52 protein-coding genes and 1 tRNA gene (2 of these 53 only partly in view) are annotated in these 56494 nt (G+C 73.5%); 24 read left to right on the forward strand and 29 right to left on the reverse strand.

Annotation, left to right across the window (positions count from 1 at the left end; translation table 11 throughout):
* Positions 1-836 carry the 5' portion of an ABC transporter permease gene (locus tag DQE82_RS20770; protein WP_043327978.1) on the reverse strand. 73 nt of this gene lie to the left of the window's left edge, so the window shows 836 of its 909 coding nt (coding positions 1-836); its start codon is at positions 834-836; its stop codon lies off the left edge, out of view.
* Entirely contained in the window at positions 836-3700 is a 2865-nt protein-coding gene (locus DQE82_RS20775; RefSeq protein WP_113973543.1) for an alpha/beta fold hydrolase, read from the reverse strand. The genes DQE82_RS20770 and DQE82_RS20775 overlap by 1 nt, the downstream gene beginning before the upstream one ends.
* 374 nt (positions 3701-4074) lie before the next feature.
* On the opposite strand from DQE82_RS20775, the gene DQE82_RS20780 reads away from it, so the two are divergent.
* From DQE82_RS20780 to DQE82_RS20810, 7 genes are read left to right on the forward strand one after another with little or no spacing between them, the layout of a single operon-like run.
* Entirely contained in the window at positions 4075-5256 is a 1182-nt protein-coding gene (locus DQE82_RS20780) for a hypothetical protein (RefSeq protein ID WP_069088727.1), read from the forward strand.
* The gene (locus DQE82_RS20785) at positions 5243-8137 is read left to right on the forward strand and encodes a nitrate- and nitrite sensing domain-containing protein (protein ID WP_113973631.1); all 2895 of its coding nucleotides are present in this window, start codon (positions 5243-5245) and stop codon (positions 8135-8137) included. The genes DQE82_RS20780 and DQE82_RS20785 overlap by 14 nt, the downstream gene beginning before the upstream one ends.
* Positions 8134-8598: a roadblock/LC7 domain-containing protein gene (locus DQE82_RS20790; protein ID WP_043327977.1), complete on the forward strand. Its 465-nt coding sequence runs from the start codon at positions 8134-8136 to the stop codon at positions 8596-8598. Before DQE82_RS20785 ends, DQE82_RS20790 begins: the two co-directional genes overlap by 4 nt.
* On the forward strand, positions 8595-9044 hold the full coding sequence (locus DQE82_RS20795; RefSeq protein ID WP_043327976.1) for a DUF742 domain-containing protein: 450 nt from the start codon (positions 8595-8597) through the stop codon (positions 9042-9044). The genes DQE82_RS20790 and DQE82_RS20795 overlap by 4 nt, the downstream gene beginning before the upstream one ends.
* Positions 9022-9816, forward strand: coding sequence for an ATP/GTP-binding protein (locus tag DQE82_RS20800; RefSeq protein ID WP_176722823.1), 795 nt, complete (start codon positions 9022-9024; stop codon positions 9814-9816). The genes DQE82_RS20795 and DQE82_RS20800 overlap by 23 nt, the downstream gene beginning before the upstream one ends.
* Positions 9817-9863: 47 nt before the next feature.
* A complete protein-coding gene (locus DQE82_RS20805; RefSeq protein ID WP_113973633.1) occupies positions 9864-10355 on the forward strand; it encodes a hypothetical protein in 492 nt (163 codons plus the stop codon).
* A 37-nt stretch (positions 10356-10392) separates the two neighbouring features.
* Positions 10393-12630 (forward strand): AAA family ATPase, encoded by a 2238-nt coding sequence (locus tag DQE82_RS20810; protein ID WP_113973544.1) that lies wholly within the window; start codon positions 10393-10395, stop codon positions 12628-12630.
* 4 nt (positions 12631-12634) lie between these two features.
* Here the strand turns inward: DQE82_RS20810 and DQE82_RS20815 are convergent, their stop codons facing one another.
* The 4 genes from DQE82_RS20815 to DQE82_RS20830 form a co-directional block, all read right to left on the reverse strand.
* Positions 12635-13585, reverse strand: a complete 951-nt coding sequence (locus DQE82_RS20815) for an SRPBCC family protein (protein ID WP_113973545.1) — start codon at positions 13583-13585, stop codon at positions 12635-12637.
* 2 nt (positions 13586-13587) lie between these two features.
* The gene (locus DQE82_RS20820) at positions 13588-13995 is read right to left on the reverse strand and encodes a hypothetical protein (protein WP_043327974.1); all 408 of its coding nucleotides are present in this window, start codon (positions 13993-13995) and stop codon (positions 13588-13590) included.
* A 126-nt stretch (positions 13996-14121) separates the two neighbouring features.
* On the reverse strand, positions 14122-14631 hold the full coding sequence (locus DQE82_RS20825) for a GNAT family N-acetyltransferase (protein WP_043327973.1): 510 nt from the start codon (positions 14629-14631) through the stop codon (positions 14122-14124).
* Between the two features lie 149 nt (positions 14632-14780).
* A complete protein-coding gene (locus tag DQE82_RS20830; RefSeq protein WP_104113964.1) occupies positions 14781-15683 on the reverse strand; it encodes a hypothetical protein in 903 nt (300 codons plus the stop codon).
* 151 nt (positions 15684-15834) lie between these two features.
* On the opposite strand from DQE82_RS20830, the gene DQE82_RS20835 reads away from it, so the two are divergent.
* The gene (locus DQE82_RS20835) at positions 15835-16047 is read left to right on the forward strand and encodes a hypothetical protein (RefSeq protein WP_013288875.1); all 213 of its coding nucleotides are present in this window, start codon (positions 15835-15837) and stop codon (positions 16045-16047) included.
* 6 nt (positions 16048-16053) lie between these two features.
* On the opposite strand, the gene DQE82_RS20840 is transcribed toward DQE82_RS20835, so the two are convergent.
* From DQE82_RS20840 to DQE82_RS20855, 4 genes are all read right to left on the reverse strand, one after another.
* A complete protein-coding gene (locus DQE82_RS20840; RefSeq protein WP_043327971.1) occupies positions 16054-16518 on the reverse strand; it encodes a DUF3263 domain-containing protein in 465 nt (154 codons plus the stop codon).
* Between the two features lie 136 nt (positions 16519-16654).
* Positions 16655-17668 (reverse strand): ABC transporter permease subunit, encoded by a 1014-nt coding sequence (locus tag DQE82_RS20845; protein WP_113973546.1) that lies wholly within the window; start codon positions 17666-17668, stop codon positions 16655-16657.
* Positions 17665-18663, reverse strand: a complete 999-nt coding sequence (locus DQE82_RS20850; RefSeq protein WP_043327969.1) for an ATP-binding cassette domain-containing protein — start codon at positions 18661-18663, stop codon at positions 17665-17667. Before DQE82_RS20850 ends, DQE82_RS20845 begins: the two co-directional genes overlap by 4 nt.
* Positions 18664-18826: 163 nt before the next feature.
* The gene (locus tag DQE82_RS20855) at positions 18827-19612 is read right to left on the reverse strand and encodes a DeoR/GlpR family DNA-binding transcription regulator (protein ID WP_113973547.1); all 786 of its coding nucleotides are present in this window, start codon (positions 19610-19612) and stop codon (positions 18827-18829) included.
* A gap of 199 nt (positions 19613-19811) precedes the next feature.
* Between DQE82_RS20855 and DQE82_RS20860 the strand changes: the two genes are divergently transcribed.
* From DQE82_RS20860 to nagA, 3 genes are all read left to right on the forward strand, one after another.
* Entirely contained in the window at positions 19812-20741 is a 930-nt protein-coding gene (locus tag DQE82_RS20860; protein ID WP_043327967.1) for an SIS domain-containing protein, read from the forward strand.
* Positions 20742-20820: 79 nt separating this feature from the next.
* Positions 20821-21753, forward strand: coding sequence for an ROK family protein (locus DQE82_RS20865; RefSeq protein WP_113973548.1), 933 nt, complete (start codon positions 20821-20823; stop codon positions 21751-21753).
* Positions 21750-22859, forward strand: a complete 1110-nt coding sequence (nagA, locus tag DQE82_RS20870; RefSeq protein ID WP_064446740.1) for an N-acetylglucosamine-6-phosphate deacetylase — start codon at positions 21750-21752, stop codon at positions 22857-22859. Before DQE82_RS20865 ends, nagA begins: the two co-directional genes overlap by 4 nt.
* Positions 22860-22871: 12 nt before the next feature.
* Here the strand turns inward: nagA and DQE82_RS20875 are convergent, their stop codons facing one another.
* The gene (locus DQE82_RS20875; protein WP_030502801.1) at positions 22872-24080 is read right to left on the reverse strand and encodes a DUF4032 domain-containing protein; all 1209 of its coding nucleotides are present in this window, start codon (positions 24078-24080) and stop codon (positions 22872-22874) included.
* A gap of 111 nt (positions 24081-24191) precedes the next feature.
* On the opposite strand from DQE82_RS20875, the gene DQE82_RS20880 reads away from it, so the two are divergent.
* Both DQE82_RS20880 and DQE82_RS20885 read left to right on the forward strand, forming a co-directional pair.
* Positions 24192-24965, forward strand: coding sequence for a phosphatase PAP2 family protein (locus DQE82_RS20880; protein ID WP_113973549.1), 774 nt, complete (start codon positions 24192-24194; stop codon positions 24963-24965).
* 47 nt (positions 24966-25012) lie between these two features.
* Entirely contained in the window at positions 25013-26254 is a 1242-nt protein-coding gene (locus DQE82_RS20885; RefSeq protein WP_113973550.1) for an APC family permease, read from the forward strand.
* 9 nt (positions 26255-26263) lie between these two features.
* Here the strand turns inward: DQE82_RS20885 and DQE82_RS20890 are convergent, their stop codons facing one another.
* Complete coding sequence (locus DQE82_RS20890) at positions 26264-28048, reverse strand: TrkA family potassium uptake protein (protein WP_369799321.1); 1785 nt, start codon at positions 28046-28048, stop codon at positions 26264-26266.
* 87 nt (positions 28049-28135) lie between these two features.
* Here DQE82_RS20890 and DQE82_RS20895 point away from each other — a divergent pair, with 87 nt between their 5' ends.
* The 4 genes from DQE82_RS20895 to DQE82_RS20910 all read left to right on the forward strand — a co-directional run bounded on the left by DQE82_RS20895 (position 28136) and on the right by DQE82_RS20910 (position 32236).
* A complete protein-coding gene (locus DQE82_RS20895) occupies positions 28136-28615 on the forward strand; it encodes an MSMEG_6728 family protein (protein WP_104113969.1) in 480 nt (159 codons plus the stop codon).
* A gap of 228 nt (positions 28616-28843) precedes the next feature.
* Positions 28844-30388, forward strand: coding sequence for an FAD-dependent oxidoreductase (locus tag DQE82_RS20900; protein WP_113973551.1), 1545 nt, complete (start codon positions 28844-28846; stop codon positions 30386-30388).
* Between the two features lie 54 nt (positions 30389-30442).
* Complete coding sequence (locus tag DQE82_RS20905; protein WP_113973552.1) at positions 30443-31579, forward strand: hypothetical protein; 1137 nt, start codon at positions 30443-30445, stop codon at positions 31577-31579.
* A gap of 216 nt (positions 31580-31795) precedes the next feature.
* Positions 31796-32236 (forward strand): HNH endonuclease, encoded by a 441-nt coding sequence (locus DQE82_RS20910; protein ID WP_043327959.1) that lies wholly within the window; start codon positions 31796-31798, stop codon positions 32234-32236.
* Between the two features lie 75 nt (positions 32237-32311).
* Here the strand turns inward: DQE82_RS20910 and DQE82_RS20915 are convergent, their stop codons facing one another.
* Positions 32312-32935, reverse strand: coding sequence for a TetR/AcrR family transcriptional regulator (locus tag DQE82_RS20915; RefSeq protein WP_233514729.1), 624 nt, complete (start codon positions 32933-32935; stop codon positions 32312-32314).
* A gap of 69 nt (positions 32936-33004) precedes the next feature.
* On the opposite strand from DQE82_RS20915, the gene DQE82_RS20920 reads away from it, so the two are divergent.
* Positions 33005-33556: a peroxiredoxin-like family protein gene (locus DQE82_RS20920; protein ID WP_113973554.1), complete on the forward strand. Its 552-nt coding sequence runs from the start codon at positions 33005-33007 to the stop codon at positions 33554-33556.
* Positions 33557-33610: 54 nt separating this feature from the next.
* Here the strand turns inward: DQE82_RS20920 and DQE82_RS20925 are convergent, their stop codons facing one another.
* A complete protein-coding gene (locus tag DQE82_RS20925) occupies positions 33611-34378 on the reverse strand; it encodes an enoyl-CoA hydratase/isomerase family protein (protein WP_064446747.1) in 768 nt (255 codons plus the stop codon).
* A 76-nt stretch (positions 34379-34454) separates the two neighbouring features.
* Entirely contained in the window at positions 34455-36854 is a 2400-nt protein-coding gene (locus tag DQE82_RS20930) for a M4 family metallopeptidase (RefSeq protein WP_113973555.1), read from the reverse strand.
* 189 nt (positions 36855-37043) lie between these two features.
* Here DQE82_RS20930 and DQE82_RS20935 point away from each other — a divergent pair, with 189 nt between their 5' ends.
* Together DQE82_RS20935 and DQE82_RS20940 are read left to right on the forward strand one after the other, a co-directional pair.
* On the forward strand, positions 37044-37475 hold the full coding sequence (locus DQE82_RS20935; RefSeq protein WP_043327954.1) for a hypothetical protein: 432 nt from the start codon (positions 37044-37046) through the stop codon (positions 37473-37475).
* 80 nt (positions 37476-37555) lie between these two features.
* Complete coding sequence (locus tag DQE82_RS20940) at positions 37556-38212, forward strand: type 1 glutamine amidotransferase domain-containing protein (RefSeq protein ID WP_233514730.1); 657 nt, start codon at positions 37556-37558, stop codon at positions 38210-38212.
* Between the two features lie 8 nt (positions 38213-38220).
* Here the strand turns inward: DQE82_RS20940 and DQE82_RS20945 are convergent, their stop codons facing one another.
* From DQE82_RS20945 to DQE82_RS20970, 6 genes are all read right to left on the reverse strand, one after another.
* Positions 38221-38832, reverse strand: coding sequence for a histidine phosphatase family protein (locus DQE82_RS20945; protein ID WP_069088749.1), 612 nt, complete (start codon positions 38830-38832; stop codon positions 38221-38223).
* A 49-nt stretch (positions 38833-38881) separates the two neighbouring features.
* Positions 38882-39301, reverse strand: a complete 420-nt coding sequence (locus DQE82_RS20950) for a VOC family protein (protein WP_043327953.1) — start codon at positions 39299-39301, stop codon at positions 38882-38884.
* A gap of 35 nt (positions 39302-39336) precedes the next feature.
* The gene (locus DQE82_RS20955) at positions 39337-39738 is read right to left on the reverse strand and encodes a helix-turn-helix domain-containing protein (protein ID WP_064446750.1); all 402 of its coding nucleotides are present in this window, start codon (positions 39736-39738) and stop codon (positions 39337-39339) included.
* A 166-nt stretch (positions 39739-39904) separates the two neighbouring features.
* Positions 39905-40576: an HNH endonuclease family protein gene (locus DQE82_RS20960; RefSeq protein ID WP_113973556.1), complete on the reverse strand. Its 672-nt coding sequence runs from the start codon at positions 40574-40576 to the stop codon at positions 39905-39907.
* A gap of 282 nt (positions 40577-40858) precedes the next feature.
* The gene (locus DQE82_RS20965; protein WP_113973557.1) at positions 40859-41686 is read right to left on the reverse strand and encodes a hypothetical protein; all 828 of its coding nucleotides are present in this window, start codon (positions 41684-41686) and stop codon (positions 40859-40861) included.
* A gap of 97 nt (positions 41687-41783) precedes the next feature.
* Positions 41784-41860, reverse strand: a tRNA-Thr gene (locus DQE82_RS20970).
* A 364-nt stretch (positions 41861-42224) separates the two neighbouring features.
* Here DQE82_RS20970 and DQE82_RS20975 point away from each other — a divergent pair.
* Positions 42225-43316 (forward strand): ABC transporter ATP-binding protein, encoded by a 1092-nt coding sequence (locus DQE82_RS20975; protein WP_043327950.1) that lies wholly within the window; start codon positions 42225-42227, stop codon positions 43314-43316.
* Between the two features lie 58 nt (positions 43317-43374).
* On the opposite strand, the gene rlmB is transcribed toward DQE82_RS20975, so the two are convergent.
* Together rlmB and cysS are read right to left on the reverse strand one after the other, a co-directional pair.
* Complete coding sequence (rlmB, locus tag DQE82_RS20980) at positions 43375-44493, reverse strand: 23S rRNA (guanosine(2251)-2'-O)-methyltransferase RlmB (protein WP_113973558.1); 1119 nt, start codon at positions 44491-44493, stop codon at positions 43375-43377.
* The gene (cysS, locus tag DQE82_RS20985) at positions 44493-45908 is read right to left on the reverse strand and encodes a cysteine--tRNA ligase (protein ID WP_113973559.1); all 1416 of its coding nucleotides are present in this window, start codon (positions 45906-45908) and stop codon (positions 44493-44495) included. Before cysS ends, rlmB begins: the two co-directional genes overlap by 1 nt.
* 63 nt (positions 45909-45971) lie before the next feature.
* Here cysS and DQE82_RS20990 point away from each other — a divergent pair, with 63 nt between their 5' ends.
* Positions 45972-46619, forward strand: a complete 648-nt coding sequence (locus tag DQE82_RS20990) for an IclR family transcriptional regulator (protein ID WP_043327947.1) — start codon at positions 45972-45974, stop codon at positions 46617-46619.
* 214 nt (positions 46620-46833) lie between these two features.
* Positions 46834-48003, forward strand: coding sequence for a hypothetical protein (locus DQE82_RS20995; protein WP_199496056.1), 1170 nt, complete (start codon positions 46834-46836; stop codon positions 48001-48003).
* Positions 48004-48071: 68 nt separating this feature from the next.
* Here DQE82_RS20995 and DQE82_RS21000 read toward each other — a convergent pair whose 3' ends face one another.
* The 3 genes from DQE82_RS21000 to DQE82_RS21010 form a co-directional block, all read right to left on the reverse strand.
* Entirely contained in the window at positions 48072-49760 is a 1689-nt protein-coding gene (locus DQE82_RS21000) for a S8 family serine peptidase (RefSeq protein ID WP_064446854.1), read from the reverse strand.
* Between the two features lie 88 nt (positions 49761-49848).
* On the reverse strand, positions 49849-50547 hold the full coding sequence (locus DQE82_RS21005; protein WP_113973560.1) for an HAD family hydrolase: 699 nt from the start codon (positions 50545-50547) through the stop codon (positions 49849-49851).
* Positions 50544-51500: a DMT family transporter gene (locus tag DQE82_RS21010; RefSeq protein WP_113973561.1), complete on the reverse strand. Its 957-nt coding sequence runs from the start codon at positions 51498-51500 to the stop codon at positions 50544-50546. Before DQE82_RS21010 ends, DQE82_RS21005 begins: the two co-directional genes overlap by 4 nt.
* A 72-nt stretch (positions 51501-51572) precedes the next feature.
* Here DQE82_RS21010 and DQE82_RS21015 point away from each other — a divergent pair, with 72 nt between their 5' ends.
* Positions 51573-52118 (forward strand): CGNR zinc finger domain-containing protein, encoded by a 546-nt coding sequence (locus tag DQE82_RS21015; protein ID WP_113973562.1) that lies wholly within the window; start codon positions 51573-51575, stop codon positions 52116-52118.
* On the opposite strand, the gene DQE82_RS21020 is transcribed toward DQE82_RS21015, so the two are convergent.
* The 3 genes in view from DQE82_RS21020 to DQE82_RS21030 are tightly spaced (at most 55 nt apart) and all read right to left on the reverse strand, a layout consistent with a single transcriptional unit that may run on beyond the window.
* Complete coding sequence (locus DQE82_RS21020; protein ID WP_069089592.1) at positions 52085-52681, reverse strand: GNAT family N-acetyltransferase; 597 nt, start codon at positions 52679-52681, stop codon at positions 52085-52087. The two genes, DQE82_RS21015 and DQE82_RS21020, sit on opposite strands and share 34 nt — an antisense overlap.
* 55 nt (positions 52682-52736) lie before the next feature.
* Positions 52737-54146 carry a class II fumarate hydratase gene (locus DQE82_RS21025; RefSeq protein ID WP_176722885.1) on the reverse strand — a complete coding sequence of 470 codons (1410 nt, stop codon included), beginning with the start codon at positions 54144-54146 and terminating at the stop codon, positions 52737-52739.
* 44 nt (positions 54147-54190) lie between these two features.
* A protein-coding gene (locus DQE82_RS21030) for an AfsR/SARP family transcriptional regulator (RefSeq protein WP_113973563.1) crosses the window boundary here: on the reverse strand, positions 54191-56494 show its 3' portion. 675 nt of this gene lie beyond the right edge of the window; 2304 of the gene's 2979 nt are visible here — the last part of the coding sequence; its start codon lies off the right edge, out of view — the gene reads right to left on this strand; its stop codon occupies positions 54191-54193.

Here is a 56494-nt window from a genome sequence, read left to right on the forward strand (position 1 = left end):
GAGAACGCGCCCTTGACCACGTCGTCGGTCTGCATCGGCGTGGACAGCAGCCCCAGCCAGGCGCTGCTGTAGTGGGTGGGCAGCAGGTTCCGCAGCCCGCCCAGCGCGGTGATCTGATCCAGGATGCTGGACAGGATCCAGAGCAGCACCGCGCCACCGACCGCGCCGAGCGCGGCATCGGTGGTCACCGACAGCAGGAACGCCAGCCCGGCCACCACCAGCAGCACCACCGCCAGGTACCCGAGCACCCCGAGCAGCCGCAGCAAGCCGTCGGCCGGGGCCAGCTCGGCCGAGACCTGGCTGCTCAACGGCTTCCAGCCGTACCGCAGCGTGCCGACCAGCAGCGCGGTGCCCGCGAGCAACAGCAGCGCCAGCCCGGAGTACGCGAGCGCGACGACCAGCTTCACCGCGAGCAGCCGGGCCCGGGGCACCGGCACCGCCAGCAGGTAGCGCAGGCTGCCCCAGCTCGCCTCGCTGGCCACCGTGTCGCCGCAGAACAACGCCACCACCACGACCAGCAGGAACGACGCGGAGACCAGGATCGAGAACAGGGTGAAGTTGAGCCCGCCCGAGGTGGCCAGGTCGGCCAGGCTGGAGAACTCGCCCCGCCCGCCGCGGTCGTCGTCCCCGGAGTCGAACTGGAACGCCACCAGGATGATCAGCGGCAGCAGCACCATGAACCCCAGCGCGAGCTGGGTACGCCGGCGCGACGCCTGCCGCCGGAACTCCGCGGCGAACGGAAGCGTGGCCGAGGGCCGGTAACCGGCCGCCGCACCGCCCGCGCCGGGCCCGGACGTGCCGCCACCAGGCGACGATGCCACAGACGAACCCGCCATCACCGGTCCCCGCTTCCCCGAGAGTTCTCGCCGACCAGGGCGAGGAACGCGTCCTCCAGGCGGCGCCGGGGCACCACCCGGTCCACTCCGATACCGGCCCGGACCAGCTCGGCCACCACCTCGCTGCGCGCGGTGCCGTTGGTGTCGACCACCAGCGCGCCCTCGGCGTCGGGCAGCACCCGTACGCCGTCGAGCCGGTCGAGCACCGTACGCGCCGCGTCCGGGTCGCTCACCTCGAACAGCACGCTCGGCGACTCGCCGACGATCTCCTCGACCGGACCCGAGGCGACGATCCGGCCCTTGTTCACCACCACGGCGTGCGTGCAGGTCTGCTCCACCTCGGCCAGCAGGTGGCTGGAGACCAGCACCGCCCGGCCGTCGGTGGCGTAGCGCTGGAGCACCCGGCGCATCTCGGCGATCTGCGGCGGGTCCAGCCCGTCCGTCGGCTCGTCCAGCACCAGCAGCTCGGGCAGGCCGAGCATGGCCTGGGCGATGGCCAGCCGCTGCCGCATGCCGTGGCTGTACTTCCTCGTCCGCCGGTGCACCGAGTCGCCCAGGCCGGCGATCTCCAGCGCCTCGTCGAAGTGCGCGTCCTCCCACGGCCGCCCGGTCGCCCGCCAGTACGCCTTGAGGTTGTCCAGGCCGGACAGGTGGGGCAGGAAGCCCGGCCCCTCGACCAGCGCGCCGATCCGGGACAGCACCGGCGAGCCGGGCACCAGCCGGTGCCCGAAGACGTAGATCTCCCCGGCGGTGGGCTGGGTCAGCCCCATCAGCACCCGCAGCGTGGTGGTCTTGCCCGCGCCGTTGGGGCCGAGCAGGCCGACCACCTGCCCGGGGTGCACCTCGAAGTCGACGTCGGAGACCGCGACGAAGCCGTCCGCGTACTCCTTGCGCAGGTTGCGCACGGCGAGCGGGACGCCCGCGTACTCCGGGTGCACGGAGTTGTCCTGGCGGCGGTGCCGGCGGCGGGTGAGCAGCACGACCACGACGAGCCCGAGCACGATTGCGGCGAGCAGACCGGCCAGCGCCCAGCGCCACACCACTGCCGTGGTGGGGATGGGCGTGGCCTCGACGGTGGGCAGCGTCAGCGGCCCGTCGGCCAGCGCCACCGTGTGCACGGCCGGCTCGGCCGGCGAGGCGTACGCCTGGTCCGACGTCGCCACCACGAGCCGCAGCCGGTGCCCGGCCTCGACCCGCCGGACGATCCCCGGCAGCGTGACGGTGACCGGCGTGGCCGCGTCGACCGAGCTGGGCAGGCCGGTCAGGCGCACCGGCGCGACCAGGCCGGACGGCAGCGTGGCCGCCCCCTGCGGGTCGACGTCGTAGAGCTTCACGAACAGCACCGCCTCGCCGGTCGGGGAGGCGGCCCGGATCCGCACCGTGGGCGCGCCCACCACGTCGACCGGCTCGTCCAGCGGCGCGGACTCGAAGCGGGCGTGCTGGCCGGGGATGTCACCGGCCACGCCGTCCAGCAGCGAGCCGAGCGCGCCGGCGAACGGCACCGAGGAGATCGCCGCCGGGTTGCCGTTGGGCGGTACGGCGACCGGCTGAGGCGGACCGGCGAGCGTGACCTCGCGGCGGTCCTCCCCGGCCAGGCCCGGATAGTCGGCGGTACGGAAGCCGGTGGCGACCAGGCCCCGGTCGAGCGCGTCGAACCCGGCGATGCGGGAGAACGTGAACGTGTCGCCGGGCGCCGCCCCGTCCCCCTTGACGTAGTGGTCGAGCCACTGCGCGGTCAGGAACTTCACCCGGTCGGAGTCGGAGGTGGGTCCGGAGCCGCCGTCGTGGCCGCCGGTGAACCAGGCGACCCGCACCGGCGTGCCGGCGGCGGCGATGCCCCGGGCGTTGGCGTCCGCCTCGGCCAGCGGGAAGAGCGTGTCCGCCTCGCCCTGGACCAGCAGCGTCGGGGACTTGATCCGGTCCAGCACGCCGGCCGGCGACGACCGGCGCAGCAGCTCGACCGCCGCCGCGTCGGCCCGGCCCGTGGTCGCGATACGCAGGTACGCGGCGCAGACGTCGGCGGCGAAGCGCCCGCAGGACGGGTCGGCGGCGCCGGCCGGCGCACGACCGGAGCCGGTACCGGGACCGGCGCCCGGCTGCGGGCTCGGCGGTCCGGCCGACTCGGGCGCGCCCTCCGGCGCGGCGGCGGTGGCCCCGGAGATCCCGGCCGGACCGGAGCCGGCGTTCCCGCCGCCACCGAAGAAGATCCCCGCCCAGCCCTTCTTGAACACGCCGTCGGTGGGCTGCCGGCCGGTGCTCTCCGGCAGGAACGCGCGGGACAGGTCGTTCCAGGTGATCATCGGGACGATCGCGTCGACCCGCTGGTCCTGCGCGGCCAGCAGCAAGGCCAGGCCGCCGCCGTAGGAGCCGCCGACCACGCCGACGCGGGGGTCGCCCGGCGAGTCGAGGCGGATGTCCGGCCGGGCCGCGAGCCGGTCGAGCAGGCGCTGGGCGTCCCGCACCTCGTAGTCGGGGCTGTCCAGGTGAATCTGGCCGCCGCTGCGCCCGAAGCCGCGGGCGGTCCAGGTGAGCACCGCGTACCCCCGGGCGGCCAGGTCCTCGGCGTCGGAGCGGACCGAGTCCTTGGTGCCACCGAACCCGTGCGCCAGCAGCACCGCCGGCACGCGGTTCGCTTCCGACGCGCGGTCCGGCAGGTAGAGCGTGGTGTCCAGCTCGACCGGCTCGTCACCGGAGGGCCCGGAGCGGACCGTCACCAGCGCCGACTCGGTGCGGAAGTCCGGGCTCTGCGGCCGGGCCACCCAGACGAGCGCGGCGGCGACGAGGACTACCACCGCCACGACGGCGACGATCCGGCGTGGGCGTCCGGCCAGGGCGCGCCGGATCCGCGCGACTGGTGATCTCATGCGGCACACGGTACGGGCCGATCGCTGTGCATTCGCTGAGATCCGCCGTACGTCCGTCCGGTTGCGCCGTTCGTCGTTCGCCCACCGTCGTCCGCCAAAGGTCCAGAGCATCCCAGCGGCACATGTTCGGATCATGTGAATTCACATCTACACGCGCAAACCATCGTCGATGTCACTTCTCGGCAACATGATCGGACGCTGAGTGACGTCGAAGCTCACTCAGCGTCGCCCAGAATGGACTGACGTGAAGCCGACTCATCGGCCGAGGTTGCACAGACGTCCGGTTCGGCTACTTTTCCGGTCCGGTGCACGGGACTGCGTACGGCGACCTCCCGGGGCACCGAACGCCCCGCCGTCGCCGGAGGAGACACACCATGACAGTCCCCGCGCCGCGGGTCCGTCGGCGGCCCGCCGTACCGGGCCGCACGCTTCCCCTGCTGCTGGTGCTGGCGCTGCTCGTACCGCTCGGGTTCATCTTCGCCCAGTCCGAGAGCAGCGCCGCGGACGACCACGACCTGGCGAGCCGGGAACGGCTCGGTGTGCGCTACCTGCGTGCCCTCGGCCCGATCACCGACGCGCTGGTGGAGGCCCAGGCGATAGCGGTCGCCGAGGGAGCCGTCTCCCGGGGCGCGCTCACCGCCGCGATCGAGGGCGTCGCCGAGGTGGACAGCGCCGTCGGCGACGAGTTGCGCACCCACGAGCGCTGGGCCGGGCTGCGGGCGAAGCTCGAGTCGCTGCCGGACCGCGGGCTCGGCGACCCCGAGGCGGCCTTCCGGGCCTACGGCGAGGCGTCCGACCTGCTCCTGGCCCTCTACCGCAAGGTGCGGGAGAGCTCCGGGCTGATCCGCGACCCGCGCTCGGACTCGTTCTTCCTCCAGGACGGCATCGGCGGTGACCTGCCCACCGCGACCGTGCTGGCCGGGCGGCTCGTCGACCTGGCCCGGCTGGCGGCCAAGCGCCCCGCCGCCGAGCGCGCGCGGACCGGCGCGGAACTGGCCGAGCTGCGCGTCGCCGCGCTCGGCCCGGCCACCGACCTCGTCGCCGACCTGCGCTCCGCCGTCGACAGCTCGGAGAGCACCGACCTGGGCGCCAACGTGCTCACCCCGCTGGACACCTACCAGCGCTCGCTGGAGACGTTCTCGGTGTACTCGGCGCCCGGCGGCGGGCGGTCCGCGCCGAGCACCGACCAGCTCACCCAGGCCGGCATCACCGCGCAGAACGCCGCCAAGCAGCTCCGGACGGTCATCCTCGACCAGCTCGACGCGCTGCTGAAGGAACGGCTGGACGCGATCGACCGGGACCGCCTGCTGGGCCGGGCCGCGGCCGGCACCGCTGTCGCGCTGCTCGCCGGGATCGCCGCGCTGCACCTCGCCGCGCTACGGCGGGCGCGGGCCGCCGGCCCTCCCCCGGCGCGCCGCACGCCGGCCGAGGCCGGACCGCCACCGGCGGTCCACGCTGACCCGCCGATCACCGTGTCCGAGGGTGACCGCCAGCCGGTCGCCGTCGGCCGGGGCGGCGACGCCGACCGGTGGAGGCCGTTCGATGCTGCTCGCTAGGTTACGGATCCGGGGCAAGCTCGCCCTGCTGGTGATCATCCCGCTGCTCAGCATGGTCGGGCTGGCCGTTCCGGTGGTCATCGACCGGGTGGCCGCCGCGCAGCGGGCCGCCGACACCGCCGAGACGGTCCGCATCGCCAGCCGGGTCGGCAGCCTGGTCCAGGATCTCCAGCAGGAACGCCTGCTCTCGGTCGGGCTGCTGCTCGGACGGGTGTCCCGCACCGAGCTGATCCAGAAGTCGGCCACCGTCGACGACCGGGTCGCCGATCTGCGCGCCGAGACGCTGCCGGCGACGGTCCGCGAGAGCCTCGACGGGGTACGCAAGCTGGACGACGTCCGCACCGCCACGCTCGCCGGCCGGGCCAGGCCGGACCAGATCCTGACCGCGTTCAGCGAGGTCGACACCGCCCTGATCGACGCGCTGCGACTGCCGTACCAGGTGGACACCGACACCGCCGCCGGGCGGCAGGTGCTCGCCCTGGACGCGTTGCTGCGCGTCGACGAGGCGCTCAGCTCCTGCACCACCCAGATCGTGCTGGTCAAGGCGACCGGCGACCCGCGGATGTCGCGGTCGTTCGTGGCGTGCATGGCGGCGCTCAACGTCGACAACCGGCGCTTCCGCCGGCTGATCACGCCGGAGCAGCTCAAGGTGGCCGAGCTGGACGACGCGGCGGTGGCCGCGCGGACCAGCCCGACGTTCCTGGTGGACAGCCTCCGGGACCCCGACGCGGCGATCGCGCCGGTCTCGCTGGACGTGCTCTTCCCCGCGTCCCGGTCGATGATCACGCTGGGCCAGTTCGTCGAGAAGAAGGTCGTCGCGGACGTCATCGCGGAGACCCGCGCCCGGGAGCGGGAGGCTCTGACCGCGGCCTGGCTGGTCACCGTGGCGGCGGGCGTCATCCTGCTGGTCGTGGTGCTGCTGAGCATGACGGTGGCCCGTACCGTCGCCCGCCCGCTGAGCCGGCTCACCCGCTCCGCCGAGCGGGTCGCCCGGGTCGCCGAGGCGGAGCTGACCCGGGTCGCCGACGACGAGTCCGAGAGCGTGCCCCCGGTACGCCTCGACCCGGTGGAGGTGAGCGCCCGGGACGAGATCGGTGAGCTGGCCCGCGCGTTCGACCGGGTGCAGCACACCGCCGCCCGGCTGGTCGAGCGGCAGGTGGCCGGACGCCGCAACGTGGCGCAGATGTTCGGCCACGTCGGACGGCGTACCCAGAACCTGGTCGGCCGCCAGATCGCGCTCATCGACCGGCTGGAGCGGCAGGAGACGGACCCGGGCCGGCTGGAGCACCTGTACCGGCTGGACCACATCTCCAGCCGTCTGCGCCGCAACGCGGGCAGCCTGGTGGTGCTCTCCGGCGCCACCGGCTCGGACGGCCACGTGGCGCCGGTCCCGCTGGCCGACGTGGTCCGGCTCGCGCTCGGCGAGATCGAGGACTACACCCGCGTCGACGTGGAGGTGCCGCCCGGCGTCGCGGCGGCGCCGGCGATCGTCGGCGACCTGGTGCTGACGCTGGCCGAGCTGATGGAGAACGCCACCTCCTTCTCGGCGCCGCACACCCGCGTGGTGGTGACCGGCGAGCTGACCGACGGCGGCGCCCGGCTCGTGGTGGTCGACCACGGCATCGGCCTGACCGAGGAGCGGATGGCCGAGGAGAACGCGCGGTTCGACCGCCGGGAGCGGCTCGACCTCGCCCCGACCGAGGTGCTCGGCCTCTTCGTCGTCGGCCGGCTGGCCCGGCGGCACGGCTGGCACGTCCGGCTGACGCCGACCCCGGGGGGCGGAGTCACCGCCACCCTGGAGGTCCCGGCCGACTCGCTCGTGGTCCGCCGCCCCGAGCCGGTCTTCGCCACCGCCACGCTGGCCGCTGTGCCGCCCGGCGGGCACGAGCACGGGACGGCAGCGGTCGAACCGCCCGCCGGCTTCGACGCGGAGCTGCTGAGCCGGGCCACCCGCAGCATGTCCAGCGGCGACCCGTGGAACGCCTTCGGCAAGCGGGACGACGCTCCGGAGCCGGCCGAGGATCCGGGCCTGCCCACCGCCGGCGCGCCGCCCGCCTGGCCGCCGGCCGCAGGTGCGCCCGCCACCCGGCCGGCCGGGCCGGTGGCGCACCCCGGCCGTACCTCCCCGCCGACACCGGTCGTCGGCCCGGTCCCGGTCGCTCCCCCGGCCGCCGGGCCGACGACCGGCCCGACCCGCACCGCGCCGGCCGGCCCAGCCCTGACCCCACCGGCGGGTCCGGCCCTGACGCCGCCCGCCGGCCCGGCCCTCGCACCGGCCGCCGGGGCCGGCCTGGCCGTCGGGCCGTCGTCGCCACCGGCTGTCCGGCCGGCGCGCACGCCGACCGTCGGGTCCGCGCCCGTACCGACCGCCGGACCGGCGTCGGCCCCGCCGGTCGGTCCGGCCCGCACGGCACCCCCCGCCGGTGGTCGCCCGTCGGTCCCGGCCGGGCCGGAACCGGTCGGCCCGCCCACCGGACGGCCCGGCACGCGGTCGCCGATCCGGCAGCGGGTGCCCGGCGCGAACCTCCCGGCCCCCGCGCCCACCACCCCGGCCGCCCCGGCGACCGGCGGGCCGCTGATCGGCGTACCGGCCGATCCGGCCTCCGTCCGGGCCCTGGTCGAGGCGTTCCAGGACGGCGTACGCCGGGCCGAGGGCCACACCACCCTCGTCCCGCCCGCAACGGAGCGTCCCCGGCTGAGCCGGCGGGTGCCGGGCGCGAATCTGGCCGACACCCCGGTCCAGTCCACGCCCCCGGCCAGCTCCGACCCCGGCGACCCCGTCGAGGTCCGCAATCTCGTCAACGAATTCGAGGCGGGCGTCGCCCGCGCTCTGCGCGAAGTCAGCCCAGACCGTCATTACGAAGAGGACCCATCACGGTGACCAGCCCCTTCTTGCACGACAACATCGAACAGAGCGCCGCCGGCGACCTCAGCCCCGAGGCGCGCACCTTCAACTGGCTGCTCGACTCGTTCACCTCCAGCACCGCCGGGGTGATGGAGGCGATCGCGGTCTCCTCGGACGGGCTGCTGATGGCCATGTCCGCCATCAAGGACCGGTCCAACGCGGAACGGCTCGCCGCCGTGGTCTCCGGCATGACCAGCCTCGCCGGAGGCGCCGCGAGCTGGTACGCGCTGGGCGCGCTCAACCGGGTGATCGTCGACATGGCCGAGGGTTACCTGCTGATCAGCGCGATCAGCAGTGGTTCGGTCCTCGGCGTCGTCGCCGACCGGACGGCCAACCTGGGCACCGTGGCGTACGAGATGACGCTCTTCGCCGGCCGGGCCGGCGGCGCCCTGAGTCCCCGCCTGATCGCCGAGCTGAAGAACGCCGTTCAGCAATGATCCCGGGGGCCGCCGGCGCGGACCCGGAGCCGGAACCCGGCATCCGGGTCCGCCCCTTCCTGCACGCGTCCGTTCCGGTTCCGGAGCCGGACGCGGGCGACGGGGAGCCGACCGGCCCGCGCCCGTTCGTGCTGACCGCCGGACGAGTGGACGGCGACCCGGCGATCGGTCTGGAGACCCAGGTCACCGCTCGTCCGGGCAGCACCTCGTGGGCGGTGACGGCCCGGCTGTCCCCGGAACTGGCGGCGATCGTCGCGATCTGCGCCGAGCCCGTCTCGGTGGCGGAGATCTCCGCCCGGACCCGGATGCACTTCGGTGTGACCCGGGTACTCGTCGGCGACCTCCGCGCCGCCGGCCATCTCGACGTGCACGTCGCGGACGGCGACGACGCCCTCGATCCCGACATCATCCTGCGAGTGATTGATGGACTTCGTGCGATCTCCTGAATGGCCGGCGGCGGCCCTGGGCGGGCCGTCCGCGAACAGCGCCCCGAGCCGCTACGGCGGACCGGCCCCGCTGATCGGCCGCGCCACACCGCCACCGCCCACCCCGCCGCTGCCGTACCTGCCGCCCGGGGTGCCGCCCCAGGAACCGGCCCCGATCGTGAGCCGGGTCCCGGCGCCCCGCCCGCCGATCCCGGTCAAGATCCTGATCGCCGGCGGGTTCGGGGTCGGCAAGACCACCACGGTGGGGGCGATCTCGGAGATCGCGCCGCTGACCACCGAGGCCGAGATGACCACCGTCGGGATCGGCATCGACGACCCGGGCGGCGTCGCCGGGAAGACCACCACGACCGTCGCCATGGACTTCGGCTGCGTCACCATCGACCGCAGCCTCAAGCTCTACCTCTTCGGTACGCCCGGTCAGGCGCGGTTCGGTTTCATGTGGGACGACCTGGCCCGGGGGGCGCTCGGCGCGCTCGTGGTGGTGGACAGCGCCCGCCTCGACGACTGCTATCCGGCCATCGACTTCTTCGAACGTTCCGGGCTGCCGTTCGCCGTCGGCGTCAACGCCTTCGACGGGCGGCTGGCCCTCGACCTGCCGTCGATCCGCTGGGCGCTGGCGATCGCGGAGCACGTGCCGCTCGTGCAGTTCGACGCCCGGGACCGGCTCTCCGTCCGGGACGCCCTGCTGGTCGTCCTGGACCGGGCGCTGGACCGGGCGACCCGTTCGGGGCGGCGCGGCGACGGGCCCGCCCCGCAGCCACGGGCGGGCTGAACACCGACAGTCGTTTCGATCCGTTGTCTGGCGAAGGGGTGGACGCCATGAGAGGTGATCTGGACGAGACACTGGCCCGGATGGCGCGGCGCGAGGAGGCGATGCGCCGCCGGGCGCCCGGCGAACCGGCCGGCGGGACCGACCAGGACGTGGTCCCGGAGGAACTGCCGGCGGAGCCGGGCAACGGGCGGGCGGGCCACGGCGCGTACCGGCTGCGGGGCGGCGCGGCGCCGGCGCGGCGTGACCCGGTCGAGGAGGTCGCCGACGCGGTCCGGCGGGTCGTGGCCGACCACCCCGGGGTCGCCGTCACGCTGCGGGTGGAAGTGGGCGACCAGGCGTACCCGCTGCGGGTCTCCTGGTCGGGCCTTGCGGTCACGGTGGGCCCGACCTCGGCGCCGACGCCCCCGCCGGCGTGGCCCATGTCGGTGAAGACGGTGCCCGCCCCCGGGCAGGACTCGGTCGAGTCGGACCCGGCGGCCCGGCTGGCGGAGATGATCCGGCGGGATCCCTCGCTGCTGGACGGCCCGGACCCGCGCTGAGGCGGCACCTCGTGGTCACGGCGGCTACTGTCGGCGGGTGGCGGAACCCGATCTGACCCTGACCGCGACGCTGCGGCCGGCCGCGCTCGACGCCCGCCGCGGCGTGGTACGCCTGCACCCCGAGGTGCTCACCGCGCTGGCGCTGCGCCCCGGCGATCCGGTGCGGCTGACCGGCCGCCGGACGACCGCCGGCATCGCGGCCGCCGCCGACCCGGGCACCAGCGGCGTCCTGCTGCACGCCGACGACCTGCTGCTCGGCAACCTGGGGCTGCGGGCCGGCGGCCAGGTGACGGTGAGCCCGCTGCCGGCCACCCCGGCGCGCCGGCTCACGCTGGCCGGCCCGGCCGCGGTGGTCGCCGCGGTCCCGCCGGAGATGCTGCGGCTCGCGCTGCTCGGCAAGGTCGTCACGCCCGGCGACGACGTCTCGCTGCTGCCGCAGGACGTGCTCCCGGACGCCGCCGTGCGCGGCCTGATCGAGGCCGCGCGGCGCAGTCTCGCCAGCTCCGTCGGGTACGCCTGGACCAGCACGCTGCTCAACGTCGTGTCCGTCGAGCCGGCGGCCGGCGCGCTCGTCACCATGGACACGGTGGTGGGCTGGGAGCACGGTCCGGCCACCCGGGGCTCCGGCCCGGTGTCCCCGGGCGCGCCCGTCTCCGCCCCCTCGGCCGCGCCGGCCGGGACGGAACGGGCCGAGGGCCTGCTCGGCCCGGAGGACGCCCCGGACGTCGACGAGCTGCCCGGCCTGCGCGCCCAGGCCGAGGAGCTGACCGAGCTGCTGGACCTGGGCTTCCACCACCGTGAGGTGCTGGGCCGGCTCGGCACCACCGTCTCGCTCGGCGTGCTGGTGGAGGGACCGGCGGGCTCGGGCAAGTCAGCGCTCGTGCGCGCCGTCGCGGCCCGGGTCGGCGCGGGTCTGCGCCCGCTCTGGGCGCCGGAGCTGGCCGCGCTCACGAACGACGCGGCGGCCCGCAGGCTCCGCGAGGCGGCGTCGGCGGTACGCGCCGGCGGACCGGCCGTGCTGCTGGTCACCGACGTGGAGGCGATCGCCCCGGCCGACGAGCCGGGTCCGCTGGCCACCGTGTTCCGCCAGGTGGTCGCCGAGGCGCTGCGGGCCGGCGTGGCGGTGGTCTGCACCAGCGGGCGACCGGAGGCGGTGGACCCGGGGCTGCGCGGCCCGGATCTGCTGGCGCTGCGGATCACCGTGCCGCTGCCCGACGCGGCGCTGCGCCGGGAACAGCTGACAGTGCTCACCCGGCAGGTGCCGCTGGCCGGCGACGTACGGCTGGACGAGGTGGCCGGCCGTACCCCCGGGTTCGTCGCGGCGGACCTGGCGGCGCTCGTCCGCGAGGCCGGGGTACGCGCGGCGCTGCGGCAGAAGACGGCGGAGACGCCGACGGTGGCGATGACGGACTTCACCGAGGCGCTGGAGGTGGTCCGGCCGACGACGATGTCCGTGTCCACGCTGGAGCTGGCGTCGGTGACGCTCGACGACGTGGGCGGACTGCACGACGTCAAGCAGACGCTCACCGAGTCGGTGCTCTGGCCGCTCACCTACCCGGACACGTTCGCCCGGCTGGGCGTGACGCCGCCGCGCGGGGTGCTGCTCTACGGGCCGCCCGGCTGCGGCAAGACCTACCTGGTGACCGCGCTGGCCGGGTCCGGGCGGGCGAACGTGTTGTCGGTGAAGGGCGCCGAGCTGCTCTCCAAGTGGGTGGGTGAGAGCGAGCGGGCGGTGCGGGAGCTGTTCCGCCGGGCCCGCCAGGCCGCGCCCACGCTGGTGTTCCTGGACGAGGTGGACGCGCTGGCCCCGGTTCGCGGGCAGGCCAGCGACGGCGGCACCACCGACCGGGTGGTGGCGGCGCTGCTCACCGAGCTGGACGGGGTGGAGGCGCTGCGCAACGTGGTGGTGGTCGGCGCGACGAACCGGCCGGAGCTGGTCGACCCGGCGCTGCTGCGTCCCGGCCGGCTGGAACGTCTGGTCTACGTGCCGCCGCCGGACGGGCCGGCCCGCGCGGAGATCCTCCGCGCCGCCGCCCGGGGCGTACCGCTCGCGCCGGACGTCGACCTCGACGCGCTCGGCGCCGAGCTGGACGGCTTCTCCGCCGCCGACTGCGCCGCGCTGGTACGGGAGGCGGCGCTCGCCGCCATGCGGGAGTCGCTCAACGCGAGCACCGTGACTGCCGCGCACGTCGGTGCGGCCCGGGACCGTGTCCGGCCGTCGCTGGACCCGGTGCAGCTCGCGCACCTGGAGTCGTACGCCGCCGGCCGGTCCTGACCGGTCAGCGCTCGTCGCGGCGGCGGGCACGCTCCGGTGCCGTGAGGACCGGCTCGTCGGCGTACTCGTCGTCGGCGAAGTCGTTGCCCTCGTCGTAGGCGGCGTACTCGTCGTCGGCCGGCCCGGTCTCTCCCCGCTCCTCCCGGAGCGCGGTCTCGTGGTCCTTGACGACCTGGGAGTCCTCGATCTCGCCGCGCCAGCCCTCGACCGCGTCCGGGTCGAGCACGGTCCGGGTCATCACGTGCCGGACGAAGTGCTTCAGCTCCAGCCGGACCCGGCGGCCCTGGGCCCGCCACAGGTTGCCGGTGTGCTCGAAGAAGCCCTGCGGGTGGTACTGCAGCACGACCAGGATCCGGGTCAGCTCCGGGGCGACCTCGTGGAAGCTGACGCTGCCGTCGACCGAGCCCTTCTCGCCGGTGGACCGCCAGTGGATGAGCCGGTCCGGGATCTGCCGCACGATCGTCGACTCCCAGGTCCGGTGCGACCAGAGCACCTGCGCCTTCCAGGTCATCTTCTCGTCGTCGCAGTCGGCCTGTTCGACCTTCTTCATGAAGCTCGGGAAGTCGCCGAACGTCGTCCACTGGTTGTAGGCGACCCGGACCGGTACGCCGACCTCGATGGTCTCGACGATGTTGGTGACCTTGAGCTTCCGGCCGCCGTCGCCGCCGCCCTTGCGGCCGAACGCCGCCATCAGCTTCTCCCTACCGCCGGCCACGCCGGCATGGAACATGGCCTTCACCGGGGAGCTGCCCTCGGCGAGCTTCCGCGCGCCGGTGGCGGCGGCGACCAGGCCGGGGTCGCCGCCCTGCTGCGCGTACTCGCTGAGTCGTCCGGTCGCGGCGGTGACCCGGTCGCTGATCGCCTGGACGGCCCGTTCACCGAGAGCCGCGGCGAGGTTGCGCAGCTCGCCGCCGATCTCGTCGCGTACCCGGCCGGTCAGATCGGTCGTCGCCATCGTCACCGCCCCCGCTGCTGTCGGTCCGGCGCCTCGGGCTGCTCGTCCAGCTCCGGTTCCTCGTCCGGCGCGGAACGCTCGGCGTCCGGCCGGCCCGGGCCGCTCCGGCGGCGCAGCGCGTCGGCCCCGTCGCGCAGCCGGCCGCCGATCGCGTCGATGCCGCTGCCGGCGGCGGCGGTCGCCGCGGCCCGCCCGGCCGCCACCAGCGGCGGCGCCAGCCCGCCGAGGTTGCGCAGCTGCGGACTGGCGCCCATCAGATCCGCGCCGAGCCGCTTGATGCCGCCGGGACGCTGGCTGGCCCGCCCGGCGGCGACCGCCGCGGCGAGCGTCAACGCGGTACGCATCTTCCTCCGGCGACCCAGCAGGTAGCCGAAGCCCACCGCCAGCGCCACCCGTGCTCCGCTTTTCATCCGCTCTCCTCCGCACTCCCCGGGGCGCGAACTACCCGTCACCCCGTTGGGAAAACATTTCCTCAGGGGAACGGAAAAGGCGGCCGAAACTTCACGTCAAGCGCCAGGGAGCTGCAAGAACGGGTTTCAGCGGATCGGCAGCGCCGAGTCGAGGCACATTCGGGCGTGCACTTCTCCGCCCTCCTCGCGCAATTCCGCACCGCATTTACGAAGAACGGAGAGAGCGCCCGCGTTGTCCGGCGTGGTGTCCGCGACCACTGTGTGCATCCCGGCCGCCGCGGCGGTGTGCAGCAGCTGCCGCAGCGCGGCGGCACCGAGACCCCGGCCCCGGGCGGAGCGGCCCAGCCACATGCCCGTCTCCACAGTGCCGGGCTCGTCCCGGCGGGTCATCCGGATCATGCCGACGACCTCGCCGCCGGAGACGATCGCGTACATGGCGGTGCGGGTCGGGCCGTCGAGTCCGCCGAGGTTCGCCCGGTGGAACTCCCGGAACGCGTCCCGGCGGGCGAGCGACCAGCCCGCGGGCGCCTGCACCGGAGGCATCACGTCCTCCGGTTCCGCCTCCGCCGCCGCTACGGAGAGCAACGGTTCCAGGTTCCGCTCGTCCACCGGCTCCAGCCGTACCGCACCCGTCACGAGGCGCAGTCTGCCGCTACCTGTCCGGGCCGTCCACCCCTTTGGGCCCGGATTGCCGCTATGGCCGACCGCCTCGGCCGGTCGTACCCCCGGGGTGTTCCGCCTCACGCTGCGTTGTCATCCGACCGGGTGTTCCGGCGTGAGCGTGCTCACGCCGGAGGAGCGAACTCGCACAGCACCACCGAGGCGTCGTCGGTGCGCTTGCGCCGCCGCAGCCGCTCCGGGTGGTCCCGCTCGGCCGCGCGGACCCGGTCGATCAGCCCTTCCGGGCCCGCCACGGTCAGCACCTCCAGCAGCCCGGCCCAGTCGAACAGGCCGAACTGGTCGACCGCGCAGGAGGCGCCGTCGCTGAGCAGCGCGGCCCGGCGCAGCGCACCCGGACCGCGCAGCGGAAGCGTGCCGGTCAGCGCGTGGTACGCCGCGTCCGGGTCGCTCGCCGCCGCCCAGTAGCCGTGGGTGCGGTTCATCCGGGTCCGCTGCACCGTCGTCGCCCGCCGGAACCGGGTCGCCGGGTCGGTCTCGCCGTCGGGCAGCGCGGCGGCGCTGCGACGCAGGTCGGCCACCGCGTCCGCGAGCCGGTCGTCGGTGACCACCTCGATCCCGCGGTCGGTGTCGAGCACCAGCGGGCTGTCGCAGAGCACCAGGTAGTCGACCCGGTCGCCGCTTTCCCGCAGCAGGCAGACGGTGGACGAGGGGGTGCCGGGATGGTCCAGGTCGCACGTCCCGCCGTGGTCGGCCCGGACCGCGAGGATCGCCGCCGCGAGGCTGCTCATCAGCGTGGCGGCGGGCCGGGCCGCGATCGCCAGGCCGATCCGGGCGGCCAGGTGCCGGACGTACCAGGCGGGACCGTGCACGCATCCGGTGTCGAAGCCCTCCGGCACGGTGGCCCCGTCGAGGACGCCGACGAGCGGGCCGATCCGGAAGACCACGTCCTCGTTCTCCGGGCGGCCCGGCGCCGGGTCGGAGGCGGAACGCACCCGCATCACCGGCGCCTCCCCGGCCGGGCGGGCCGGCCTGCTGCCGATCGCGTACCGGCGGTCCGGTGCTCCCATCGTCGCCTCCGTTCGTCGTCGCCGGCCGCCTACCCGGCCCGCGCCAGGTCATCCGCCACCGGCCCGATCGGGGTAACCCTGCGTCATCACTCCCGCACTTTCGGTAGCGTCGGACGCGACCGGGTCGGTCCCGGTGACAGGGGGATTCGAGATGTTGGAGCGGTTGCACGAGGGCGGCATCCGGGCGGAGCACGCATACCTCGCCGGGTTCGTCAGCATCGGCCTCTCGGTCACCAGTTGGTTCCTCTCCAAGCACATGGAGCGCGCCGGAGTGGCGCGGGCGGACCGCTGGGGCATCTTCATCGGCGAGTGGGCGCCGACGTTCTTCGCCATCGGCAACGGGCTGCGCACGTACGAGAAGTGAGGCGGGTCAGCGCCGCCGGTTGCGGGCCCGCGACGAGCGCAGCCGGCGCAGCCGGCCGATCAGCACCGGATCGGCGGCGAGCGCGGCCGGGTGGTCGAGCAGCGCGTTGAGCAGCTGGTAGTAGCGGGTCGCGGAGAGCCCGAACGTGTCCCGGATGGCCTGTTCCTTGGCTCCGGCGTGCTTCCACCACTGCGCCTCGAAGGCGAGGATCCGCTGCTCCCGCTCGGTGAGGCCGGCCGGCGTCGTGCCCGCGGCGCCCGTATCCGCCGCTTCCGGACCGGGCTGCTCGACCGGCGCGGTGGACTCGACGGGCGGTGACCCGGGCCGGACGGACTCCGACGGCTCCGACGGTGCGGTGGACTCGACGGGCGGAGCGGTGCGCGGTGGCGGAACCGTCCCGCCCGCGTGGCGCGTACCCGCTGCCGGGCCGGACGGGTCGACGGCGGCCCGCTGCGAGGCGTCGGCGGACATGGCGCTCCTCTCCGACGGCGGGTGACCGGCACGCGGAGCGCGCCGGCCGGGGGAGCCCCAGCGTAACCAGGGCCGCCCCCGGCCGCATCGGACGCGGGGTCCGCGCCGCCGGGGGGAGCCGGCGGCGCGGACCAGGTCAGGCGATGTCCCGCCGCCGCATCGTCCAGAACGCGGCCACGACCGCGCCCACCAGGGCCACGCCGAACACCACAGCCGACTGCTGCCAGGTGACCACGTACGTGGCCGGCTCGCAGGCGCCCTGGGAGAACTGACAGGTGTCGTAGTCGAACAGTTCCGCCTGCTTCAGGAACCACGACTGGGCGTACGTGGAGAGCACGTACCGGTCGCCGAACTGCACCCCGAGCACGGCGACCGCGATCCGGATGCCGATCTCACTCACCGCGAAGATGCCCACCGCCGCGCCGAGCGCCATCGCCGTGTGCCGGCCCAGCGAGGCCAGCGCGAACCCGACCGCCGCCACGAGGAGCGTCATGCCCAGCGCGCGCAGCCCGTCCAGCCCGATCGACTGCCACACCCCGGCGGTCATCTTCGCGGTACTGCCCCGCTGGCCGGCGATCAGCCAGAACGCCGCCGTCCAGAGCGCGCCGAGCACCACGGTCAGGCCGAACACCGTGGTCAGCAGGGCGGCCAGCTTCGTGCCCAGCACGGTCAGCCGCTTCGGTCGCCACAACAGCAGGTTCATCATCCCGCCGGTGTTCCACTCGGCGCCCACGAAGGAGGCGCCGACGATGAAGCCGAACAGCGCCACGGAGGCGGCGAACACGGCGATGAACATGGGGAACTCGGCCCGGAAGTCGAACTGGTAGGGCAGGTTCCACTTCGGGTCGAACATGTCCGGCTGCGGCGCGTAGTCCTTGCCACAGTTCGGGCCGTACTCCTCCTCGGTCTGCTCACCGCGGGCCTGCGCGGCCTCGCACGCGGCGACCCTGCGCTTCCACCCCTCCGTCGCCTGCTGGTACTGGGCCCGGGAGTCGGCCTCCGCCGCCGCCACCACGTCCGGCGAGAGCTTCTGACTGGAGAAGCTGAACGCGGTGGCCACTGTGGCCAGGCCGACGAGCAGCAGGACGAGCATCAGCCGGGTCAGCCGGCGCTTGCCGAGCCGGCGCAGCTCGGTGACGAACAGGCTCATGCGCCCCAACCTCCTGCGGTGCCGGTCTGGTCGACCTTGGCGGACTGATCGACCTGACGGTGCTGGCCGGGGACCGGCGCGGTGGCGGTCAGTTCGAGGAAGACGCTCTCCAGGTCGACGGCGACCGGGGTGAGCTCGCTGACGTACAGGCCCTGCTCGGCGAGCAGGCGGCTGACGGTGGCCGGCTTGTCCACACCGGACAGCATCAGGTGGTCCGGCTCGGCGGTCACGCCGACCCCGGCACGGCTGAGCGCGTCGGCGGCCTGGGGCAGGTCGTCGACCGCCTCCAGGCGTACCCGCACGGCGCCCTGGGAGTGGGCCGCGAGCACCTGGTCGACCGGTCCGAACGCGACCCGGCGGCCGAGCGAGATGATGGTGACCGAGTCGCAGATGAGTTGGATCTCGCCCAGGATGTGGCTCGAGAGCACCACAGTCATCCCGGCCTCGGACAGCTCCCGCATCAGCCCGCGCATCTCCCGGATGCCGCCCGGGTCGAGGCCGTTCGCCGGCTCGTCGAGGATCAGCAGCTTGGGGTTCTTGAGCAGCGCGGACGCGACCGCGAGGCGCTGCTTCATGCCGAGCGAGTAGGTCTTGACCCGCTCACCCGCCCGGTCGCGCAGCCCGACCAGCTCCAGCACCTCGTCCACGCGCTGCTTGGGCAGCTCACCCGCCTGGGCGAGCAGGCCCAGCGTGTCCCGCGCGCTGAAGTGCGGGAAGAACTGCGGACTCTCCACGATGGCGCCGACCTGCCCGGCGACGGCCGGCAGCGCGTGCGGCAGCTCCTGACCGAGGATCGCCATCCGGCCGCCGTTCGGCTTGATCAGGCCGAGCAGCGTACGCAGCGTGGTGGTCTTGCCCGAACCGTTCGGGCCGAGGAAGCCGTGCACCTGGCCGGCTTCCACTCGCATGTCGAAGCCGTCGAGCGCGTGGCGGACCCCGCGCTTCCGGCTCCGGTACGTCTTGCGGAGACCTTCGATCTCCAGGACAGCCGACACAGCTGACCTCCCCCGATAAGTAGGCGTCAGCGACACCATACGCGGTATGCACCGGATGGCAATACCCGGTATGCAGTGTCGGCGCGCCGAGGCGCGTCGAGGCGCGTTAAAAAGGGGCCCCTCCTCTACCGCAGGCGTTAAGAAGGGTCCCTTCCTTGCGCCGTCAGGCGCAGACGACGTGGACGCCGGCCTCGCGGAACGCCGCCACCACGTCCGGGGACGCGCCGGAGTCGGTCACCAGCGTCTCGACCCGGTCCACCGGGCAGATCCGGGCGAACGCGTGCCCACCGAGCTTCGAGGAATCGGCTATCACGACGACCCGCTTGGCGCGGGCGACCATGAGACTGTTCATGGCCGCCTCCCCCTCGTGGTGCGCGGCGGCGCCGAGCTGCGGGTGGATCGCGTCCACGCCGAGCAGCGCGACGTCGAGCGTGACCTCACGCAGCAGCGCCCCGCCCAGCGGGCCGACCAGCTCGAACGACTTGGGCCGGACCACGCCGCCGGCCACCACCACCTTCATCCGCGAGCGCACCAGCAGCTCGTTGGCGATGTTCAGCGCGTTGGTGACCACGGTGAGCTGGGCGCCCTCCGCGCTGGTGTTGAGGTCGGGGCGTACGGCCAGCGCCCGCGCGACCTCGGTGCTCGTGGTGCCGCCGTTGAGGCCGACCACGGTGCCCGGGGAGACGAGGGCGGCGGCGGCCGTGCCGATCCGCTGCTTCTCGGCCGAGTGCTTCGCGGTCTTGTAGCGCAGCGGCAGGTCGTAGGAGACGCCGTTGGCGACCGCGCCACCCCGGGTGCGGGTGATCATCTGCTGCTGGGCGAGCTGGTCGAAGTCACGCCGGATGGTGGCCTGGGAGACGTCCAGCCGGTCGGCCGCCTCCTCGACGGTGACCCGGCCGCTGTCGGTCAGCATCTCCAGCAGCGCGTTCCAGCGCGCGTAGCGGTCCACCGCTGGGGCCTCCCTGACTATGCGTGAACGGTGATCGGTTGCGTGCACACTAGTGCGCGAAACTCAGTCCGCGCAAAAGCCTTCGCTGCGCGAACTTGGAGACAGTTGCCACAACCACGCCGCTTCGCGCAGAATGACGCGCGAAAGACGGCAGTATCGCGCCGTATTGCGCAAGGGTTTTTCCCGGCGAGGAGTTGTCATGGCGTACGTGCACGCGGAGATCGCGAGCCAGCCCGACTGCTGGCGGGAGGCGGCGCGACTCGCTCCGACCGTCGCCGAGCGCCTGCCGCGCCCCGGCGAGCGGGTCGCGGTGGTCGGTTGCGGCACGTCGTGGTTCATGGCCATGGCGTACGCCGGGCTGCGCGAGGCCGCCGGCCACGGCGAGACCGACGCCTTCCAGGCCAGCGAGTTCCCCACCGGCCGCCACTACGACCGGCTCATCGCGATCACCCGCTCCGGCACCACCACCGAGGTGCTCGACCTGCTCGCCGCGCTGCGCGGGCGGATCCCCACCACGGTCCTCGTCGGCGACCCGGACTCGGCCGCCGTCGCGTCCGCGGACGCCACTGTCGCGCTCCCCTTCGCCGACGAGCGGTCGGTGGTGCAGACCCGCTTCGCCACCACCGCGCTCGCGCTGCTGCGCGCCCACCTCGGCGAGGACCTCAGCCGGCTCGCCGCCGACGCGGAGGTGGCCGTCCGGGCCCCGCTGCCGATCGACCCGGCCGGCATCGAGCAGGTCACCTTCCTCGGCCGCGGCTGGACCGTCGGGCTGGCCCAGGAGGCCGCGCTGAAGTGCCGCGAGGCGGCCACGTTCTGGGCCGAGGCGTACCCGGCGATGGACTACCGGCACGGCCCGATCTCGGTCGCCGCCCCCGGCCGGCTGGTGTGGGCGCTCGGCGAGATCCCGGACGGCCTGCCGGAGGACGTGGCCGCCACCGGCGCCGCGTTCGTGCACAGCCGCACTCACGGCTGGCGCACGGTGCTGACGAGCTGGGCGGCCGGGCGCAACCCGGTCGACCCGATGGCCGACCTGATCCTGGCCCAGCGTTTCGCGGTCGCGCTCGCGACCACCCGTGGCCTCGACCCGGACGCGCCGCGCCACCTGACCCGGTCCGTGGTCCTGGCATGAGCGAACGCACCGAGCGCAGCGAGGGCCGTGAGCGCATGCCCAGTCAGCACGGCGTGAGCGAGCGAAGCGAGCCCACGGCGTGAGTGGAGGCGACGAGGTCGTCGTCGCGCTGGACGTGGGCGGCACCGGGATGAAGTGCGCCCTGGTCCGGCCGGACGGCACGACAGTGCACACCGAACGGCACGACACCGGCGCGCAGCGCGGCCCGGAGGCGGTGGTCGGCACGATCCTCGACGTGGCCGAAGGGCTGGCCGGCAAGGCCCGCGCCGACGGCCGTGCGCCGGTGGCCTGCGGCATCGCCGTACCCGGAGTGGTCGACGAGGCGCGCGGCTTGGCGGTCTGGTCGGCGAATGTGGGCTTCCGGGACGTACCCCTGCGGGAGCTGGCGGGCACGCGGCTGGGACTGCCCGCGGCGCTCGGCCACGACGTGCGTGCCGGCGGCCTGGCCGAGGCGCGCCTCGGGGCCGGGCGGGACGCCGGCCACGTCCTGTTCGTCGCCATCGGCACCGGCATCGCCGCCGCCCACGTGGTCGACGGGTCGGCCGCCAGCGGCGCGCACGGCGCCGCCGGGGAGATCGGCCACATCCTGGTACGGCCCGGTGGGCCGCGCTGCGGCTGCGGGCGGACCGGCTGCCTGGAGGCGGTGTCGTCGGCCTCGGCGATCGGACGCCGGTACGCGGAGCTGTCCGGCGCGCCCACCACCGCCGCCCAGGTGGCCGAGCGCGCGGCGGCCGGTGAACCGCTCGCCGTGGAGGTGTGGCAGGACGCGGTCGAGGCGCTCGCCGACGGACTGGCCACCGGGCAGGCGCTCTACGATGTGTCGACAGTGGTGCTCGGCGGCGGGCTGGCCCAGGCCGGTGCCCGGCTGTTCGACCCGCTGCGGGCGGCGCTGCGCGAGCGGCTGACGTTCCATCGCGAACCGCGCCTGGTCGCGGCCGACCTCGGCGACGAGGCCGGCTGCCTCGGCGCCGCCCTGCTGGCCCTGGACACCCTGGTGAAGGAGAGTCGATGACCCGGCGCGTGACCGGCAAGGTGGTGACCCCGACCGGCGTCATCCGGCAGGGCTGCGTGGAGATCGCGGACGGGCGGATCACCGCCGTCGCCGAGTATCCGTCGGTGCGCGACGGGCACTGGATCGTGCCGGGCTTCGTGGACATGCACACCCACGGCGGCGGCGGGCACACGTTCACCACCGGCGACCCGGAGGCGGCGCGGCAGGCCGCCGCGTTCCATCTCGGGCACGGCACCACCACGCTGCTGGCCAGCCTGGTCAGTTCCCCGTTCGAGCTGATGCGCGACGCCACCGCCGCCTACCGCCCGCTGGTCGAGTCCGGCGTGCTCGCCGGCGTCCACTTCGAGGGCCCGTACCTGTCTGCCGACCGCTGCGGCGCGCAGAACCCGGAGTTCCTGCGGGACCCGTCCACGGCCGAGCTGACCGAGCTGATCGAGCTGGGCGGCGGCGCGGTACGCATGGTCACGCTCGCGCCGGAACGCGACGGCGCCACCAAGGCGATCGAGCTGCTTGTCGCGCAGGGCGTGGTGGCGGCGGTCGGGCACACCGACGCGACCTGGGAGCAGACCCGCGCGGCGGTGGCCGCGGGCGCGACGGTCGGCACCCACCTGTTCAACGGGATGCGCCCGGTGCACCACCGTGAGCCCGGCCCGGTGGTGGCGCTGCTGGAGGCCCCGAACGTGGTGTGCGAGCTGGTCGCCGACGGGGTGCACCTGCACGACGGGATGCTCGGTTTCGCCACCTCGGTGGCCGGCCCGGAGCGGGCCGCGCTGATCACCGACGCGATGGCCGCCGCCGGCATGCCCGACGGCGAGTACGAGCTGGGCGGCCAGGCGGTCACCGTGGCCGGCGGGGAGGCCCGGCTCGCCCACAACGGCGCGATCGCCGGCAGCACGCTCACCATGGACGCCGCGCTGCGGCACGCGGTCGGCGCGGGCGTGGCCCTGCCGGACGCCTGCCGCATGGTCGCCACCACCCCGGCCCGCGCGATCGGCCTGGGCGACCGGGTCGGCGCGCTGGTCGCCGGGCTGCGCGCCGACCTGGTGGTGCTTGACGACGACCTGAACGTGGTACGGGTGATGCGCGGCGGTAACTGGGTGGAGTGACCCGCCCGGCGGTCAGGCGGTGGGCACCTCGACGCCGAGTACCGCCTGCTCGTCCGGCCGGTGCACCAGCACGTCCGCCAGGTACGACTGCACCGCCCGGCGCATCCCCACGTCCCGCCCGGCCTGCTCGGAGAGCAGCCACTTGTGCTCGATGATCTGGGCGAACAGCTCCTGCGGCTCCAGCTTGCGGCGCAGGTGCGCGGGCACCGCCCGGACCACCGGCTCGAAGACCTCGGTCAGCCAGCGGTGCGCCGCCTGCTGCTCGTCGGTCAGGTCGCTCTCCACCCGGTAGGCGTCCAGGTCGTTGAGGAGCCGGCGGGCCTGGTTCTCCTCCGCGTCCAGGCCGGTGAGGCGCAGCAGCCGCCGGGTGTGGTAGCCGACGTCGACCACCTTCGGCCGCACCAGGTAACGCCCGTTGTCGACAGTGGACATCGCCACCTCGGCCACGTCGAAGCCCAGCTCGTTGAGGCGGCGGATGCGGCGCTCGATGTCGTGCCGGGCGGCGCGCTCGACCTGCTGCTCGTAGGTGATCTCGTGCCAGAGCTGCTCGTAGCGCCGTACGACCTCCTCGCAGACCACCTCCGGGTCAATCGACTCGTGCAGCAGGCCGGCGGCCTGCAGGTCGAGCGCCTCGCCGAAGATGTTGACCCGGGCGATCTCCAGGTCCTCGCCGCGCTGCCCGTTGGACAGCGACGGGTGCAGCGCGCCGGTCTCCGCGTCCACCAGGTAGGCGGCGAACGCGCCCGCGTCCCGCCGGAACAGCGTGTTGGACAGCGAGCAGTCGCCCCAGAAGAAACCGGTCAGGTGCATCCGGACCAGCAGCACCGCGAGCGCGTCGAGCAGACGGTTCATGGTCTCCGGCCGCAGCGTGCGGGAGAACAGCGCCCGGTAGGGCAGGGAGAACTGGAGGTGGCGGGTGATCAGCACCGGGTCCAGCGGCTCGCCGTCGTCGCTCTGCCGGTCGGCCACGATGGCGACGGCCTCCACCGACGGGAAGTCGATCCGCTCCAGCGCCCGCAGCAGGTCGTACTCGCGCTCGGCGACCCGCTCGCCGGTCTCCTTCACCGCGTAGACGTACCCGCCGAGCCGGACGAACCGCACGATGTGCCGGGAGATGCCCTGCGGCAGCGCCACCAGGTGCTCGGCAGGCCACTGCTCCAGCGGGGTCGACCAGGGGAGGTCGAGCAGCGCCGGGTCGACGAGAGCCGAGGTGATCCGCACGGCAACCAGTGTGACCGCTCACCCCCGGACCGCGCTTCCCTTCGTGGCTCGGCACACAGCCGCCGATGCCCGCGCCGCCCCGGCGCCGTCGGCGGCCGGTAGCGTGGTCGCGTGCGTCAGACCTCAGGGGTACGCGGTCACCTGCGGCTGCGGCCGGTCCGGCCGGCCGGGTGGTGGTTCGACGGGCTGCTGCTCGCGGCAGTGGTGGCGATCACCGTGGCGCTCGCCTCCGGGCACCTGTTCGGGCTCGACCGGGCCGTCGCCGACTGGTCCGACGAGCACCGCCCGACCGCCGCCCGCTGGGTGGCGATGACGCTCAACCTGCTCGGCCAGGGCACCCCGCTGACGCTGCTCGCGGCCGGGCTGGGCGTGCTGCTGGCGCTGCGGCTGCGCTCGGTGCGGCCGATCCTGCCGCCGGTGGTCGCGTTCGTGCTGACGTTCTTCACGATCGGCCCGCTGAAGGTGTGGACGGCCCGGCCGGCGCCGAGCGCCTCGGTCAAGGAGCCGTTCCTGTCGCCCGAGCAGACGCTGCCGCTGTTCCAGCACGACCTGCCGGTCCGCTTCGCCCAGTCGTACCCGTCCGGGCACGTCGCCAACGCGATCGTCTGGTACGGCGTGCTGGCCCTGCTACTGGCCCCGCTCGTGCGCACGGTCGGCCGGACCGTGCCGCCCCGGCTGGTCACCGTGGTCCGGGTGGTGCCCCCGGCGGTGGTCTTCTGCACCACCGTCTACCTGGGCTGGCACTGGCTCACCGACTCGATCGCCGGTCTGCTGCTCGGCCTGCTGCTGGACCGGCTGCTGCGCCGGGTGCCCTGGGACGACCTGCCGCTGCCGCGCCGGCTCGGCGACTGGCGGCGGCCGGTCGACTGGTCCGCGCCGGGCTGACCGGGCGACCGCACCCGCTGTTCACCGCACGCTCCTAGGCTGCCGGTGTGGAACAACTGGCGCGGCGACTCGGCGTACCCGACGCGGTCGTCATCGGTCTCGGCTCGATGCTCGGCGCGGGCGTCTTCGTGGTCTTCGCCCCCGCCGCGGCGGCAGCCGGCGGCGTCGGTCTGCTGGTCGCGCTGGCGGTCGCCGGCTTCATCGCCTACTGCAACGCCACCAGCTCGGCCCGGCTCGCCGCCCGCTACCCCGAGTCCGGCGGCACCTACGTCTACGGCCGGGAACGGCTGCACCCGTTCGCCGGCTTCCTGGCCGGCTGGGGATTCGTGGTCGGCAAGACCGCGAGCTGCGCGGCCATGGCGCTGACCGTCGGGGCGTACCTGTGGCCGGGGCGGGCGCGGCTCGTCGCCGTCCTCGCGGTGGTGGCGGTGACGGTGGTGAACCTGCGCGGCATCGGCAAGACCGCCGCCGCCACCCGGGTGCTGGTCGCGGTGGTGCTCACGGTGCTCGCCGTGGTGGCGGTGACCGGCGCGCCGCAGGTGGCGGCCGACCGGCTCACCGCCCCCGCCGACCTCGGGGTACGCGGTGTGCTCACCGCCGCCGGGCTCCTCTTCTTCGCGTTCGCCGGGTACGCGCGTATCGCCACGCTGGGCGAGGAGGTACGCGACCCGGAGCGCACCATCCCGCGCGCGGTGCCGCTGGCGCTCGGCGCGGTGCTGGCGATCTACCTGACGCTGGCGGTGGTCGCGCTCGGCGTGCTGGGCGCCGACCGGCTGGCGTCCACGGACGCGCCGCTGGTCGAGGTGGTGACCGCCGCCGGGCACCCGGGGCTGGCCTGGCTGGTCCGGGCCGGCGCGGCGGTAGCGGTGACCGGGGTGCTGCTGTCGCTGCTGGCCGGTGTCGGTCGCACCTCGCTGGCGATGGCCCGCCGCCGGGACCTGCCGCGCGTGCTCGCGGCGGTGCACCCGCGCCACCGGGTGCCGCACCGCGCCGAGCTGGCCGTGGCCGCCGTGGTGATCGCCGTCGTCGCGGTCGGCGACGTCCGGGGCGCGATCGGCTTCTCCAGCTGCACCGTGCTGGTCTACTACGCGATCACCAACGCGGCGGCGCTGACGCTCGGCCCGGACCCGGCCCGCCGCGTACCGGCCCGGGTGCTCGCCGCGCTGGGGCTGGTCGGCTGCCTGGTGCTGGCGGTCAACCTGCCGCTGCCGAGCGTGCTCGCCGGGTTCGGCGTGCTCGCGCTCGGCGCGCTCGGGTACGCCGTCCGCCGCCGTCGTCGACCTGCCTGACGCGGCCGGTCACTCCTCCGGGCGGCGCGCGGCGGGTGGACCGGCGGGCGCCGGCGGCGGCGCGGGCGTGGTCTCCCGCAGCAGCGCGGTCAGCCCGGCCCGCCGGGCCACCACAGTCAACCGGTCACCGGCCTGGATCACCATCCGCGGATCGGCCGTCCAGTCGGCTTTCTGGTTCGGCCGGGTGTACGCGAGCAGGCGTACCTCGCCGGGCCGGGCCACCGCGCTCAGCGGACGCCCGTCCAGCGGTGAGCCCGCCACCACCGGCACCTCGGTGACCAGCAGCGCGTGCCGGTCGACCGGGATGGTGGCGACGACCGCGCGGTCCAGCAGCGCCGCCGCGAACGACGGCGCGGCCAGATAGGACACACTGCGCGAGATGCCGATGCCGAACGCCTGCTGGATCCGCTCGGCGAAGTCGCCGTCGAACAGCCGCAGCACCACCCGCAGGTCCGGGTCGAGCGACCGGGCGATCAGCGCGGCACGCAGGTTCGTCCCGTCGTCGGTGGAGACCACCACCAGCGCCTGGCAGGTGTCGACGGACGCGGACCGCAGCGTCTCCTCCCGGCCCGCGTCGCCGACGATCAGCGGCACCCCCAGCCGGTGCGCCAGCGCGGCGCCCCGCGCGTCCGCGTTCTTGTCGATCGCCACCACCTCGACGCCGAAGTCGTGCAGCTGGGCCATCACCCGGGTGCCGATGTTGCCCAGCCCGACCAGCACCACGTGCCCGGAGCGGTCCGGCTGGACCCGCCCGGCGTGCAGCGCCAGCCGGGCGTTTACGACGCCGTCGACCACGGCGGCCGTGATCAGCGGGATCAACGCCAGCCCGGCCAGGTTGAGCACCACCTGCATGACCTGGGCGGCGACCGGCTTGTTGACGTCCGGGTCCTGGCCGGTGAGTGTGGTGACCAGCGTCAGGTAGACCGCCTCGCTCCAGCTGACGTCGGCGGCCCGCGCGTTGAGCCAGCCCAGCACCGCGATCACCCCGAGCAGCACCAGCACCGCGATGCCGATCTTGCGGGTGGCGAAGTGGCGGACCGCGCGCAGCAGCACCGCCGCCGGCTGCCGTCGCCGCCGCGCCCGCACCAGCCGCCGCGCGGCCACCTCCGTGCCCGCCGGCCGGCCGGTCGCCTCGGCCAGTACCACGTCGGCCGCGGCCTCGTCGGCGGGCAGCACCCGGACCAGGTCCGGGTCGGTGGTGACGGCCAGGCCGCAGACCACGTCCTGCGGGCGTACGTCGTCGCGCCGCGCCACGTACAGCGTGCGCCCGGCGTGCCGGAAGTGGGTCGGCGCCACCTCGCCCAGCGCGGCGGCGACGAAGGCGGGCGCGGCCATCGAGGCGTCGGAGAGCACCGCCGAGTCCGGGAAGAGCTGGCGCAGCCCGTCCGCCAGGTTGGTGTTGAACATGCGTACCACCAGGCGCAGCCGGGACTCGACCTCCTGGGCGCAGAGCGCGGCGTGCATGTTGCCCACGTCGTCCTGGTTCAGCAGCGCCAGCCCGGCCGCGCCGGCCAGTCCGGCCCGGCGGAACGCCGCCTCGTCGAGGCGTTCGGCGGTGACGACCCGTACCCCCGGCACGTCCCGCCCGTCCGGGCCCTCGGACCGGCGGCGGGCCGGCACCACGAGCGTGACCCGCACCCGCCCGTCGGCGCTGTCGGTGGCGAGCAGCGACCGGACCACCCAGTAGGCGAGCGGATCGGAGCCGCACACCACGAAGTGGGGGCGTTCGTCCCCGTTCATCCGGAGCCGCCAGCCGGTCGCGCGGCGTGCGCGGTCACGCAGGGGCTCGGCCATGTCCGGATGGTAGTCAGCCGCTCGCGGTACGCGCAGCCCCCTCGATCATGAACGCATGGCGTGGCCGGGTACGGGTAGAGCACCGGCATGCAGACTTTCCTGCCGTATCCGGACTTCCTGGCCAGCGCCCGGACGCTGGACCAGAAGCGGCTGGGCAAGCAGCGCGTGGAGACGATCCAGGTGCTGCGCGGCCTGACCCGGCCGGACTACGGCTGGCGCAACCATCCCGCGGTGAAGATGTGGGCCGGGTACGAGGAGGCGCTGACCCGGTACGGGCTGGACATGTGCGCGGTGTGGTGCGAGCCCGGCCGGGCCGACACCTGCGCCGGCACGCTCGCCACCGACCTCGCCACCGCCTGCGGCATCGCCGTGATCCGCACCCAGGACGAGCTGGCCGCCGCCGGTGAGCTGCCGCCCTGGCTGGGCCGCGACGACCTGCACCGCAGCCACCGGTCGTCGCTGCTGCGCAAGGACCCGGTCCACTATGCGCGGCTGTTCACCGACGTCTCCCCCGACCTGGAGTACGTCTGGCCCCCCTCCGACCGCCCCCGCCACTGCCTGCCGTGAAAGGAAGGGCCCCTTTTTAACGCCTCCGGTAGAGGAAGGGCCCCTTGTTAACACCTCCCCCGCGCCCCCTGCGCGGCGCACTCGGCGCGCGGGCGGCCGGCGCGCGGCGCGGACGTAACCGGGCCGCCCGGCGTTAAGAAGGGCCCCCGCACATCCGTATGCGTTAAAAAGGGCCCCTTCCTTTCACCTCGGGCAGACTGGGGGGACCACCGACTGAAGGATGCCCCCGTGAGTCTGTCGCAAGTGGTAGGTCGCCTGATCGGCGTACGCGAGCACGTGGTGGACCCGGGCGGCGGTGGCGCTCCCCGCGTGTCGCGACCGGTCGCGGCACTCGTGGTCGGCGGCGGCATCGCCGGCATGTCGGCGGCGGTGGTGCTGGCCGAGCGCGGAGTGGCGGTGACCGTGCTGGAGGCCGCGCCGCACCTCGGCGGCCGGCTCGGCGCCTGGCCGGAGGAGCTGCCCGACGGCGTCCAGCGCAACGAGCACGGCTTCCACGCGTTCTTCCGGCAGTACTGGAACTGGCGTTCGATCCTGCGCCGCGTCGATCCGGAGCTGGGCTTCCTCAAGCCGATCCCGAGTTACCCGATCCTGTCCGAGCAGTGGCCCACGGAGGAGTTCGGCAAGCTGCCGCCCGCGCCGCCGGCGAACCTGCTGGCGCTGCTGCTGCGCAGTCCGAGCCTGCGCCTGGCGGACCTGCGCACGATGGATCGAGACGCCGCGCTGCCGCTGCTCACCTACGACCCGGTGCGCACCTACGAGGAGTTCGACGAGCGCACTGCCGACGAGCTGCTCACCTCGCTGCGCCTGCCGGACCGGGCGCGAGCCATGCTCTTCGAGGTCTTCTCCCACTCGTTCTTCAACCACGAGGCGGAGATGTCGGCTGCCGAGATGATCGCGCAGTTCCACTTCTACCTGCTCGGCAACCCGGAAGGGCTGGCGTTCGACTGCCCGGACCGGGACTACGCGACGGCAATCTGGGAGCCGCTGACCCGGCACGTGGAGAAGCACGGCGGCCGGGTGCTGACCGGCGCTCCGGCGGCCCGGCTGGACCGTACCCCGGAGGGCTGGCGCGTCACCGGCGCGGACGGCGACGCCTGGGAGGCGCCGCACGTGGTGCTCGCGGTGGACCCGCCCGCGCTCGCCGCGCTGGTCGCCGCCTCGCCCGGCCTGGTCGCGGCGGCACCCGAGCTGGTGGCGCGGATGCCCGCGTTCGGCACACCCGGACCGCCGTACGCGGTGGCGCGGTACTGGATGGACGGGGACGTCCGCCCGGACCGGGCGGTGTTCAGTGGCGTCTCCCGGCAGCCCACGCTGGACTCGGTGACGCTCTACCACCGGCTGGAGGACGAGCCCCGCCGCTGGGCGGAGCGGACCGGCGGCTCGGTGGTGGAGTTGCACGCGTACGCCTGCGAGCCGGACGTGCCGGCCGACGAGCTGGCCGCCCGGATGCTGCGGGAGCTGACCGCGCTCTGGCCGGAGGTGGCCGATCTGCGGGTACGCGAGTTGCGCGCCCGGGTCGAGGCGCAGGCACCGGCGTTCACGCCGGGTAGCCACGCCGGGCGTCCGGGGGTGAAGACCGACGCGGCGGGCCTCTACCTGGCCGGCGACGGCATCCGCACGGAGTTCCCGAGCGCGTTGATGGAACGGTCGGCGGCCACCGGGATCATCGCGGCGAACCACATCCTGCGTGCCGAGGGGGCGGCGGCCGAGCGGGTCCGCTCGATCCGTCCGCGCGGCCTGCTGGCCGGCAGGGTGAACCCGAAACGGTCATAGGCGGGCAAAAGCGCCTCTACGCTCGACTGATCCGGTGACACGGGAGGTCGGGCGGTGAGCACCGCGACGCGCGAGCGGCGCGACGAGGAGCACGGGACACCACGGGACGAGCGGACCGCGGTGGTCACCGCGCTGCGACTCGGCTGGTCGATGGCGGACGCCTACCACCACGCGCAGACCGCCGACCTGACCGACGGCGGACACCGGCCGGTGGCCGCGCCGCCGAAGCTGTCGAACCTGACCGAGTTGGCCGGGTGGCACCGGCTCGGCATGTACCTGGACGGCGTGGACGTGGCGCTGGCCCAGATCGCGCCGCTGACCCCGGCGGGCCGTACCGTGCCGTCCACCGCCGCCGCCCGCCGCGCCACCGGCGCCGACCGGGACCCGTTGCTGCGGGCGCTCGACGACCTCAACATCGACGTGCTGCGCTGGACGATGGCGACGAACCACCGGGTGGGTGTGGCGTACCGGCTCGGGCGCTCGCTCGCCGACACCGTACGGCGCGGCGACGCCGACCGGCTCCCGGGCCGGTTCGGTGGCCGGCACCTCCAGATCGGCAGGTGGCTGGACGAGCTGGCGAGCGTGCTGCCGCCGTACTCGGCCGCCGTGGTGCGCCGCTCGCTCGCCGCCTGGGCCACGGCTGTCGGCCGGGCCACCGTCGGCGACCCGGGCGAGGCCGGACTCGCCGACCTGGCCCGGGAGCTGCGCAACCAGGGCGACCTGTGGCAGGACGTGCTCACCGGTGGGCTGCATCCGCGCGACCTGCTGGACGAGGAGAACTGGGCGGTGATCGCCCGCAACGTCGTCATCCGGGACCGGAAGCTGGTGGCGCAGGCGGCCCGGGGCATCTTCTGGCCGGTGCTGGCACCACTGCTTGTGGTGCTGCTGGCGGTGGTGGGCGTCAGCGCCGCCGCGGCGGCCGGCTCCCCCACCACCCGGGCGGCGGTGGCGCTCGTCGGCCTCGGCGCCGGGCTCACCGCGATCTGGCGGTCGATCTCCACGCCGACGCTGTCGGTGGCCGCCGAGGTGAACCGTCCGCTGCTGGACAGCGAGCTGGTGGTGCAGATGACCGCCCGGATCGACCGGCCGCTCGCCGCCGCGCGAAGCGCCGGCCGGGCCGGACGGCAGCGGCGACCCACCGAGGACGGATCGAAATACGTTGGCCACGATTCCCGAATCGATCTACCGTGAGCGAGCAAGGTCAACCACCGTTCCAGGAGCCGTCGATGTCGCTGCGATACGCCACCACGATGACGTCGTGGCTGCTCGGCGACGGCTGCCGGGAACACGGTCCCTGGCCCGGAGGGCACGACTGACGCGCGTCGCGCGTCCCCGTCGTCGCCGCCCGGTCCCGTGGACCGGGCGGCTTTTTCGTCGCCGTACCGCCGATCGTGAAGGGAGAGCCCGGTGGACGCCGTCCTCGTCATAAACGCCGACCTCGGCCCGCTGCACCGGGTCACCGTCAAGCACGCGATCCGGATGCTCTGCCGCCGAGTCGCCGAGATCCACGAGGCCGAGCCGGACCGGGTGATCGGCGTCTTCCCGCTGCCGCGGGTGGTCCGCCTCGTCCGGTACGTGGTGACCCGCTGGCGGTTCAGCGCCGGCCCGGCCTGGTCCCGGGCCGGGGTGCTGGCGCGCGACCGGCGGCGGTGCGCCTACTGCGACGGCGCGGCCAGCACGATCGACCACGTCCTGCCCCGCTCGCGCGGTGGCCGGAACACCTGGGGGAACACCACCGCCGCCTGCTACGCGTGCAACCAGCGCAAGGGTGACCGGACCCCGGCCGAGGCGGGCATGCCGCTGCGGCGGGCTCCGGTGACGCCGAGCTGGGCCGCGCTGGCGCGGTGACGGACGGCCGGCGGGCACAGGGGGCGGTGTCGGGGGTACGCCCCGGCGCCGCGCCCGCCGGTCCCACCAGTGCGCCTACCTGTCGAGACGCCGGGCCAGCCCGTCGAGCAGGAGGTCCAGCCCGCCGCCGAACTCGTCCTCCGGTACGACCACGCCGGCGTCGCGCGCGGTCGCGGCGAGCAGGGGGAACTCGCCGCGGGGCAGCGCCGCGATGACAGCCGTGCCGGGCCCGGCCAGCGCGCCCAGGTGTTCCATCTGGATCGCGCCGACCACGTAGCCGAGCAGGGCGCGGAACGCGATCACCCGTCCCGTGCCGGTGAAGCCGGCCCCGGTCAGCACCGCGAGCACCGCCTCGCCCCAGCGCAGGATCGTCGGCGAGCGGTGCCGGTACGCGGGGAGCAACGGCACCACTGCCGGGTGGAGACCGACCGCGCGGCGTACCCGCTCGGCCAGGTCCCGGATGCCGTCCGCCCACGGGACGTCGGGCGGCGGGCGGGTGTCGACCGGTTCGAGGACCCGCTCGACGACGAGCGCTTCCAACTCGTCGCGGTCGGCGACGTAGCGGTAGAGGCCCATCGTGCTGGTGCCGAGCTGCGCGCCGACCGCGCGCATGGTGAGGCCGGCGAGGCCGTCCCGGTCGAGCACCGCGAGCGCCGCGTCGGCGAGCTGGGCCGGGGTCAGGGAACGGGGGCGGGGCATGGCCTTGACAGCGTACAAGATACGCCTACGGTTGTAGGAGTACGTCGTACGCCTACAACGGGAGCGCGCATGGACGTCGTCACCCCTCGCCATCTCACCAGCGTGACCGGTGCCCAGGTCGCCCTGCCGGACCCGGACCGCCTGGTCCACCTCCAGTTCCGTCGCTTCGCCGGCTGCCCGGTCTGCAACCTCCACCTGCGCTCGATCGTCCGCCGGCACGCCGAGATCGAGGCGGCGGGCGTACGCGAGGTGGTGCTCTTCCACTCCCCCGCCGACGAGTTGCGCGAGCACGTCGCCGACCTGCCGTTCGCCGTGGTGGCCGATCCGGACCGGCGGCTCTACCGGGAGTTCGGGGTGGAGTCGGCGCCGCGGTCGCTGCTCGACCCGCGCGCCTGGCTGCCGATCCTGCGCGGCGTGGCGATCAGCACCTGGTACATCCTGCGCGGACGGGAGCGGTCGCCGTCCCTTACGCCGCACGGCGGCCGGTTCGGGCTGCCGGCCGACTTCCTGATCGCGCCGGACGGGCGGGTGCTCGCCGAGAAGTACGGCGAACACGCCTCCGACCAGTGGCCGGTGGACGAACTGCTGGCCCAGGTCAGCCGGAGCCGGTCGGCGCGGTGACCGCTGGATCGCCGGTCGGGACGTACCCGCCGAGGGGTGCCGGGCAAACGGCGGTCAGTGGGCGGTCGGCGGGGTCCAGCCGAAGCGCGGCGGGCGGCGCTCGTTCATGGCCGCCACCCCCTCGCGGGCCTCGCCGCTGTCCCGCACCTGGGCGTGCCACCAGGCCAGCCGGTCGGCGTCGGCGCGCCCGTCGACGATCTCCTTCGCGGCGGCCACCGTGAGCCGGGAACGCTCGGCGATGGTGGCGGTCAGCGTTGTCACCCGCCCGGCCAGCTCCCCGGCCGGCAGCACCTCGTCCACCAGGCCGATCCGCAGCGCCCGCTCGGCGTCGACCAGCTCGCTGCTGAACAGCAGGTGCTTGGCGGCGGACGGACCGACGAGCGCGGCCAGCCGGCGGGTGGTCGGCGCCGGGTAGACCAGGCCGAGCCGGGCCGGGGGTACGCCGAACCGGGCCTCCGCCGAGGCCAGCCGCAGGTCGCAGGCGACGGCGAGCTGGCAGCCGCCGCCCACGCAGGCGCCCTCGATCGCGGCCACAGTGGGACGGCCGAACGCGGCGAGCCGTTCCTCGGCGGCCACCGCGATGCTGCCGTCTCCGGCGGCCAGCAGCTCGTCGAGGTCGCCGAGGTCGGCGCCGGCGCAGAACGTGCCGGCCGCGCCGGTGAGCACCAGCACCCGTACCGCCGGGTCGGCCTCCAGGCCGTCGAGCAGCACCGGGAGCTGCCGCCACATGGCCGGGGTCATGGCGTTGCGCCGGGCCGGGTTGTGGATGACCACGGTTGCCACCGGGCCGTCCACCCTGACCGTGAGTTCCGCGTCGGACATGGTGCGACCGTAACGGGCGGGGCCCGGCGGCCACCCGCGTGGGGTGGCCGCCGGGCCCCGGGGTCGGGCGGTCAGGTCAGGAGACGTTGACAGCGGTGTCGTCGAGCACGAACGACGTCTGCAGGGAGACGTCCTCGGTGCCGGTGAACTTCAGCGTGACGGTCTGCCCGGCGTACGACGCCAGGGAGAACGACTTCTGGCTGTAGCCGCTGGCCTTGTTCAGGTTCGAGTAGGTCGCCAGCGTGGCCAGCACCGAACCGGAGGAGTTGAGCACCTGCACGTTCAGCTTGTCGTACTGGACGCTGCTGGTGGTCTCGGCCGAGTCGATGTGCAGCCAGAACGAGAAGGTGTACGTGGAGCAGCCGCTCGGCAGGCTCACCGACTGCGACAGCGAGTCGGTGCGGGTGCTGCCGTAGCCGTTGAGCCAGGCGTTCCACGTACCGGTGCGGGTCGGCTGGCCCTGCGAGCCGTACTGGCCGATCACGCCGGAGGTGGAGGTCCAGACCGTGTTGCCGGACTCGAAGCCCGGGTTGCCGAGCTTCTGGCCCGCGCCGGTGCAGCCGCCGCCGGTGCCGTTCACCGTCAGCGAGAACGTGGCGGTCTTCGTGCCGGACGCCGCGCTGCCGGTGACGGTCACCGAGTAGGTGCCGGTCGGCGTGCTGGAGCTGGTGGAGATGGTGAGCGTGGACGAGCCGCCCGAGGTCACCGAGGAGGGGCTGAACGACGCGGTGGCGCCGGTCGGCAGGCCGGACGCGGAGAACGTCACGGTCTGCGCGCTGCCGTTGGTGGTGGCCGTGGCGACGGTGGCGGTGACCGAACCGCCCGCGGTGACCGACCCGGCGGTCGGCGAGAGCGAGACGGAGAAGTCGTTGCCGGTGGAGCTGCACGGCGCGTCGTTACCGGCGACGTTCACCGCGGTCCAGGCGGCCTGGACGGTCTTGTACTCGGTGGAGCAGTTGCCGTACAGGTCGGTGGCGGCCCGCAGGGTGTACGCGCGGGCGGTGTTGGCCGGGTTGCTCGTGTTGACGTACGAGGTGTTCGAGGTGAAGTACACGTCGAGCGCCCGGTACCAGATCTTCTCCGCCTTGGTGCGGCCGATGCCGGTGACCGCCGGGGCCGAGCCGCAGACCGGCGAGGTGCCGTACGCGGTGGCGCCGGTGCCCTCGGCGAGGTTGAAGAAGAAGTGGTTGCCGACGCCGGAGGAGTAGTGCACGTCCTTGTTCTTCGTGCTGGTGGACCAGCAGGAGTCGGACGAGCCGTCCAGCGACGGGTTGTACATGTAGCGCAGCGGCGTACCGTTGCCGTTGATGTTGATCTTCTCGCCGACCTGGTAGTCGCCCGGGTCGCTCGGCGCGGCGGCGTAGAACTCCACCATGTTGCCGAAGATGTCGCTGGTGGACTCGTTCAGGCCACCGGACTCACCGGAGTAGACCAGCCCGGCCAGCGCCTCGGTGACGCCGTGGCTCATCTCGTGGCCGGCGACGTCCAGCGAGACCAGCGGGCGGGAGTTGCCCGAGCCGTCGCCGTAGGTCATCTGGGCCCCGTCCCAGAAGGCGTTGACGTAGTTGTTGCCGTAGTGCACCCGGCTCGGCACGCCCTGGCCGTTGCCGAAGATGCCGTTGCGGCCGTGCACGTTCTTGAAGTAGTCGAACGTCTTGGCGGCGCCGAAGTGGGCGTCCACGGCGGCCGACTGCCGGTTCGAGGTGGCGCCGTTGCCCCACGCGTTGTCCGCGTCGGTGAACGTGGTGCAGGTGGAGGTCCCGTTGTTCATGTCGCAGGTGCGGCCGTTGCCGCGTACCGGGTCGATCATCTGGTACGTGCTGCCGGAGAGCGTGGTGTCGATGGTGACCGAGCCGGTGTAGATGCCCTGGCCGGTGCCGGCCACCGTCTCGATCTCGTCGTACGAGCCGATCACCTTGCCGGTGGTGGCGTCGGTGACGACGTGCAGCTTCGACGGGGTCTGCTTGTCCGCCTTCCAGCCCGTCGCGACGGTCTCCCAGGCGAGGCGGCCCTTGCCGCTGCTGGCGTCGACGAACAACTCCGGCGTGCCGACCGAGGTGAGCGAGCCGGAGAACGTCTTGCGGGCGCTGGCCTTGGCCGCGTCCGCGCCGACCTTCGCGGTGGTGCTCAGGGTCAGCGGGGCGTCGAGGCTGACCGACGCGCTGGTCATGGTGCCGTTGGGGGCGGTGTGGATGACGAAGTCACCGCCGTACACCCGGAGACCCTGATAGGTCCGGCTGTACCGGGTGTGCGCCGCCCCGGAGGGGTCGACCTTGGTGCGGACGGCCTGATAGGCCTCACCGCCGGCGCCCTTGACGACGCCGGGGTTGGCGCGCAGCAGGCTCGCGGCCTTGGCCGCGGCCGAGGTCTCGGGGCTGGGGGCGGTTGGCGCTGCCGCTTGCGCCGAGGTGGTGACGCAGGCCAGCACGCTGCTGGTGAGCAGCGCTGCGCTGACGGCGGCGACGGATCTTTTCACGGGCCCTCCTGGAAGGCGAATGTTGTGACGGGGGTAGTCACTGATGTAGATATAGCGATACATCGACGAACGTGAAAGAGGCTGGCGGGAACCCGCCGGAGACACTGACCGAACGGATGAGGAGGACCGGTGGACCGGAACCGGGTGGTCCCGTCGCGCGTCCGAACCGGTATGAGAGCTGCCCCCGCCGTGGCGGCCGTCGCCGCCCTTCTCGTCCCGCTCGCCGGCTGCGCCCGCACCGACGCGCCACCCGTCGTCACGGACGGGCCCTCGCCGCTGGCCACCGAGGTCGTGCTCGTGAAGTCGGGCGGCATCGCCGGGCTGACCGACACCGTCCGGGTCGGGCCGGACGGCCACTGGACCCGCACCGACCGCGCCGGCGCCTCCCGAGAGGGGCAGCTCGCCGCGGAGAAGCTCACCCGGCTGCGGCAACTCGCGGCCGACCCCCGGCTGGCCGCCGAAGCCGCCGTCACCGCACCGGCGACCATGTGCGCCGACGCGTTCAGCTACCGGCTCACCGTCGGGCCCAACCAGGTCAGCTACGTGGACTGCCCGCCGCAGGCCACGCCGCCCGCCGTCACCGCGCAGGTGGTGGACCTGCTCAACGGCGCCACAGGCTGACCGGCGCCGACTTCAAACCCGTTCCGGCTGTGACATCGGCCTATGGCCGGCCGGCCGGCGGCGGGGCCAGCATGGAAGGCATGACTCGCGCACTCATCGCCCTGACCAGTCACTCCGAGCTGGGCCGCACCGGCCGCTCGACCGGCTACTACGTCGGCGAGGCCGCCGAGCCGTGGGAGGTGTTCCGGGCCGCCGGCTACGACGTCGACCTGGTCTCCGTGGCCGGCGGCGAGCCGCCGGTCGACGGGCGGGACGAGAACGACAGCACCCAGAACGACTTCCTCGCCACCGCCGGCGTCACCGACACCCCGAAGGCCGCCGACGTCGACCCGGCCGGGTACGACGTGATCCTCTTCGCCGGCGGTCACGGCACCATGTGGGACTTCCCCGACGACCCCGACCTGGCCCGGATCGCCCGCTCGGTCTACGAGCGCGGCGGTGTGGTGGCCGCCGTCTGCCACGGCCCGTCGGCGCTGGTGAACCTCACGCTCACCGACGGCTCACGGCTCGTCGCCGGCAAGCGGGTCGCCGGGTTCACCAACAGCGAGGAGGCGGCCGTCGGCCTCACCGACGAGGTGCCGTTCCTGCTCGCCGACAAGCTCACCGAGGCGGGCGCGCAGCACGTGCCGGCGCCTGACTTCACCGAGCACGTGGTGGTCGACGAGCGGCTGGTGACCGGCCAGAACCCGCAGTCCGCCCGCGCCGTCGCCGACGCCGTGGTGAAGCTGATCGCCTGAGCGCCGGATCAGAACCGGTAGTCGTCGGGCAGGCCGGTGGCGCGCAGCTCGGGTGGCAGGTGGGCGACGTCGTTCAGCGCGACGAGCGTCGGCGGGCCACCCGAGCTGTAGCGGATCACGGTGAGCCCGCAGTTCTGGTGGTTGAGCCCGATCCAGCGGTGCGGCGGCGCCTCCAGCGCGTGCAGCACCAGCCAGGCGACCAGGAAGTTGTGAGTGACGACCAACTCGCGTACGTCACCCTCCGCGGGGGCGGCGGCGAACCGCGCCACCGCCTCCGCGGTCACACGCGGTCCGTCGCGCCGCTCCCGCTCGGTGAACCCGGCCAGGAACTCCGCGTACCGCTCGGGCAGGCCGGCCGGGTCGGTGTCGTGCGGCACGTGGTCGCCGGCCCGGTCGTCCTCGCGTACCGGAACACCCGGCAGCGACGCCGCGACCAGCGCGGCGGTCTCCGCGGCCCGGCGGGCCGGCCCATGGTGTACGGCGGCGAAGCGCGTGCCGCGCAGCCGCTCACCCAGCAGCGTCGCCTGCCGCCGGCCGCGCTCGGACAGGCCGGTGTCGGCCTCCTCCTCCGCGCGGTCCTGCTCGCCGTGGCGGACCAGGTAGAGCAGGCGGCTGGGCATCGGCGCCTCCACGGTCGGGGACCGCGAGACTAGCCCGCCGCCGCGCCGTTCACTGCCCCTGGCGCATCTGCCCGATCCGGATCCGGTTGCCGAACGGGTCGCGGATGCCGAAGTCGATCCCGTACGGCCGGTCGGTCGGCTCGTCGGTCACCTCCACACCCTTCGCGACCAGATCCGCGTACGTCTTGTGCGCGTCGTCGGTGGTGAAGAAGAGGAACCCGCCCGCGGCGCCCTTGGTCAGCAGCTCCCGGACCTGCTCGGCGGTCTTCGGGTCCAGGGCCGGCGGGCCCGGCTTCTCCAGCAGGATCTCCCGGCCCGGGTCCCCCGGCACGTTCACGGTAAGCCAGCGCATGAAGCCGAGATCCTGGTCGGTGCTGACCTCCAGGCCCAGCTTCCCGACGTAGAAGTCGAGCGCCTCGTCCTGGTCGAGCACGTAGATCTGCGAGCGGGAAGTCGAAGTCATCGTCATGCCGACGACGCTAGAGCAGCGGCCTGACCTGCTGCTTATCCAAAACTGCTCGGTCTGGTCCAGGACTTGGCGAAGCAGCTCGGCACGTCCGGCGGCGCGGCCCGGCGACGCCGGAAGGCCGAGGGCGACGCACCGACGATGCCGTGGAACGTCCGGCTGAACGTGCCGAGGCTGTTGAAGCCGACGGCGAGGCAGATGTCGGTGACGTCGCGGTCGGTCTCCAGCAGCAGGGCCATGGCCCGCTCGACCCGGCGGCGTTGCAGGTAGCGGTGCGGGGTCTCGCCGAAGGTGGCCCGGAAGGTACGGATGAAGTGCGCCTCGGACACGTGGGCGATCCGGGCCAGCGCGGCGATGTCCAGCGGCTGCGCGTACGCCCGGTCCATCGCGTCGCGGGCCCGCAGCATCGCCCGATTGGACACCTCGACCGCTCTGCTCACGCCGTCCCCCCGCCGGCCAGCCTACCGAGACGTCGATCGTCAGCACGGCCGAGGCGCCCTGACCCGTGCCACCCGTTGTCGGCCGCCCCGCCCGGTGGAAGACACCGTCCGGGGCGGCCCTGGTGTGCGCGCTGCTGTCATCCGGCCCGAGCGACGGCTCCTGCGATCACGAGGCGCAGGTGTTGAGCATGCTCTGCAGTGCTGACTTCTCGGATGATTGGAGCGTCAGGCCCCAGTTGTACTTCACGGTGATCCACATCTTGCTGTAGGTGCAGCGGTACGACGTCAGCGGCGGCTGCCACGTCGAGGGGTCCTGGTCGCCCTTGGCCTGGTTGACGTTGTCGGTGACCGCGATCAACTGCGGGCGGGTCAGGTCGTTGGCGAAGCTCTGCCGACGGCTCGTCGTCCAGGAGTTGGCTCCGGACCGCCACGCCTCCGCCAGGGGCACGACGTGGTCGATGTCGACGTCGGAGGCGGCGTACCAGGTCGCACCGTCATAGGGGCTGTACCAGCGGCCTGAGGTGGCGGCGCAGGAGCTGCTGACCACGACGGACGTGCCGTCCCGCTTGAGGACCTGCTCGCGGGTGTTGCAGGTTCCGGTGATGGTGATCCAGTGGGGGAACAGGTCCCGCGAGTAGCCGGACATTGAGCCCTGTGCGGCCACTGTCAGCGCGTTGAGCTGCGACTGCGCCGTCGCCTGGGAGGGGATGCCGGGCGGGGTGGCCGAGGCCGGCTGGCCGTTCACGGCGGCGAGAACAGCGCCCGCGAGGGCGGCGGCGGTGATCGCGGCGGCACGGCGCCAGGCACGCGGGGTGAGGGTGACGGACGTGATCGGCATGACGGCGACCCTTCGTCGAGGAAAGTGACAGCAACCTTCCCTGACGATCATGTCCATCGATCGGCGTCCCTGTAAAGAACAGCTGTCCGGTTGTCGAGCATCGAGCCGCCCCGCACCGCCGACGCGCCGACTCCGCCGGCGTCACTCAGAGCAGCGGCGGCGTGACGGTCGCCGTGGCCCTGACCGCGGTGGGCGTGACCGGCATGTTCCTCACGGACCAGGGCAGGTCAGCTGACCTGCGGTGTTGTCGGCATCTTGTCCGGAGTGCGAGGTACAGGTCCGTTAGCTGCCGTCCACCGGGTCGTCGTACGGCGGCGACACCTCGTCGTTCCAGGAACGTTTCACGTAACCGCCGGTGAGATCTTGGAGCTGCAGGTTGACCTCGATCAGGGTGTTGATCTCCTGGAGCACCTCGTCGAGATCGTCGAACGTGACCTGGAACCGGCGGTCGTAGGTGGCCATCTCGGGGATGCCATAGTCCTCGGCGACCTCAGCGGCCTCAGCGACAATCCGTGGCCCCGCGTCGAAGGTCACCTCCAGCCGGGGACCATCGGACCATTGGACGGTGAATCGGTCGCTCTCCTCGGCCACCACCATCGACTTCAGGCGCTGCACGGCGTCGGCAAGGGTGACGGACCCGGTGAAGTAGACCCGGAACCCATCGCGCGGCCAGAGGTGAGACGAAACGGGATCGTCCAACAGCAGATCGACCGCAGCGTCGATCCTGGACTCAGCTTCGGTCAGCGGCACACCCAGTTGCGAAACATGGGCGACCAGGCCCGTAGCGTCCGCTACCACGTGCCCGATCCGGTACATGGTCCGGACGAGCCCTTCAGCATCCACGTCACTGCCACTGTGCCAGAACGGCAGATTGATGGCCGTCTCACCGGACCGGTAGCGCACCGTAATGCCGCTGGGCTGGTGCGTCAGCGTGCGGCTCGGGCCGTCCTCGCCCAGAACCACCTCGCCGACGACGTCCCGTACGCCGGAAACGATGGCGTCCCATGCCTGCGAGTCGGACGGCTCACCCGCACCCTTCCGTTCGCCGTCCGACGCCTTCAGCGAGGGCTGTCCGACGGGCTCGGGTAGCAGGATGAGATCAAGAGTCATGGCCGTCAGGCTAGGGCCTGTGACGGGCGGTCGTGACCCTCGTTGCTGTCATCCGGCCGGATCGCAGCGGCTGCCGCCGCGAAATGCCTGATGGAATTGGAGCCCCCGGCCGGGATCGAACCGGCGACATCTCGCTTACAAGGCGAGTGCTCTGGCCAGCTGAGCTACAGGGGCGCGTGCGTCGGGCTCAGCATAGCGACTGAGCCCCGGAAATCCCGCCTCGCAGGGCTCCCGAGCACGGAAAACGTCGGCATCCCGACCGGTGCGGCCGATGGATCATCGCCCGGGCGCGCTCCCAGCGGGGAGATTGATGCCTCGCAGTGCCCTGCTGACCGTTATGCGTATGCCGTCCATCCCACCCGGAGCGACACGTCTTGGCACGATCGCGAAAGCCGTTTACCGTGCAGTGACACGGACGACACTCCGGCGGGCTTCGGCTGCCTGAGCGACGACCCCGTTGGCCGGTGCCTTGGGCGCCGGTCGCTCCTTCACTCGGATCGTCCGGCACGTTCCTGCCGGTGAAAGGAAGCGCTCCATCATGGCCACGGTCACCTACGCGAAGGCGTCCCGGATCTACCCGGGCACCGAGCGCCCCGCCGTCAACCAGCTCGACCTCCAGATCGGTGACGGGGAGTTCCTCGTCCTGGTCGGTCCGTCCGGCTGCGGCAAGTCCACCAGCCTCCGGATGCTCGCCGGCCTGGAGGACGTCGACGACGGCGCGATCTACATCGACGACCGCGACGTCACGCACCTCCCGCCGAAGGCCCGCGACATCGCGATGGTCTTCCAGAACTACGCCCTCTACCCGCACATGACGGTGTACGAGAACATGGCGTTCGCGCTCAAGCTGCGCAAGACCTCGAAGTCGGAGATCGACCGGCGGGTCAAGGAGGCGGCCGGGCTGCTCCAGCTGGAGGAGTTCCTCAGCCGCAAGCCGAAGGCGCTCTCCGGTGGTCAGCGCCAGCGTGTCGCCATGGGCCGCGCGATCGTCCGCGAGCCGCAGGTCTTCCTCATGGACGAGCCGCTGTCGAACCTCGACGCCAAGCTGCGTGTCCAGACCCGTACCCAGATCGCCTCGCTGCAGGCGAAGCTGGGCGTCACCACCGTGTACGTCACCCACGACCAGGTCGAGGCCATGACCATGGGTCACCGGGTGGCGGTCATGCTCGACGGCGTGCTCCAGCAGGTGGACACCCCGCGGGCGCTCTACGACACCCCGGCCAACGTCTTCGTCGCCGGCTTCATGGGCTCCCCGGCCATGAACATCAAGACGGTGAAGCTGACCGAGCAGGGCGGCGCGTTCGCCGAGATGATCGTGCCGCTGACCCGCGAGCAGGTCCAGGCGGCCAGCGCCGAGGGCGGCGACGGCAAGGTCACCGTCGGCTTCCGGCCGGAGGACTGCGACCTGGTCAGCCCGTCCGAGGGCGGCATGCCGGTAGTGGTCGAGCTGGTCGAGGACCTGGGCTCCGACGCCAACGTCTACGGTCACGCCGCGCTGGAGGGCCACAACGAGCGGTTCGTGGTCCGTACCGACCGGCGCAGCATGCCGAACATGGGTGACACCGTGTTCGTCAAGCCGCGTACCGGCCGCAGCCACGTCTTCCACTCCGCCACCGGCCAGCGGATCTGACGTACGCGAGAAAAGGGGCGGCCCGCCACGGCGGACCGCCCCTTTTTCGTACTCTCGATCAGACCTCGACGGACCGGCGGCGCGCGACCTCGGCCAGCGTGACGGCGGCGGCGACGCTGGCGTTGAGCGACTCCACGTCGGAGACCATCGGGATGCTGACGGTCAGGTCGCAGGTCTCGCCGACCAGGCGGGACAGGCCGCGCCCCTCCGAGCCGACCACCACGACGAGCGGGCCGACGGCGGCCTCCAGGTCGTACAGGTCGGTCTGCCCGTCGGCGTCTAGGCCGATCACGACGAAGCCGGCGTCCTTGCACGCCTTGAGCGACCGGGTCAGGTTGGTGACCTGGGCGACGGGCACGCGCGCGGCCGCGCCGGCGCTGGTCCGCCAGGCGGTCGCGGTGATCCCGGCGGCACGCCTTTCGGGTACGAACACACCCTGCGCGCCGAACGCGGCGGCCGACCGGATGACCGCGCCGAGGTTGCGCGGGTCGGTGACGCCGTCCAGCGCGACGAGCAGCGGGGCGGCCTGTTCCAGCGCGGCGGCCACCAGGTCGTCGAACGGCTCGTAGGCGAACGGCGGCACCTGGAGGCCGACGCCCTGGTGCAGCACCCCGCCGGTCATCCGGTCCAGCTCGGCGCGGCTGACCTCCAGGATCGCGATGCCCCGGTCGGCGGCGGTACGGACGATCTCCTTGACCCGGTCGTCGACGTCGATGCCCTGCGCGGTGTAGAGGGCGGTCGCCGGCACCTGGGTGCGCAGCGACTCCAGCACCGGGTTGCGCCCGACCAACAGCTCGGGGCTGTCCTTCGCCGGGTTGGCCTTGCGGCCCGGCGCGACCCGGGGGCCGCCCCGGCCGGCCGGCTTTCCGCCCCGCCCCTTCGTCGTGGGCGTGCCCCGGCCACCGCCCTTGCCCCAGGTGGTGTCCTTGGTGCCGGGCTGGCCGATCTTGGGGGCGCGGCCCTCCTCCGCGGCGGCGCGGCGCTCCTTCTCCTGCTTCCAGGCGGTGCGCTGGGGCAGCTTCTCGGTGCCCGAGTACGCCTTGTGCCACGGCCGCTCGTCGGCGGGCAGCGTGCGCCCACGCCCGGCGAGGGAGTCCTTGTTCTTGCCGCCGGTGCCCTTGGGGGCGCCCGCCTTCGGTGCCAGTCGCCGGCCTCGGCGCTGTGAGTTGCCGGCCATCAGTCCTGCTCTCCAATAGTCCAACGCGGGCCCTGGGGGGTGTCCTCGACGACCACGCCGGCCTGCTTGAGCTGGTCGCGTACGGCGTCGGCGGCGGCCCAGTCCTTGCGGCCGCGGGCCTGCGCGCGCTGCTCCAGGGCCAGCGCGATCAGGGAGTCCACCACGCCGCGCAGGTCGTCCGTGCGGCCGCCGCCGGTCCAGGCCGGGTCCAGGGGGTCGACGCCGAGGATATCCAGCATCGCCCGGGTGGAGGCGAGCGTCGTGCGGACGGTCACATCGTCACCGGCGGTCAGCGCGGTGTTGCCGTCGCGGACCACCTCGTGCAGCGCCGCGAGCGCCGCCGAGGTGTTGAGGTCGTCGTCCATCGCGGCGACGAAAGCGGCCGGCAGGTCGCCGGGCCGGCCGCCGCCGACCCGCTCGGCCGCCCGCTGCACGAAGCCCTCGACCCGCCGGTACGCCACGGCGGCCTCGCGCAGCGCGTCCTCGGAGTAGTCGATGCGGGACCGGTAGTGCGCGGCGACGTAGTAGTAGCGCAGCTCCACCGGGCGCACCCCGAGCGAGGCCACGTAGTCGAGGTCGAGCGTGTTGCCCAGCGACTTGCCCATCTTGGTGCCGCCGATGCCGAGCAGGCCGTGGTGCACCCAGTAGCGCGCGAACGGCAGGTCGGCGGCCTGCGACTGGGCGATCTCGTTCTCGTGGTGCGGGAACGTCAGGTCGAGCCCGCCGCCGTGGATGTCGAACTCGGGGCCGAGGTAACGCCAGCACATGGCCGAGCACTCGATGTGCCAGCCGGGCCGGCCACGACCCCACGGCGACGGCCACGAGGCGTCGGCCGGCTCATCCGGCTTGACGCCCTTCCACAGCGCGAAGTCTCGCGGGTCCCGCTTGCCCCGGTCGGGGGCGTCACCGGCCGGCTGCATGTCCGCCGGGGACTGGCCGGACAGCGAGCCGTACGCCGGCCAGGAGGCCACGTCGAAGTAGACGTCGCCGGAGCCGTCGGTGGCCGGGTAGGCGTGACCGGTCTCGATCAGCCGGGTGATCAGCTCGTGCATTTCCGGGACGTGCCCGGTGGCCCGCGGCTCGTACGTCGGCGGGAGCACGTTGAGCGCCCGGTAGGAGGCGGCGAGGATCTGCTCGTTGGTGTACGCGATCGACCAGAACGGCCGGTCCTGCTCCATCGCCTTGGCCAGGACCTTGTCGTCGATGTCGGTCAGGTTGCGGATGAACGTGACCTCGAAGCCCTTGTCGAGCAGCCAGCGGCGCAGCACGTCGTAGTTGACGCCGGAGCGAAGGTGGCCGATGTGTGGCGGGGCCTGGAGCGTGAGACCACACAGGTAGACCCCCACCTTGCCGGCTTCCCGCGGGACGAAGTCCCGCACCGATCGGGTGGCGGTGTCATACAGGCGTAGCGTCACCTCACAAGGGTAGCCGTCCGCACATTTCGAGGTTGGCCGGAGCCGGGTCGTACGCTGCGTGCTGTGGACACGGCGGCGCGCACGGGAGAGACCGCACAGACCCTGGACCGGGGTCTGCGCCTGCTGCACCTCGTCGCGGACGCGCCGGGCGGGCTCACCGTCACCGAGGCGGCGCACCGGCTGGGCATCGGCCGCGCCGCTGTCTACCGGCTGGTCGGCGCGCTGACCGGCCACGGCATGCTCCGGCGCGACGGCGAGGGCCGGCTGCGCATCGGCGTGGGCGTGCTGCACCTGGCCCGCCGCGCCCAGCCGCTGCTCGCCGAGGGCGCGCTACCGGCGTTGCGCCGCCTCGCCGAGGGCACCGGGGCGACGGCCCACCTGACCGTGGTCGAGGGCGGCGAGGGGGTGGCGCTCGCGGTGGTCGAGCCGAGCTGGACGTCCTTCCACGTGGCGTACCGGACCGGCACCCGGCACCCCCTGGAGCGGGGCGCCGCCGGCCGGGCCGTGCTGGCCGGGCGGGCCGGCGATCCGGGGCCGGTGAGCACCAGCGGTGAGCTTCAATCAGGCGCGTACGGGGTGGCGGCGCCGGTGCTGGGTGTGCCCGGCCTGGAGGGCAGCGTCGGGGTGGTGTCGCTGACCCCGCTCGACGTGGCGGACATCGGCGCCCAGGTGACGGCCGCCGCCGAGGCGGTCGCCACCGCGCTCTCCTGACCCGCGCGCGCCCTTTACGCCAGCTCGGCGAGGTGGCTGCATCAAGCGGCCCGGACACCACCACCTCCCCGAGGTGGAGTGGATCATGAGCAGGTCGAAGGCCATAGCACGCGGACAGGCCGCGCGGGGGTTGTCCACAGGGCGCGAAGGGCGGCACGGTTGCGGCTGTCCACAGGGGTACCGATCTCGACCCGTGCGCCGCCACGCTCGTCACATGCCACCTCATCCTCATCGCCCACCGGAGCTGGCCTGGCAGGTCTTCCGGGGCTCGGAAGCGATCCGGCACGGGCTGCTGTCCCGGCACCATCTGCGCGGCGCGTCCTGGGTCCGGCTCCGGCAGGACGTCTACGCCGACGCGCGGCTCGACCGCGACCACGCGCTGGCCTGCCGCGCGGCACTGTTGCGCCTGCCACCCGGCGCGGCGATCGCCGGTCCGTCGGCTGCCTACCTGCACGGGGTCGAGCACGCCGCGGGCTTCACCGACGACGTGCACGTCCTGCTGCCGGCCACGGTCCGGGCCGACTCCCAGCCGGGTGTCCGGGTGCACCACGCCCCGATGTCGAGCACCCGCAGCGGCCTCCTGGTCCCCGTCGGCGCCGCCGCACCCGCGCGCACGAGCCCACCCGACGGCACGAGCCCATCCGCAGGCACACGCCCTGCCACCGGCACCAGGTCGCCCGTAGCAGCACCGCCTGCGGCGGGCCGCCTCCCGGGCACACCGGGCCGGACCAGATCGCCGGATCCGGCCCACCCCCACAACCGCCCCGGACCGCCCGGCCCGGCCGACCCGCAGAACTCAGCCGCATCGAGCCCGTTCGCAGAGTCGTCCCCCGGCGCGCTAATGATCCTGGCCGGGCCGCCGCCACGCACCGAGCCGGCCGCCTGTGCCTGGGAGACAGCGGTCTGGGCCGATCCGGTGAAGGCGGTCGGCATCATCGACGGGCTGCTGCGTACCGGTTCGGTGAACCGGTCGGCGCTGGCGAGCGAGGCGGCCCGGAACGCCTGCCGCCCCGGTGGGCGGCGGGCGGCGTGGGTGTTCGGCCTGACCGACGGGCTGGCCCAGTCCCCGCCCGAGTCGCACCTGCGGGTCCGTCTCGCCCTCGCCGGCCTGCCCCGCGCGGTGGCCCAGTATCCGGTGCGGGTGTCGACCGGCCTGATCCTCCACCCCGACCTGGCCTGGCCGGAGTTCCGGGTCGCGGTCGAGTACGACGGTCAGTGGCACTCCGACGCGGACCGGATGCACCTCGACCGGCGGCGGCTCAACCAGCTCGTCGCGGCCGGCTGGCTGGTGCTGCACGTGACCGGCCGCCGCCTGCGCAAGGAGTTCCCCGCCCTGGTCCGGGAGATCCGCGCCGCCCTGGTGGCCCGGGGGTGGCGCCCGTGACACCCGCCGGAACGCCGAGGTGGCGGCGTCCGGGTGATCCGGACACCGCCACCTCGGGGAAACGGTCGTTACGGTCGTACGTTCGGCTTGACCGGGGTCTTCACCGCGGCGTAGGCGTCGACGATGCCGTAGCCGTAGAAGCCGTTGAAGTTCAGCGAGCCCGCGCAGTACGCGTCGAACTCGGCGCTCCGGCCCTCGTTGGTGTAGCTCTGCAGCCGCGGCTCCGGGCAGGCGTGCTCGGCCGCCGTCCGGTAGAGGTGCTGCTCGACCAGGTTCGGCGCCATGCCGTAGCCGTTGCGGCCCTCCTTCTTGCCGTGCTTGCTGACGATCAGCGCCGCCACGCCCGAGACGTGCGGGGACGCCATCGAGGTGCCCTGGAGGTAGGTGTAGTAGCCACACTCACCCTTCGCGGTGCACTGCTTGAACACCGAGTTCTCGAAGCCGGCGACGATGTTGCCGTTCTCGTCGACCGACCCCTCCTCCTGGAGCACCTTCTTCGGGTACGTGGAGAGAATCATGTTGGCGTCGGTGCGGTACGTGTCGGTGCCGAAGCCGTCCCGGAACCAGCCACCCGGCGCCGCCACCGAGATCTGCTCGGTGCCGTAGTTCGAGTAGTCGGACTTCTTGCCGGACGGCCCGACCGCCGACACGCCGATCACGTGCGGGCCCTCGACCGGCAGGTCCCAGCAGGTCGCGTTGTCGATCGGGCGCGGGTACGGGTCGGCGCCGTAGTCCGGGCTGCTCACGTCGGTGCGCGGCGCGCCCAGGTCCTCATGGTTGTTGCCGAGCGAGCCGACGAGCGTGACGCCCTTGCGGTGCGCGAAGTTGAGCGCCCGCTTCATGGCCTCGATGACGGTGCGCTGCTCGGCCTGCGCCTCCGGCGAGTCGGCCGGGTTGGCGGTGCAGTTGTAGAGCCACGGGTCGACGTAGAAGGACATGTTGACCACGTCCAGGCCGGAGCGGCCCGCGTGCACCAGGGCGTTGACCACCGGGTTGAGGAAGAAGTAGCCGCTGTCCTGGCCACCCTTCAGCTCGACCAGGGAGACGTTCGGGGCCACGCCGGACAGGCCGAAGCCGTTGGCGGCGGCGCCGATGGTGCCGGCCACGTGGGTGCCGTGCCCGCCGTCGTCGGTGCCGACCGGGTCGAGGCAGCTGGCCACCTCGCACGGGCCGTCGACCTCGGGGATGTCCGGGGCGAAGTTGCGCGACAGTGCCCAGTTGAAGTTCGGTGCCAGGTCGGGCTGGCTGGCGTCGACGCCGGTGTCCAGGATGCCGACGGTCACCCGGCGGTCACCCGGCTCGATCTTGCGGGCCTTGTCGGCCCGGATCATGTCCAGACCCCAGAGCTTGTCGTCGAGCGGGTCCATCTTCTTGCCGTTGTTCTTGGCGGCCTTGCCCTTGGTCGCCGCGGCGGCCAGCAGGTGCTCCTGCTCGACCCGGTCCAGCTTCGGCTTGCGGCCGATCGCCTTCTCCTCGGCCGCGCCGACCAGGGCGCCGGCGGCGGTGGCCCGGCTGGCGAAGTCCGCCCGGTCGCTCGTGACCTGGAAGAGGCCGACATCGTCGGTACGGGCGACGACAGTGCCGCCGGCGGCGGTGATCGCGGCGATCGCGGCGTCGGTGGACACACCGCTCTCGGCCAGCACGGTGAAGGTCCGGGTGTCCGACGGCGCGGCGTTCGCCGGGATCCCCAGGCCGGTCACCGTGAGTGCCAGCGAGGCCGCAGCCGCGACCGCGCCGACGGTGAAGCGCTTGCTCACCACATCAGATCCTCTCGTTGAGGGACGTGGTGTCATCCCACATCACGGGAGCGGGTTCCGCCAGATCGACGTCCGTTATCGGCCGCAACTAGGCATTCGCGCTTGTCAAGGTGTTGAGCACCGTGGACAGTCCGGCGAGCGTGGACACTTCGGCGTCCGGTTCGAGGCCCCGAGGCCGGGGAAGCCCGCCCCGGTTGAGCCAGACGGCACGCAGTCCGGCCCGCTGGGCGGCGACCACGTCGTGCTCCGGCGAGTCGCCCACGTGCACGATCCGCGCGGCGGGCAGCCCGGCGGCCGCCACCACGGCCGCGAAGAACTCCCCGGCCGGCTTCTTCGGCAGGCCGCCCTCGTGGGCGTACAGCTCGAAGGCGAACTGCCCGGCGAGGCCGCAGCGTTCGGCGCGGCTGTTCCCGTTCGTGGCGAAGCCCAGCAGGTGGTGCGGGCGCAGTGCCGCCAACGCGGGCAGCGCGTCGGGGAAGGGCCGGCTCAGCGCGTACCGGCGGGCGAAGAACAACTCCGCCAACTCGTCCAGCTCCGTCTCCAGCCCGGCCCGGGCCAGCGAGCGGGCCAGCGCGGCCCGCCGGATCTCCTGCACCGGGGCGGCGCTGAGCGCGCCGAAGACCGCACCCCAGTCCTCCTCCAGGTCCGCGAGCGACACCGCGGCCGCCGCCGGGGTCCGCCGCCGCATCTCCTCCAGTACGGCGACGAGCGCGCCGGTGATCGCCGGGCGCAGGTCGACGAGTGTCTCGTCGGCGTCGAAGACGACAGCGCTGCGCGGCCCGCTCACCGGTCGCCTGCCAGCACCGGCTCGGCGGACGTGGACGCCGAAGGTGTGCCGCGCAGTTCGTCCGCCCGGACCAGGGCGACGCCGCCGAGGATGAGCACCCCGCCGGCCAGCTGGATCAGGCTGGGCAGTTCGTCGAGCACCAGCCACGCGATCAACACCGCGAACATCACCTCGGTCAGCCCCACGAAGGAGGACAGCCGGGCCCCGAGCAGCCGGGTGCCGGCGACCCCGGCCAGGTACGCGACCACGGCGGCGATCAGCGACAGCCCGGCGATCGGCACCAGCCAGCTCACCTGGTGCCCGGCGAAGGTGACGTCGGCGGTGCCGGCGGCGAGCGGCAGCGCGCCGATGCCGCCGAGCAGGAGCAGCGCCACCGCGCCGACAGCCATGCCGCCGCTGGCCATCACCACCGACGGCAGTTCGGCGTCGATCCGGCCGGCGATGACGAAGTATCCGGCCAGCCCGACGCCCGCGCCGAGACCCCACAGCACGCCCACCGGTTCCAGGCGGCCGGCGCCGGTGAGGTCGAGGACGAGCGCCAGCCCGCACAGGGCGGTGACCGAGCCGGCCACCGTCAGCGCTCGCGGGCGCTGCCCGTGGACCAGCCACATCCATCCGACCACCAGCACGATGCCGAGGTATTCCAGCAGCAGCGCCACACCGACCGGGAGGTAGCGGACCGCGTTGAAGAAGCACGCCTGCGCGGTGGCGACGCCGAGCAGCCCGAACAGCAGCACCGTGACGCCGTTGCGCCGCAGCACCGACCACTTGCCGCGCAGGGCCAGCAGGGCGGGCACGGCGAGCACCAGCGCGGCGATGCCGACCCGGGCGACCACCACCGCGACCGCCGACCACTCGCCGGTGATCAGCGGGCGGGCGAAGGTGCCCGAGGTCGCGAACGTGATCGCGGAGAGCAGTGCCAGACCGAGCCCGACGCCGGATCGTTCACGCATCGACAGCTCCAGGTCATGAGTGAAGGACGGTTATGCTGATGACGCTAGGCGGAGCCCCTGACAGGAGTCAAGTTGCTTTTCGCTCATGACACCGAATGCGCGCTGGTCGGTGCCGCCGCACTGGTGAACACCGCCGAAGGCGACCGGGAAGGGCTGCCCGACGTGGCCGCCCTGGACGCCTTCTTCACCACCCACGGGTGGAGCGGCCGGCACGAGCACACCGAAACCGAACTGCGCCAGGTCCGCGCGCTGCGGCCCCGGCTGCGCCGCATCTGGTACGCCGACACCGACGAGGTGGTGGCGATCGTCAACCGGCTGCTGCGCGAGTCGCACGCGCTGCCGCAACTCGTCCGGCACGACGACGAGCCGTACCACCTGCACGCGGTGCCGCGGGACGCGCCGCTGGCGACCCGGATGGCGGTCGAGGCCGCGATGGCGATGGCCGACCTGGTACGGATGGGCGAGCTGAGCCGGCTGCGGCACTGCGACCACCCCGACTGCGACAACGTGCTTGTCGACCTGTCCCGGAACCGCTCCCGCCGGTTCTGCGACGCCGGCTGCGGCAACCGGGCCGCGGTGAGCGCCTACCGGGCCCGCAGGGCGGCGTCCCAGTCCTGACGGGTCGCGGGCCAGTCCTCCCGGGACAGCTCGTACTCCACCTCGCCGTGCTCCGTACCCGGGATCGGGTCGTCGAACGCGAGGTGGAACGTGCGGACGTAGCGCAACCCGGCGCGGGCCATGACCGCCCGGGAGCGGTCGTTCACCGCCATCGTCTGCGCCCACACGCGGCGGACGCCGACCGTGTCGAACGCGTGCCGCACCAGCGCCCGCGCGCCCTCGGTGGCCAGCCCGTGCCCCCACGCCGCGCGGCGCAGCCGGTAGCCCAGCTCCGCCTCGGCGCCGTCGTCGGACGGGTCGAGCGAGTGCCAGCCGAGGAACTCGCCGGTGAACCGGTCGAGCGTCGCCCAGCGGCCGAGCCCGGGGTGCCGGGTGTACTGCGCGAGCACCCGGGGCAGCACGTCGTCCCGGAATGTCGCGGCCGGGGTCGGCACGCCGCCGGTCAGGAAGCGCATGACCTCCGGGTCGGCGTCCAGCGCCACCAACCGGTCCACGTCGTCCATCGTGAACCGGCGCAGCGTCAGCCGCGCGGTCTCCAGCAGCACCCCGCCGTCGTCACGCACCGTCGGATCATGCCGCGCCCACGGTGACGGGTCGAGGCAATTACCGGCGCCGGTCTCAGGGGTGGGTCATCCGGAGCAGGTCCAGCGCCTCGTCCAGCTGGGTCTCGGTGAGCTTGCCCGAGTCGACGTGGCCCCGGGAGATCACCACCTCGCGGATGGACACCTGCTTGGCCAGCGCCTCCTTCGCGATCGAGGCGGCCTCGTCGTACCCGAGGTGGCGGTTGAGCGGGGTGACGATCGACGGCGAGCCCTCCGCGTACGCCAGGCAGACCTCGGCGTCCGCGACCAGGCCGGCCACCAGCCGCTCGGCGAACAGCCGGCTGGACGCGGCGATCAGCTTGATCGACTCCAGCAGATTGCGGCCCATCACCGGGAGCATCACGTTCAGCTCGAAGTCGCCCTGCGACCCGGCGAACGCCACCGCCGCGTCGTTGCCGACCACCTGGGCGCAGACCTGCCGCATCGCCTCGGCCACCACCGGGTTCACCTTGCCGGGCATGATCGACGAGCCGGGCTGGAGGTCGGGGATGCGCAGCTCACGCAGACCGGCGCGCGGGCCGGAACCCATCCAGCGCACGTCGTTGGCGATCTTGTAGAGACCGACCGCGACGGTACGGAGCTGGCCCGAGGTCTCCACCAGCGCGTCCCGGGCGCCCTGCGCCTCGAAGTGGTTGCGCGCCTCGGTCAACGGCAGCCCGGTGGACTCCCGCAGCTTGCCGATCACCCGCTCGGCGAACCCCAGCGGCGTGTTGATGCCGGTGCCCACGGCGGTGCCGCCCAGCGGCAGCTCGGCCAGCCGGGGCAACGCCGACTCCAGCCGCTCGACGCCGTAGCGGACCTGCGCCGCGTAGCCGCCGAACTCCTGCCCGAGCGTGACCGGCGTGGCGTCCATCAGGTGGGTACGCCCGGCCTTGACCACCGTCTCGAACTCGGCCGCCTTCTCCTCCAGCGCGCCCGCGAGCTGCTTCAACGACGGGATCAGGTCCTCCACCACGAACTGCGTGGCGGCCAGGTGGATCGAGGTGGGGAACACGTCGTTGCTGGACTGCGACGCGTTGACGTGGTCGTTCGGGTGCACGTCGCGGCCCAGCTCGCGGCTCGCGAGGGTGGCGATCACCTCGTTGGTGTTCATGTTGGACGACGTACCGGAGCCGGTCTGGAACACGTCCACCGGGAACTGGTCGTCGTAGCCGCCCTCGGCGACGTGCGCGGCGGCGGTGGCGATCGCCTGCGCCACGTCCGCGTCGATCACCCCCAGCTCACCGTTCACCAGTGCCGCCGCCCCCTTGATCTGCGCCAGGGCCTTGATCTGGGCCGGTTCCAGCCCGCGCCCCGAGATCGGGAAGTTCTGCACCGCGCGCTGGGTCTGCGCCCGCCACAGTGCCTCGGCGGGCACCTCCACCTCGCCCATCGAGTCGCGTTCGATCCGGTAGCCGGTCGCCTCTGGAGTCGTCACGCCTACCATCCTGCCGCGCCGCCGGTCGGAGTGCAGGGAAAGTGGCGGCCCCCTCAGCCCAGCTCGACCAGCAGCTTCTCGGTGTCCCGCTGGTCCGGCGTCTCGACCTGACGGAACAGCGCCAGCGCACGCCCGGCGTACCGGCGGGCCTGGTCGGGGTCGTCGTGGCGCAGGCATCGCGCGAGGCCGTCCAGGGCGCGGGCCTGCTCGTAGCGCAGGCCCAGCCGCTCGGCGTCGGCTAGCACCCGGCGGTGCAGGTCCAGCGCGCTGGCCACGTCACCCTGGTCGAAGATCGTCCGGGCCAGCAGGTTCCGGGAGGCGCACTGCCCGACCAGATCCCCGGCGTCGATCATGGCCACGAGGGCGTCCCGGTGCAGCGAGGCGGCCAGCTCCGGCCGGCCCTCCTCGCGCTCCATCATGCCCAGCTCGTTGAGCAGTTCGCCCTCGCCGTACCGGTTGCCCACCCGGCGCTTGAGCCTCAGGCCGACAAGCAGGAGCCGGCGCGCGGGCCCGTGCTCGCCGCGCCGGTGCCGCGCCATGCTGAGGTGCCCGATCGAGTTGCCGAGCTGCCGCAGGTCGCCGGCCTGCCGTGCGACAGCCATCTGGTTGCGGCACATCCGCACAGCCTCGTCGTACCGGCCGTGCGAGATCAGGGTGAACGAGAGGTTGTTCAGCAGGTTGGACAACCACGACGACTCGCCCGACCGGCGGGCGATCGCCGCGGACTCGGTCAGGAGTTCGATACCCCGCTGGTGCTGCCCGTCGACCGCGTACGCGGTGCCGAGGTTGCCCAGCACTTTGCGCAGCTCGCCCGGCCGGTCGAGCCTGCGGTAGATGCCGACCACCGCCTCCAGCCGCCGGATGGCCTCGGCGAACCGCGCCCGGCGGTAGTCCGCCGAGGCGAGATAGTTGAGCATCGTCGCCACGGCCTCCTCGTCGCCCAGGCGCTCGGCGGCCCGCAGACCGATCTGATGCGTCTCGATCAGGTCGTCCAGGCGACCGCCGTAGAAGTTGCTGACCCAGGCGACCCGGGCGAACTGCCAGCTCTGCCGGAGAAAACCCTCGTTCTCCGCCAGCCGGACGAGCGCCGTCAGGGTCGAGCGGTTCTCCTCCAACCATGCTCGGCCGAGGCCGACAGTGGCTGCCACCAGGTCGGGCCGCGCCGGCTCCGGCAGGTCGAACAGGGACGGCTCGGCGCCCGTCTCCAGCGACCGCCCGATGGACGCGGTGACCTGAAGATGGAAGTCGATGAGACGGCCCACCGCCGCCCGCCGCTCGTCGGCGGTCTCGCGTCCGGCGCCGAGCGTGCGCGCGTACTCGCGGATCAGGTCGTGCAGCTGGTAGCGGCCCGGTTCCACCTCCTCGACGAGGTGCGCGTCGACAAGTTCGTCGAGCGCGTCCTGCGCCTGCGGCAGCAGCAGGTCGGCGAGCGCGGCCGGCACCCGGTTGTCGACACACTGACCCGGGTGCAGGCCCAGCAGGCGGAAGACCCGCTGCGCGAGCGGCGACACCTGCTCGTACGACAACGCGAAGGCGCCGGCCACCGACCGCTCTCCCGCGACCAGCTCGGCCAGCGGGTCGGACGCGCCGGCCAGCCGCTCCGCCAGGTCGGCCACCCGCCACCGCGGCCGGTGCGCGAGCCGGGCCCCGGCCAGCCGCAGGGCCAGCGGAAGGTGTCCGCAGCGGCGGGCCACCTCCATCGCCGCCTCGGGCTCGGCGGCCACCCTCTCCGCGCCGGCCACGCGGGCCAGCAGCTCGACCGCCTCGTCGGCGTCGAGTACCGGCAGCGAGGACGGGCGGCCCGAGTCCAGGCCGATCAGGCGACGACGGCTGGTGATCAGTATCAGGCAGTCCGGACCGTTGGGCAGCAGCGGTGCGACCTGGCCGGCGTCGGCCGCATTGTCGAGCACCACCACGGCCCGACGCCCGGCCAGCTCGGAACGCCACATCGCCAGCCGGTCCGTCGGGTCGGCCGGCACCCGTTCAGCCGGCACGCTGAGCTGCCGGAGCAGGGTGGCGGCGGCCACTGTCGTACTGAGCGGGCTGCGGTCGCTGTGCCCGTGCAGGTCGATGAAGAGCTGCGCGTCGGGGAACCGGCCGGCCACAGCGGTCGCCACCTGCACGGCCAGCGTGGTCTTGCCGCTGCCCGCCATGCCGTCGACGAGCTGGACCCGGCTACCCTCCTCGACCTCCCGCACCAGCCGGGCCACTGTCTGCTGCCGCCCGGTGAAGTCGCTGATCGCGCGCGGCAGCGCCCGCACCGGCGCGGCAACACGGCTCTCCGGGCCGCTCAGCGCCAGGTCGCCGGCGAGTATCCGCTGGTGCAGCTCCTGCAACGCGGCGCCCGGCTCGATGCC

The sequence above is a fragment of the Micromonospora sp. LHW51205 genome, assembly GCF_003315815.1.
GTDB classification, from domain to species: domain Bacteria; phylum Actinomycetota; class Actinomycetes; order Mycobacteriales; family Micromonosporaceae; genus Micromonospora; species Micromonospora chalcea.

Excerpts from the sequence above, each read along its gene's own strand:
- DQE82_RS20890 (WP_369799321.1), bottom strand. The coding sequence starts at position 28,048 with ATGGCCGAGCCCCTGCGTGACCGCGCACGCCGCGCGACCGGCTGGCGG.
- DQE82_RS20860 (WP_043327967.1), top strand. The coding sequence starts at position 19,812 with ATGGCGTACGTGCACGCGGAGATCGCGAGCCAGCCCGACTGCTGGCGG.
- nagA (WP_064446740.1), top strand. The coding sequence starts at position 21,750 with ATGACCCGGCGCGTGACCGGCAAGGTGGTGACCCCGACCGGCGTCATC.
- DQE82_RS20940 (WP_233514730.1), top strand. The coding sequence starts at position 37,556 with ATGACTCGCGCACTCATCGCCCTGACCAGTCACTCCGAGCTGGGCCGC.
- DQE82_RS20815 (WP_113973545.1), bottom strand. The coding sequence starts at position 13,585 with ATGGCGACGACCGATCTGACCGGCCGGGTACGCGACGAGATCGGCGGC.
- DQE82_RS20945 (WP_069088749.1), bottom strand. The coding sequence starts at position 38,832 with ATGCCCAGCCGCCTGCTCTACCTGGTCCGCCACGGCGAGCAGGACCGC.
- DQE82_RS21010 (WP_113973561.1), bottom strand. The coding sequence starts at position 51,500 with ATGCGTGAACGATCCGGCGTCGGGCTCGGTCTGGCACTGCTCTCCGCG.
- DQE82_RS20840 (WP_043327971.1), bottom strand. The coding sequence starts at position 16,518 with ATGTCCGCCGACGCCTCGCAGCGGGCCGCCGTCGACCCGTCCGGCCCG.
- DQE82_RS20785 (WP_113973631.1), top strand. The coding sequence starts at position 5,243 with ATGCTGCTCGCTAGGTTACGGATCCGGGGCAAGCTCGCCCTGCTGGTG.
- DQE82_RS20845 (WP_113973546.1), bottom strand. The coding sequence starts at position 17,668 with ATGAGCCTGTTCGTCACCGAGCTGCGCCGGCTCGGCAAGCGCCGGCTG.
- DQE82_RS20975 (WP_043327950.1), top strand. The coding sequence starts at position 42,225 with ATGGCCACGGTCACCTACGCGAAGGCGTCCCGGATCTACCCGGGCACC.
- DQE82_RS20895 (WP_104113969.1), top strand. The coding sequence starts at position 28,136 with ATGCAGACTTTCCTGCCGTATCCGGACTTCCTGGCCAGCGCCCGGACG.
- rlmB (WP_113973558.1), bottom strand. The coding sequence starts at position 44,493 with ATGGCCGGCAACTCACAGCGCCGAGGCCGGCGACTGGCACCGAAGGCG.
- DQE82_RS20775 (WP_113973543.1), bottom strand. The coding sequence starts at position 3,700 with ATGAGATCACCAGTCGCGCGGATCCGGCGCGCCCTGGCCGGACGCCCA.
- DQE82_RS20965 (WP_113973557.1), bottom strand. The coding sequence starts at position 41,686 with ATGACTCTTGATCTCATCCTGCTACCCGAGCCCGTCGGACAGCCCTCG.
- DQE82_RS20795 (WP_043327976.1), top strand. The coding sequence starts at position 8,595 with ATGATCCCGGGGGCCGCCGGCGCGGACCCGGAGCCGGAACCCGGCATC.
- DQE82_RS20800 (WP_176722823.1), top strand. The coding sequence starts at position 9,022 with ATGGACTTCGTGCGATCTCCTGAATGGCCGGCGGCGGCCCTGGGCGGG.
- DQE82_RS20835 (WP_013288875.1), top strand. The coding sequence starts at position 15,835 with ATGTTGGAGCGGTTGCACGAGGGCGGCATCCGGGCGGAGCACGCATAC.
- DQE82_RS20950 (WP_043327953.1), bottom strand. The coding sequence starts at position 39,301 with ATGACGATGACTTCGACTTCCCGCTCGCAGATCTACGTGCTCGACCAG.
- DQE82_RS20805 (WP_113973633.1), top strand. The coding sequence starts at position 9,864 with ATGAGAGGTGATCTGGACGAGACACTGGCCCGGATGGCGCGGCGCGAG.
- DQE82_RS20830 (WP_104113964.1), bottom strand. The coding sequence starts at position 15,683 with ATGGGAGCACCGGACCGCCGGTACGCGATCGGCAGCAGGCCGGCCCGC.
- DQE82_RS20915 (WP_233514729.1), bottom strand. The coding sequence starts at position 32,935 with ATGCCCCGCCCCCGTTCCCTGACCCCGGCCCAGCTCGCCGACGCGGCG.
- DQE82_RS20995 (WP_199496056.1), top strand. The coding sequence starts at position 46,834 with ATGCCACCTCATCCTCATCGCCCACCGGAGCTGGCCTGGCAGGTCTTC.
- DQE82_RS20920 (WP_113973554.1), top strand. The coding sequence starts at position 33,005 with ATGGACGTCGTCACCCCTCGCCATCTCACCAGCGTGACCGGTGCCCAG.
- DQE82_RS20925 (WP_064446747.1), bottom strand. The coding sequence starts at position 34,378 with ATGTCCGACGCGGAACTCACGGTCAGGGTGGACGGCCCGGTGGCAACC.
- DQE82_RS20780 (WP_069088727.1), top strand. The coding sequence starts at position 4,075 with ATGACAGTCCCCGCGCCGCGGGTCCGTCGGCGGCCCGCCGTACCGGGC.
- DQE82_RS21025 (WP_176722885.1), bottom strand. The coding sequence starts at position 54,146 with ATGGTAGGCGTGACGACTCCAGAGGCGACCGGCTACCGGATCGAACGC.
- DQE82_RS20820 (WP_043327974.1), bottom strand. The coding sequence starts at position 13,995 with ATGAAAAGCGGAGCACGGGTGGCGCTGGCGGTGGGCTTCGGCTACCTG.
- DQE82_RS20960 (WP_113973556.1), bottom strand. The coding sequence starts at position 40,576 with ATGCCGATCACGTCCGTCACCCTCACCCCGCGTGCCTGGCGCCGTGCC.